The organism is Stenotrophomonas sp. YJH_SMC_131 (genome assembly GCF_059367975.1).
This window is the reverse complement of the sequence record NZ_JCAFRJ010000002.1, coordinates 285,507-342,228: the sequence shown is the minus strand read 5'-3', so window position 1 is coordinate 342,228 and position 56,722 is coordinate 285,507. Positions and strand designations below refer to the sequence as shown.

The window sequence follows — 56,722 nt, the reverse complement described above, 5'->3', positions numbered from 1 at the left end:
GGCGGTGGCCAACCAGCCCGAAGCGGTACGCCGTGCGGCGGTCGTCGCGGGCTGGCAGCAGCTGTGCAGCAGCGAACGCCTGGTGTTCAACAAGCTGCTGACCGGCGCCCTGCGCGTTGGCGTCTCGCAGCGGCTGGTGCAGCAGGCACTGGCGGAGTGGTCCGGCCTGGACATCGCGCGCATCGCCCAGCGCATGCTTGGCGAGTGGGTGCCCTCGCCCGCACTGCTGGGCCAGCTGCTGTCGCCGGATGAGCTGCCACTGGACCGGCAGCAACCCTACCCGTTCTTCCTCGCCTCGCCACTGGAAGGCGATCCTGCCGAACGCCTCGGCCCCATCGAAGATTGGCTGCTGGAATGGAAGTGGGATGGCATCCGCCTGCAGCTGCTGCGCCGGCGCGGCGAGGTCGCATTGTGGTCACGCGGCGAAGAGCGGCTGGATGGTCGCTTCCCCGAAATCGAACAGGCGGCGATGGCGCTTCCCGATGGCTGCGTGCTGGACGGAGAGCTGCTGGCCTGGGACGAAGCCACGGACCTGCCGCGTGCATTCACCGCGCTGCAGACCCGCATCCAGCGCCGCAAGCCCGGTGCGGCTACCCTGCGCAACACGCCGGTGCGCGTGCTCGCCTATGACCTGCTGGAACACGATGGCGCGGACCTGCGTGAGTTGCCGTTGCGGGAACGGCGTGCACGGCTTGCCGACGTCGTCGGTGCCCTGGGTGATGCACGGATCCAGCTCTCACCCGACGTTGCCGCCGAAGACTGGCCGCAGGCGGCGGCGATGCGCGATGTGGCACGCGAACGTGGCGTGGAAGGGCTGATGCTGAAACGTCGTGCCTCACCCTACCAGGCCGGGCGACGCCGCGGTGACTGGTGGAAATGGAAGGTCGATCCGCTCACCATCGATGCAGTGCTCCTGTACGCGCAGGCTGGCCATGGGCGGCGCAGCACGTTGTACACCGACTACACCTTCGGCGTCTGGGACGGCGACACGCTGGTACCGGTGGCCAAGGCCTATTCGGGCCTGGATGACAAGGAGATCCTCGCGCTTGATCGCTGGATCCGCGCCAATACCCGCGAGCGCTTTGGCCCGGTGCGCAGCGTACGCCCCGAACACGTCTTCGAACTGGGCTTCGAGGCGGTCAACCGCAGCAGCCGGCACAAGTCCGGTATCGCCGTACGCTTTCCACGCATCCTGCGCTGGCGCCACGACAAGCCAGCCAGCGAGGCCGATCAGCTGGCTACCCTGCAGGCGCTGGCGCGATGAACCGCAGCCAGGCACTACGCCGGCTGGAAGACTGGTTCGCGTCGAAAGGCTGGCGCTCGTTGCCGTTCCAGCGCGCGATGTGGCGGCACTATCTCGCCGGCGGATCCGGGTTGCTGCACACGCCCACAGGCAGCGGCAAGACACTGGCGATGTTCGGGGGACCGCTGCTGCAGGCCATGATCGACCCACCGCCTTCGCCCCGCCGCGCCAGTGCGGTACGCCCGCTGCAGGTGCTGTGGGTGACGCCCTTGCGCGCGTTGGCCAGCGACACCGCGCGTGCGCTGCAGGCCGTGGTCGATGGGTTGCAGCTTGGATGGCGTGTCGGCCTGCGCAGCGGTGACGCCAGCAACCGCGAACGACGACAGGCACGCGAGGGCCGCATCGACGTACTGGTCACGACGCCGGAATCGCTGGCGCTGCTGTTGAGCTATCCGGATACGCTGCCGCGCATGCGCCAGCTGCGCTGCGTGGTGGTGGACGAATGGCACGAACTGCTGGGCAACAAGCGCGGCGTCCTGCTGCAGTTGAATCTGGCCGTGCTGCGCGATGCCGCGCCTGCATTGCAGCTGTGGGGGCTGTCGGCCACGCTGGGCAATCTGGATGAGGCGCGCGACGTGCTGCTGCCCGGACAGCCCGACGCGCCGATCGTGCAGGGCGTGCGCCCGCGTGCGACCACGGTGCGCAGCCTGCTGCCCGAACCCGGTGAACGCTTTCCCTGGGCCGGGCACCTGGGCCTGGCCCAACTGCCGCGGGTGCTGGACGCATTGATGCAGGCACGCAGCAGCCTGCTCTTCACCAACACCCGTGCACAGGCAGAACTGTGGCATCAGGCGCTGGCGTCGGTTTGGCCCGAGGAACACGACACGCTTGCGCTGCACCACGGTTCGCTGGATCCGGCGCTGCGCCAGCAGGTGGAGGACGGGCTGCGTGCAGGAACGCTGCGCTGCGTGGTCGCCACCTCCAGCCTCGACCTCGGCGTGGACTTTCCCGAGGTCGAACAGGTACTGCAGCTGGGCAGCCCGAAGGGCGTCGCCCGCCTGCGCCAGCGCGCCGGACGTGCGCGCCATCGTCCCGGTGCCAGTGGCGCGATCCTCTGCGTGCCGAGCCATGCGCTGGAACTGGCCGAGTACGCAGCCGTGCGTCGCGCACTGGCCGAAGGCGTGGTCGAAGCACGCAGGCCGCCGATGCTGTCGCTGGACGTTCTGGCCCAGCATGCGGTCAGCCGTGCCCTGGCCGGTGGCTTCCACGGGGATGCGCTGCTGGCGCAGGTCCGGCGCACCCATGCGTTCGCATCCCTGGCCGAGGACCAGTGGCAGGCCGTGCTGACTTTCATCGTGCAGGGGGGCCAGGCCCTGGCCCAGTACCCTGACTTCCACAAGGTCGTGCAGGACGCCGATGGCCGCTACCGGATGCACGACCGGCGCCAGGCACTACGCCACCGGCTGTCGATCGGCACCATCAGCAGCGATGGCAGCGTGCGCGTGCAGTTCCTGCGCGGGGCCGGCCTCGGCGCCGTGGAGGAACAGTTCGCCAGCCGCCTGCGCCGCGGAGACCGCTTCCAGTTCGCCGGGCGCCTGCTGGAGCTGGTGCAGCTGCGCGACATGACCGCCTTCGTGCGGCTGGCACGAGGGCGCGGTGAAGGTGTCGTGCCCCGCTGGCAGGGAGGCCAGCTGCCGCTGTCGATGGCACTCGGCGGCGAACTGGAGTCGGTGCTGTCAGGCGCCGACGACAGTGCGGAAGCGCGCTGGCTGGCACCGCTGCTGGCACTTCAGCAGCAGGTGTCGGCGCTTCCCGGCCCGGACCACGTGCTGCTGGAGGACGTACGCCGCCGCGAAGGCCAGTTCCTCTTCGTCTATCCCTTCGCCGGACGCCACGTGCACGAGGCGCTGGCCGCCCTGTTGGCACTGCGCTGCACCCGCCAGCAACGCAACAGCATCGGCTATGCCGTGAATGATCACGGCCTGGTGCTGGCACCGGCGCAGGCGATCGACCTGGACGCGGCGCAATGGCATGCGTTGTTCACCACCGATCAGCTGCTGGACGATCTGCGTGCGGCGGTGAACCTGGGCGAGCTTGCGCGGCGCCAGTTCCGTGGCATCGCGCGCGTCGCAGGCCTGCTGGTACCCAGCCTGCCGGGGGGCATGCCGCGATCGCTGCGCCAACTGCAGGCCTCGGCGGGCCTGCTGTACGACGTGTTGCGCGAGCATGACCCCGAGCACCTGCTGCTGGCGCTCGCCGAACGCGAAGTGCTGCATGACAGCCTCGACCTGCCGGGGCTGCGCCAGGTGCTGGTCCGGATCGGCGCGCGACGCATGTCGATGCAGCGCCCTGCATCGCTGACGCCCCTGGGCTTTCCACTGTGGGCCGAACGCCTGCGCGGGCAGTTCAGCAACGAGGACTGGCGTACCCGCGTGCAACGCGCGGCCCAGCAGCTGGAACGTCGCCATGGCCGATGAAATACCACTGCTGCTTGCCGGCGAACCGGTGACCCTGGCGGGCGCACGCGCACTCTACTGGCCGGCGCGGCAGGCGCTGCTGATCGCGGACCTGCACCTGGGCAAGGCCGATGTGTTCCGCCGCGCCGGCATCGCGCTGCCCAGCGGCGGAACCGGCGAAGACCTGCAACGCCTGCAGGGTCTGCTGGACAGGCACGCCTGCCGCGAACTGTGGATCCTGGGCGACATCCTGCATGGGCCGGCGCATCGCGCCGCCTGGTACCAGCAATGGCTCGGCTGGCGCGAACGCAACACCGCACTGGACGTTCATGTCCTGCGCGGAAATCATGACCGGCAGCTACCGCATGCCCAGCTGCAGGTGCAGATCCACGAGGAGGTGCGGCTGGCGCCGTTCCTGCTGCGCCATGAACCGTGCGCAGATCCGGCGTGGCACGTGCTCGCAGGCCACCTGCATCCGCAGGTCGCACTGCCCGCATTGCGCCGGCGCTTCCCGGCCTTCTGGCTGCGCGAGCGGATGACGGTCCTGCCGGCCTTTTCCGGGTTCACCGCCGGAATCGTGCCTGCTCCCGCCAGCGGCGAACAGATGATCGCCTGCGTGGAAAACGGCCTGGTGGAACTGCCAGTGGCTTGAATCAGGCCGGACGAATGTCCAGCTGCGGCATCAACTGGAACTCAGGCGTGTCAACTTCACGTCGCCGCGGCAAGGCCTGGATTGCCGCCAGCATCTCCTGTGCGCAGGCGCGGATGCGTCCGTGGTGCTCCGGCGATGCATGACTGATCAAGCTGCCCACATGGAATTCGAACACGTCCTCCAGTACGTCGGGCTGGTCCTCGTGCAGCATCTGCAACAGTCCGCGCAGCTTGCAGATTTCCGATTCCAGCTCCTCGACCGCGAACCACATGGCGTCCTCCTCTTCAACAACAGGCGGCACGTCCGGGCCGCGACAGGCCGCAACGGCAGCGCCGCCCGGGCCACGCGCGATGTCAATCACGGAAAGGAAAACGGGCGACGCGCAATCGCGTGCAACCTACTTCTCGCATATACACGGTGAGGCAACCGTTAATTCGCGTGACAGCGCGCTTCACGCATTCGCAGTGATCGCGCTGATGCCAGGCATCTGCGCCCCTGCAGCCAACGCGTCGACAAATGCCGGATCCAGCGCAAGCGAACCGAACCAGCCATGCTGGGTACCGCTGAGCACGCGCAGCATGTGGCCACGCCCACCCGGCAGGCGCCCCATCGGCCCGAGCAGCACGTCGCGTGCCTTTGCCCAGGCATCGCGATCAGACTGGAACAGCGGCGTCAGCCAACGGCTCCAGCGCTGGTAGACCGCAACGTGCGCCCTGCGCTGCGCCTGGTAGGCCTGCAATGCAGCGCCTCCCCCGCCATGTGCGCGCACGGCATCGCGCAATGCCAGCGCATCGAGCAGCGCCATGTTCACGCCCTGCCCCAGCTGCGGGCTCATCGCATGTGCGGCATCGCCGGCCAGCACCATGCGGCCGCAATGCCAGCGCGTCATCACGGCGTCACGGTAGACCGCGCGCGCCAGCTGGCCGGCATCATGCAGATGCGCAAAGCGCGCGCTGGCCTGCGGCCACAGCGCGTGCAGCTCGTCCAGCCAGGGCGTCATGCCATCGGCCTGCCATCGTTCGAAGTCGGCGCGTGGCAGGCTCCAGAAGAAGCTCAGGCGCGGCGTGTCATCACCGGGCCGCGTACCGACCGGCAGCAGCCCGATCATCTTGCGCGCGGCCACGTAGCGCTGCCGCAGCTCCTGCAGGTGCGGCCAGTCCTCGGCCGGCAGCAGGCACCACAGTGCGCCCCAGGGATACACGCGGTCCAGCCCGGTGCCGCCTTCGATCGAGCCGCGCAGCGTCGAAGCCGCACCATCGGCGGCCACCACCAGGTCGAACGGCCCATGCATACGGCCCTCACTGTCATGCAGGCGGCCCTGTGCGGCATCCACTGCGGCGATGGTGACGCCGGCATGCAGCTGGCCCGCACCCGCACGCGCCCCGTCCAGCAGCGAGAACAGCGCCCCACGCTGCATGCCGAGGCCGTGCAGGCGCGCGTCCAGGCCGTCATAGCGCATGTCCATCACCGTGCGCTCGCACGGTGTATCGCCATACAGACGGTGCACCGGCGCCGCATGCGCGCGCACGGCATCAAGCAGGCCCATCTGCCACAGCACCTGCAGGCCGCTGGGCTGCAGCAGGAAGCCGGCGCCAACCGGCCCCGGCGAGGGCACGCGTTCGAAGATCTCCACCTCGTGGCCATCACGAGAGAGCAGGATGGACAATGCCTGTCCAGCGGTGCCGTAGCCGATCACGGCGATGCGCAGTCGTTCCTTCATCGGCGCATTGTGCCCGAGCGCAAATCCGGATGGCCACCTGGAACCCTGTCCACAGCGCCGCAATGCCCGTCGCGACGCAAAAAAAACCCCGCCGAAGCGGGGTTTTCAACGCACTGTCGAGTGGATCACTCGGCCGGCGTGATGTTCGAAGCCTGGGCACCCTTCGGGCCCTGGGTCACGTCATAGGTGACACGCTGGCCTTCCTGCAGGCTGCGGAAGCCCTTGGAGTTGATGGCGGAGAAGTGCGCGAACACGTCGGCGCTGCCATCCTCCGGCGAGATGAAGCCAAATCCCTTGGCGTCGTTGAACCACTTGACGGTACCGTTCGGCATGGTGATGCGAGACCTTATGCAATGAATGGGTGGTGTACGCTGAACCCGCGCACAAGCTGAGTATGCAAAGCTTGCTCGGGGAAGACAATCACCCCCGCGCCAATTCGCCCACCAGTTCCGGAAGTCCGTTGCTGGCCGCCTGCACGTTCGCCAGTACTTCGGCCATCGTAATCTCCTCGCCATCACCGCAGCCGGCGGCCCAGTTGGCGATGATTGCCAGGCAGGCGTAATCCAGCCCCAGCTCGCGTGCCAGCGCGGCCTCCGGCATGCCGGTCATGCCTACCAGGTCGCAGCCGTCACGGCGCATGCGGGCGATCTCGGCGATGGTCTCCAGGCGCGGGCCCTGCGTCGCGCCGTAGCAGCCACCGTCATGGACCGTGACGCCGGTCACTTTCGCTGCCGCCAGGATCTTGCTGCGCAGCATCGGCGTATAGGGGTGGCCGAAATCGACGTGGACCACGTCGGTGCCTTCTTCTTCACAGATCGTGCTGATGCGGCCCCAGGTGTAGTCGATGATCTGGTCCGGGCAGGCCAGCACGCGCGGGCCGAAGTCTTCGGTGATGCCACCCACCGTGTTCAATGCCAGCACGCGCTGCGCGCCCAGCTGCTGCAGCGCGGCCAGGTTGGCGCGGTAGTTGATCTTGTGCGGCGGCAGTGAGTGCCCCTCGCCATGCCGCGCCAGGAACGCCACGCGATGGCCGAGCAGCGTGCCCACGCGCACCGGGCCGGACGGGCGGCCAAAGCGGGTGTCGACCTCGTGGGTCTGCACGTCGTCGAGCTTGGCCAGGTTGTAGACACCGGTACCACCAATCACGGCCAGGGCGATCTGTTGCATTCAAAGCACTCCATGGAAAGACGAACGCCGGCACCCGAGGATGCCGGCGGTGGAAGAAGACGCGCCGCAGGCAGCTGCGCCGTTACTCCTTCATTGCGTAGATCGCCGGCACGCAGCGCAGGGTCTCGTTGACGTCCATGCCGAAGCCGAACACGTAGCGGTCCGGCAGCTCGATGCCGGCGTAGTCGGCGGTCACGTCCGGCAGTGCGCGGTCGTGCTTCTTCACGGTCATCGCGGCGATGCGCACGTCGGTCGCGCCCTGCTCCAGGCACCAGGTGCGGACGCCCTGCAGGGTGTAGCCCTCGTCGAGGATGTCGTCGATCAGCAGCACGCGGCGGCCGAACAGCGAGGTGGCCGGCTTGTGCTTCCAGACCAGGTCTCCGCCGGTGGTTTCACCGCGGTAGCGGGTCGCGTGCAGGTAATCGAACTGCACGTCCTGGCCGCGCGCGCCCAGTTCCAGCGCCAGCTGGCCGGCGAACGGCAGCGCACCATGCATGATGGACAGGAACAGCGGCACCTCGCCCTTGTAATCGCGCGCGATGGCGTCGGCGATACCAGCGATGGCCTTGTCGATGGTGGGGCGGTCGACCAGCAGGTCAGCCTGGGCCAGGGCCTGGGAAATGGTGAGGTTGGGCATCAGACGGTTCTTCCAAGGGTTTCAAGCAGACGGGATTGGGTGTCGCCATGGCGGGCGTCGGCCAGCAGGCCGTCCCAGCCGAGCGCGCCGCGACCAAGCAGGCCCAGCAGCGCAGCAGTATTGAGGGAGCGTCCCTGCACCGCGTGCAGGGCTTCATCGACCAGTTCCGGGTGGCAGACCAGCACCACGTCGCAGCCGGCATCCAGGTGCGCGTGCACGCGTGCCGGCACGCCACCGGCGCTGTGCGAGGCGGCCATGCCGATGTCATCGGAGAACACCACGCCACGGAAGCCGAGCTCGCCACGCAGGATGTCCTGGATCCAGCGCGGGGAATAGCCGGCCGGCTCCGGCGCCACCTGCGGATAGATCACGTGCGCCATCATCACCGCATCGGCACCGGCGGCGATGCCGGCCTGGAACGGCACCAGGTCCTGGGCGCGCAGTTCGTCCAGCGCGCGCGGGTCGATCGCGGTATCGACGTGGGTGTCTTCCAGCACGGTGCCGTGGCCGGGGAAATGCTTGAGCGTGGCGGCCATGCCGACCGCATGCATGCCGCGCACATAGGCGTCGGTGAACGCGGCCACCACCTGCGGGTCTTCACTGAAGGCACGGTTGCCGATGGCGCGGTTGCCGCGGCCAAGGTCGACCACCGGCGCGAAACTCAGGTCGAGGCCGCTGGCACGTACTTCGCTGGCCATCAGCCAGGCATGCTGTTCGGCCAGGGCCAGCGCCTGCTGCGGGTCGGCGGCGTACAGCGCGCCGATGTCCTGCAGCGGCGGCAGCGCGCTGTAGCCCTCGCGGAAACGCTGCACACGGCCGCCTTCCTGGTCCACGCAGATCAGCTGCGGGCGCGGGGCGGCGGCACGGATCGCCGCACTCAGATCGGTCACCTGCTGGCGCGAGGCGAAGTTGCGCTTGAACAGCACCACCCCGGCCACGGCGTCGTGCTGCAGCCAGTCACGTTCCTGGGCGGTCAGTTCGGTGCCGGCAACGCCGATCAGCAGCATGGTCGATCTCCACAACGCGCGCCCGCATGGCGCAGTGCCGCATTGTCGCAGAACCGGCCGACAGGCGCAGGGGTCAGACGAAGGGGAGTGTGGGGTCAGAGCCCCTGCGGGGATCTGACCCCGGGGTCGGATCCCCGCAGGGGCTCTGACCCCGATCTGCTCAGACCTTGCAGCCGTCCGGGCCGCAGGCCTCGTCGCCGTCAGCCGAAGCTGCCGGGGCGCCCTGTTCGGCTGCGATCTGGCGAAGGGCGTTGGCGAAGGCCTCTGGCGGCTGGGCCCCGGAAATGGCCCACTTCCCATCGATGACGAAAGTCGGCACCGAGGAAATGCCCAGTGCATGGGCCTGCGCCAGCCTGGCTTCGACCTCGGCCAGGCCGCGGTCGGAGCCCAGCATCTGCGCGATTTCAGCACCGTCCAGGCCGCCAGCCACGCCGGCCTTCACCAGCACTGCAGTATCGGCCAGATTCTGGCCATGCTCGAAGTGGGCACGGAAAAGTGCTTCGCCGACCGAATCCTGCACGCCGTGCTGGCCGGCCAGCCACAACACCCGATGGGCCGGCAGCGTGGTCACCCGCACCTGGCCCTGGCTGAAATCCATCGGCAGGCCCTCGGCCCGCGCGGTGGTCTGGGTCTGGCCGAGGATCTGCTCGGTGCGCTCGACGCCACCGAACTTGCGCACATAGGCCTCGCGCAGCGGCACCGGGGTGGCGTCCGCGTCCGGGTCCAGCTGGAACGGCTGCCAGTGGATATCGAGTTCAGGCGCATTGGCGCCGAGCAACTGCACACCCTGCTGGAAGCGATGCTTGCCGATCCAGCACCAAGGGCAGACCACGTCGGAGTAGATGTCGATTCTCATCCCCACCACATGGGGCCCGCCTCCCTCGAAAAAAGGGGACGGAGGGGATTAAGTCGTTTCCAGCACAGCTGGGGTAAAGACGACTTAATCCCCTCCGTCCCCTTTCTTGGGGGCTTCACCACTGTGAATAGGGGTGACTGGCCAGTGCGACGTTGTAGTAGCGCGCGTCGTCGGTGACTTCGGCACCCACCCAGTCCGGCAGTTCGATCGCCTGGTCGGCGCTGTCCAGCTCGACTTCGGCCACGACCAGGCCGGCGTTGTCGCCGAGGAACTCGTCCACCTCCCAGGTCAGGCCGGCGTGTTCGACCAGGTGGCGGCGCTTGTCGATCAGGCCACCGACGCACAGCGCCAACAGGGCGCGCGCATCCTCCACCGGGATCGGGTAGTCGAACTCCTGGCGGGTATGGCCGATGGTGCGCGACTTCAGGTTCAGCGCGGCGTGGTCGCCTTCGATGCGCACGCGCACCGAGGCGTTCTGGGTGCCGCGGTCGAGCGCGCCCATGTCGTTGATGTAGCCCTGCGCCATCGGGATCACCCGATGCGCGGCAGTGCGCCAGCCATCACTGCTGACGAGGAATTTGCGTTCGATTTCGATGCCCATCGCGCCATTATGCGCGATGGGTGATGACAACCTGTCAGCGCTTCTCGAACACCGCGATGCTTTCCACGTGCGCGGTATGCGGGAACATGTCCATGGCACCGGCGCTGACCAGGGTGAAGCCCTGTTCGTTGACCAGATAGCCGGCATCGCGCGCCAGCGAGCCCGGGTGGCAGCTGACGTAGACAATGCGCTTGAACTGCTTCAGCGGCAGCTGCTGCAGCACTTCGATCGCACCCGAGCGCGGCGGGTCCAGCAGCAGCTTGTCAAAGCCCTGGCGCATCCACGGGGTGCTGCGCTGGTCCTGGGTCAGGTCGGCGCTGAAGAACTGCGCGTTGGCCAGGCCGTTGCGCTCGGCGTTCTCACGCGCACGCGCCACCAGGCCGGCATCGCCTTCCACGCCAACCACCTCGCGCACGCGGCGCGCCAGCGGCAGGGTGAAGTTGCCCAGGCCGCAGAACAGGTCCAGTACACGCTCGTCCTCACCCGGTTCCAGCAGGTCCAGGGCGTGGGCGATCATCTTCTCGTTGAGCTTGGCATTGACCTGGATGAAGTCCAGCGGGCGGAACGCCAGCTCGACATCCCACGGCGCCAGACGGAACGACAGCGGCACACCCTGCCCGTCCAGCGGCTGCACGGTATCCACGCCGCCGGACTGCAGGTAGATCACGAAGCCATGCTGCTGGCCGAAAGCCGCCCAGGCCGCGCGGTCGGCATCGCTGAGCGGCTGCAGATGGCGAACGGTCAGGACCACGGCCTGGTCACCGGCGATGAATTCGATCTGCGGGATGTCACGCTTGCCATCGAGTGACTCGATGAAGGTGGACAGCGCCTCGACCTTGGTGCCGATCTCGGGGATCACGGTCAGGCACTGGCTGAGGTCGGCGACGAAGCGCGGATCCTGTTCACGGAAGCCGACCAGGGTCTTGTCCTTCTTTTCGACCCGGCGCACCGAGAAGCGGCCCTTGCGGCGGTAGCCCCAGCTCTCGCCGACCAGCGGCGCGAGCACGGTGCCCGGCTTCACATGGCCGATCCGCTCCAGGTTGTCCATCAGCACGCGCTGCTTGGCCACGATCTGCTGGTCTTCGTCCAGGTGCTGCAGCACGCAGCCGGCGCAGGTGCCGAAATGAGGGCACTTGGGGGTCACCCGCTGCGGCGAGGCCTGCAGCACCTCCAGGGTGCGCGCCTCGTCGAAATGGCGGCTGCGGGCAGTCTGCTCAGCCATCACCACCTCGCCGGGCAGCGCGCCGCTGACGAAGGTGACCTTGCCGCCCTCGCCTTCACGGCGGGCGACACCGCGACCATCATGGCTGAGGTCGAGGATCTCGGTCTGGAATGGGGTACGGTCAGTGCGGGAACGGGATCGGGCCACGTGGCAACAGGCTGCGGGCAAAAATGGGGGCGTATTGTCGCAGATCCTGACCGACGGGGCCTGGACCCGCTTGCGCCCGTGGCCGTCGTGCTTGATGATTGGGCCAGCTGACATGGAGGCAGCCCTGATGCAGATGACCCCGCGGGCCGCACGGCCCCGCTTCCTGCTTGTCGAGGACGACATCATCAGCCGCGGTTTTTTCAAGGCGGCGTTGGAAACGTTACCGGCGGATGTGGATACCGCAGATTCGCTGGCCAGTGCCCTGGCCAGTGCCGAACCCGGCGCGCATGATCTGTGGCTGATCGACGTCAACCTGCCGGATGGCAATGGCGCGCAACTGCTGCGTGAGCTACGCCGCTCACATCCCGACACACCGGCGCTGGCACATACGGCCGACGGCGATACCTCCATCCACGCCCGCCTGCGCGAAGCCGGTTTCAGCGACACCCTGGTCAAGCCGCTGGGCCGCGACCAGCTGCTGAAGGCCGTGCGCCGTGCGCTGGTCAACAGCCCGGCGGGAATCTTCGTGGCACAGGCCCCGGCCGCGGTCGAGCTGGCCGTTCAGGACTGGGACGAGACTGCGGCATTGGCCGCGCTCAATGGCCAGCGCAACCACCTGATCGCACTGCGCGAGCTGTTCCTGGCCGAGTTGCCCGGTGTGCGCGACGCGGTCGAGCAGGCGGTGGACCAGCACGACGAGCGCCAGCTGCGCAGCCAGCTGCACCGGTTGCAGGCGAGCTGTGGCTTCGTGGGGGCGGCACGGTTGGGCCGGGCGGTGCGCCAGCTGCATCATGCACCCGAGTCCGGGCAGGCCCAGGACGGGTTCCGCGCCGCGGTAGCTGCCCTGCTGCATTGAGGGTTTTTCGGCAAGGCTGCGCCCTGCACCCGCAGAGGCTTCAAGCCAAGCCAAGGCAACAGCAACAGCAACGGCATGCATTCCGTGGGTTGGCGGTGCGGTATCGGAGGGCGGGGACGCCGTAAACCCGTCCTTGGGGGCTTGGCAGCCGCATCCATGCGGCTGACACCCCGCCCTCCGATACCGCCCCACCTCTTACAGTTTTCCGCGATCGGGTAGATCCACGCCATGCGTGGATGAATTTCTGTCAGATATCGAAATCAATCTGGGGTCGGATCCGTTTTCCTGCGGAAAACGGATCCGACCCCACGCCGTTCCGACAGTTCGCGGAACACTGTCGAAGGCGGGGTGGGTCCGGTTGCGGGAGTGTCCGCGGCATGGATGCCGCGGCCAAGCCCCCAGGGACGGGTTTACGGCGTCTCCCGCAACCGGACCCACCCCGCCTACCCACGGATAGCCAGCTTTTGCCGTTGACGTTGATTCGGCAGGTGCAGGGCTGCAAGCCCTGCCGCCCCCCCTACCTGCGCGGCGCAAGCTGCTCGAGCATTTCCCAGGACTTCAGCCCGCGCGCGCCCAGGTGATGGGCCAGCACCCGCCGCATCGGCAGGCGCAGGCTGGCCAGATCGGCGGCATCCGGTTCTTCGTCGGCCGCGAGGGCCAGCAGCGCCGAGCCAGTGGCCGCCGCCCGGCGCTCCCCGCCACGCTCGCTCAGCAGGCGCTGCGCCCCTTCCTGCGGGTCCAGCTCGTAGCGCGCCGCCGGGTCGATCGGCTGGCCATCACTGGCACTGTCCAGCTCGAAACCCAGGCCCAGCGCGGACAGCAGTTCGCGCTCGAAACGGCGCAGGGTCCAGGCCAGGCCGGCACCGACCGCCAGCCGCGCGCGTGCCTCACCGTAGGCAAGGTACAGCTCCGGCAGCGGGTCCTGGCGCGGGGCCAGGCGCAGGGTCAGTTCACTCAGGTAGAAGCCGGCCAACATCGCCTGGCCGACCAGGCGTGGCGCGGCATCCAGCGCCTCGGCACCCCGCAGCTGGGCCAGTTCACCCCGCTGCTGGGCACTGAAGCGGATCCACTGCAACGGCTGCAGGGCGGCGCGCAGCACCTGGCCCTTGGCGGTGGAAACGCCACGCGCCAGCAGGCCGATACGGCCATGCTGCGCGCTCAACACTTCGACCAGCAGGCTGGTCTCGCGGTAGGCCCGTGCGTGCAGCACGAAGCCGGTGTCGTCCTCGATCATCATCGAAGCGACCGTCGCGGCTTATTCGTAGCCGAAGGCCTTCAGCGCGGCCTCGTCGTCGGACCAGCCTTCACGCACGCGCACCCAGGTTTCCAGGAACACCTTGGCCCCGAACAGACGCTCCATCTGCAGGCGGGACTTGGCGCCGATCTCCTTCAGGCGGGCGCCGCCCTTGCCGATCACGATGGCCTTCTGGCCCTCGCGCTCGACCCAGATCACCGCACCGATGCGCAGCAGGTTGCCATCCTCGGTGAAGCGCTCGATCTCGACGGTGGTTGCGTACGGCAGTTCCTCGCCGAGCTGGCGCATCAACTGCTCGCGCACCAGTTCACCGGCCAGGAAACGCTGGCTGCGATCGGTGATCTCGTCCTCGCCGAACATCGGCGGGGCTTCCGGCAGCAGCTTCAGCACGTCGCGCACCAGCGCTTCCAGGCCGTTGCGCTTCTGCGCCGAGATCGGGTGCACGGCGGCGAAATCACGACCTTCGGTCACCTGCTGCAGGAACGGCAGCAGCGCGCCCTTTTCCTTCAGGCGATCGATCTTGTTGACCACCAGCACCACCGGGATGCCGGCGTCGCGCAGCACGTTGAACGCCAGGCTGTCCTCTTCATCCCAGCGACCGGCTTCGATCACCAGCAGGCCGGCATCGACGCCTTCCAGCGAGCCACGCGCGGCGCGGTTCATCACCCGGTTCATCGCCCGCTTCTGCACCTTGTGCAGGCCGGGGGTGTCGACCAGGACCAGCTGGCCTTCCGGATAGGTGGCGATGCCCAGCAGGCGATGGCGCGTGGTCTGCGGACGGTTGGAGACGATGCTGACCTTGGCGCCGACCAGGGCATTGGTCAGGGTCGACTTGCCCACGTTCGGGCGGCCGATGACGGCCACGCTGCCGCAATGATGGGGAGTTTGTTCGCTCACTTGGAATCCAGTTGTTCTAGGACGGCCGCAGCCGCCTGTTGTTCGGCAAGCCGCCGCGAGGCGCCTTCGCCCTCGGTGCTGGCGGCCGGGTCGGCTACGTTGCAGCGTACCCGGAAGTGCTTGGCGTGGTCGTCACCGGATTCTGACACCAGTTCATACTGCGGCAACGCCTTCTGTCGGGCCTGCAGCCATTCCTGCAGGCGGGTCTTGGGGTCCTTCTCGGGCCGGCCGGAGGCCGGCAGTGCCTCGATCGAAGCGCTGAACCAGGGCAGTACCACCGCCCGGCAGGCCTCGAAGCCGGCATCCAGGTAGATCGCAGCCACCACGGCTTCCACCGCGTCGGCCAGGATCGAATCACGACGGTGGCCGCCGGACTTCATTTCGCCCGGACCCAGGATCAGTCGATCGCCCAGTTCCAGGGTGCGCCCGATCACCGCCAGCGCGCCTTCACGCACCAGCTCGGCGCGGGCACGGGTCATCGCGCCTTCGTCAGCCTTGGGCCAGCGCTGGTATAACGCCTCGGCCGCCATCATGTTGACGATGCTGTCGCCCAGGAACTCCAGGCGCTCGTTGTGTGGCGCACCGGCACTGCGATGCGTCAGCGCCTGCTTCAGCAGCGCCGGGTCGCGGAAGGGATGACCGATCAGGTCACCACGTTGGAAAGGTTTATTCGGCACCGCTTCGGGTCAGGTCCTGGGATGAATCGAATTTGCCAACCACGTCCAGGTTGCCGACCAGCGGACGGCGCACTTCGTAGTTGACCTTGAGGGTCCAGCCATTGTCGCGGCGGTCGAACTTCACGTTGGCCGGCTTCACGTTTTCCGAGTAGTTGATGTACAGCCGCTTGAAGAACAGATCCTGGATCCGGGCCGGTTCCATGCTGCCCACACCCGGCTCGTTGGCCAGGCTCTTCATCGCCGAGCGCACCGCGTAATACTCCTGGTACATCGGGAACAGCTTCATGCCGATGTAAAGGAAGAAACCGACCACGATCAGGACCGCCAGGAACGAGGTCAGGGTCATGCCACGCTGCGTGTTCATCGTCTTCATTGCGTTCTCCCCAGATACGCGTTGGATGTGAAAATACTCGGTTGATGCCCGATCAGTTGATGCTCGAGCCGATCCGCGACGGCTCGAAGCCATCCTTGCAGAACCAGCCCTGGCAGTTCAGCCAGATCAGGAAGGCCTTGCCGCGCAGGTTTTCTTCCGGCAGCAGGCCCCAGAAACGGCCATCGTCGCTGTTGTCACGGTTGTCGCCCATCACCAGGTACTTGCCGGCCGGCACGGTCCACTGGCCCTGGCCACGCGGATAGTCGGTCTCCAGCACGGTGTGGGTACGACCCGGCAGGTGTTCGACCAGCAGGTTGGCACCCTCGCCCTGGCCCTTGTGGCCTGCATAGATGCCCTTGTTGTCGTACTTCAGCGGTTCGCCGTTGAGGATCACGCCGTCGCCTTCGAAGACCACGGTGTCGCCCGGCACGCCGATGACGCGCTTGATGAAGTTCTCACCCTTGGCCGGATCGTTGTCGCTGTGGCCGGGGAAGTGGAACACCACCACGTCGCCGCGCGACGGCTCGCCAAACGGCACGATCTTGGTGTTGCTGATCGGCAGGCGCAGGCCGTAGGAGAACTTGTTGACCAGGATGAAGTCGCCGATCAGCAGGTTCGGCATCATCGAGCTGGACGGGATCTTGTACGGCTCGGCGATGAAACTGCGCACGATCAGCACGATCGCCAGCACCGGGAAGAACGCACGCGAGTAATCCACCAGCACCGGCTCGGAGTCGAGCAGGCCCGCGCGCTGGGCGCGACGCTTGGCGAGGTACAGCTTGTCCGCGAGCAGGATCAGGCCCGAGGCCAGGGTCAGCACGACCAGGAGGATCTCAAACAGTTTCATTCAGGGTCCTTTGCAACGTCACCAGACGACCGGCCCCGCAGGGCCGGTGCGGGCCTTACTTGTTGTCCATCTGCAGGACGGCCAGGAACGCTTCCTGCGGAATCTCCACGCGTCCGACCTGCTTCATGCGCTTCTTGCCTTCCTTCTGCTTTTCCAGAAGCTTCTTCTTGCGCGAAACGTCGCCACCATAGCACTTGGCCAGCACGTTCTTGCGCATGGCCTTGACCGTGGTGCGGGCGATGATCTGCGAGCCGACGGCGGCCTGGATGGCCACGTCGAACATCTGGCGCGGGATCAGGTCCTTCATCTTCTCGCACAGCTCGCGGCCACGTCGGTCAGCGTGGCTGCGGTGCACGATCAACGACAGCGCATCGACCTTGTCACCATTGATCAGCACGTCCACGCGCACGAACGGGCCTGCGTCGAAGCGCACGAAGTGGTAATCGAGCGAGGCGTAGCCGCGGCTGACCGACTTCAGCTTGTCGAAGAAGTCCAGCACCACCTCGGCCATCGGCAGCTCGTAGCTGATCTGCACCTGGCTGCCCAGGTAGTTGATGCCGATCTGGCTGCCGCGCTTTTCTTCGCACAGCTTGATGATGTTGCCGATGTACTCCTCGGGGGTGAGCACGTTGGCGCGGATGATCGGTTCGCGGATTTCCTCGACCTGGTTCACCGCCGGCAGCTTGGCCGGGTTGTCCATGTTGATGATCGAGCCATCGGTCTTCAGGACCTCATACACCACCGTCGGCGCGGTGCTGATCAGGTCCAGGTTGTATTCGCGCTCCAGGCGCTCCTGCACGATTTCCATGTGCAGCATGCCCAGGAAGCCGCAGCGGAAGCCGAAGCCCATCGCCTCGGAGCTTTCCGGCTCGAAACGCAGCGCGGCATCGTTCAGGCGCAGCTTGTCCAGCGCTTCGCGCAGGTCCGGGTAGTCTTCGGCATCGACCGGGAACAGGCCGGCGAACACGCGCGGCTGCATTTCCTGGAAGCCCGGCAGCGGCTTCGGCGCCGGGTCGCCGGCCAGGGTGAGGGTGTCGCCGACCGGCGCACCATGCACGTCCTTGATGCTGGCGGTGACCCAGCCCACTTCACCGGCACGCAGCGCCGGCAGCACCTTGCGCTTCGGCGTGAACACGCCGACGTTGTCGACCTGGTGGTTGCGGCCGGTCGACATCACCTGCAGCTTGTCACCGGCCTTGATCTCGCCCTGCATCACGCGCACCAGCGACACCACGCCGAGGTAGTTGTCGAACCACGAGTCGATGATCAGCGCCTGCAGCTTGTCGGTGTCGCGCGGCGCCGGCGGCGGAATGCGGTGCACGATCGCTTCCAGCACGTCCTGCACGTTGAGGCCGGTCTTGGCACTGACCGGCACGGCGTCGGAGGCATCGATGCCGATCACGGCCTCGATCTCGGCCTTGGCGCGCTCGATGTCGGCGGTGGGCAGGTCGATCTTGTTGATCACCGGCACCACTTCCAGGCCCTGCTCCACGGCGGTGTAGCAGTTGGCCACCGACTGGGCTTCCACGCCCTGCGCCGCATCGACCACCAGCAGCGCGCCTTCGCAGGCGGCCAGCGAGCGGCTGACTTCATAGGAGAAGTCGACGTGGCCGGGGGTGTCGATGAAGTTCAGGTGGTAGGTCTGCCCGTCCTTGGCCAGGTACGGCAGTGACACCGACTGCGCCTTGATCGTGATGCCACGCTCGCGCTCGATCGGATTGGAATCGAGCACCTGCGCTTCCATCTCGCGGGCCTGCAGGCCACCGCAGAGCTGGATGATGCGGTCGGCCAGCGTGGACTTGCCGTGGTCGACATGGGCGATGATGGAGAAGTTGCGGATGTTCCGCATCGAATCAGAAGACATAGGTGGCGGCGGCGCGCGGCGTCGTCAGGGTAACGGTCGATTATCGCACGCCCAGCGACCGGCCGCGAAAACCGGCTGCCGGGCACCGGCCCGGAACGACCGAAGCCCCGCCGGGGCGGGGCTTCGGGGGAGGCCCAGGGGCCGCCGGAGCGGCCCCGGCAGGCCCTACTGGCCGGCCTTGACCGCCACGAAGGCGCTGTTGCCATTGGCCGTGCGGACCAGCAGCATGACCACGTCGTCCTTCTTGAAGCTGGACAGCGCCCGGTTCAGGGCATCCACGCTGCCGACCGCGACGCGGCCGACCTGCAGGATCACCATGCCCGGCGACAGGCCGGCATCACGCGCCGCCTGGCCCTTGACCCCGGTGATGCGCACGCCTTCGTTGCCGTTGAGCCCGAACTGCTTACGCTGAGCTGCGCTCAGGTCGCTCACGTCCAGCCCCAGCAGGGCATTGGCCCCGGTCTGCGGCGCCGCCTCGGCACCGCCGGCCGACGGCCCGCGGGCACTGGCCTGCCCGTCTTCACTCAGGGCGGTCAACGTGGCACTGAGGTCATGCGGCTTGCCGTCGCGGTACACCACCAGGTTCACCTTGCTGCCCGGCGCCATCGCACCGATCAGCGGCGGCAGATCGGACCAGCTGTTGACCGGGCTGCCGTTGACCGAGCGGATGACGTCGCCCACCTGCACGCCGGCCTTGGCGGCCGCACTGCCGGCCACGATCTGGTTGACCAGGGCGCCACGGCTGTCCGGCAGGCCCAGGCCCTGCGCCTTCAGCGAATCGATCGGCTCCACGACCGCGCCGAGCTGGCCGCGGGTGACCTTGCCGCTCTTCTTGATCTGCTCCACCGCGCTCATCGCCAGGTCGATCGGGATCGCGAAGCTGATGCCCATGTAGCCGCCGGACGCGGAGAAGATCTGCGAGTTGATGCCGACCACTTCGCCGCGGGTGTTCAGAAGAGGGCCACCGGAATTGCCCTGGTTGATCGCCACGTCGGTCTGGATGAACGGCACATAGCGCTGGTCGGGGCCGCCCGTACTGCGGCCGACGGCGCTGACCACGCCGGCGGTGACAGAATGGTCGAGGCCGAACGGCGAGCCGATCGCGACAACCCACTGCCCCGGCTTCAGGCTGTTGGAGTCACCCACGCGCACGGTTGGCAGGTTCTTCCCATCGATCTTCAGCAGGGCGACGTCGTACTGCTGGTCGCTGCCCACCACCTTGGCGGTGAACTCACGGCTGTCGCCCAGCTTGACCTTCACGTCACTGGCGTCGGCCACCACGTGGTAATTGGTCAGCACATAGCCATCGGGCGAGATGATGAAGCCCGAGCCCATGCCACGGCCCTTGATGCTGGGGCCACCGTCTGGCCCACCCGGCCCCTGCCCCGGCATCGGGAAGTCGGGACCAAAGAAGCGGCGGAAGAACTCCGGCATGTCATCGTCGCCCATCGGGCCGCGCGCGGCCTGGCGGTTGTTGCGGACGATGGTGGTATCGACGTTGACCACGCCCGGGCCGACCTGTTCGACCAGGTTGGTGAAGTCGGGCAGGCCACTGACCAGCGGCTGCGCCGGTGCCCGCGCGGCCGCGGCTGGCACGGGCTGGGTCTGCGCGACGGGCGCCGGCGCCTGTGCGCAGGCCACCAGGGGAAGGGTCAGGGCCAGCAGGCCAATGGCCTGCGTGCGGAGTCGGGGAGTCATCGGACGGCAACCTCCGGGTCGGGTGGAAAGAGGAATACGGGCCCCGCCGACGGCGGGGCGTGAAGGCGCCCGGCTCAGTCGCGCGGGCGCGGCGGCACCGGCAGGTCATCCTGCAGGCGCGGCTCGAACGGATAGAACGCGGCACTACCGGCGTGGGCCGGGAAGCTGGCATTGAGCGCGCCGCCAGCGGCGGGCGCCAGGCTGGAGCGCGGCCATGGCCGGGCCTGCAGCCCGCTGACCTCGCCGAACGGCAGGTTGCGGTTGGCGTTGGCCGGCACGGTCGGGGTCAACGGTGCCTGCACGGCCGCGATGGCGCGCTGCGAAGTGTCGTCGCGCTGGGCGGCACGCGCGGCCTGCTGGCTGCGCGTAGCGCTGGCACGGCGGGCGTCCTGGCGGCGGCCCGCCGCGGCCATCGCTACGGCCGGCGCAGCAGCCACGGCCACTGCGGCCGTGTCCACCGAAGCCTCGGTGACTGGGGTCGGCGCGGCCGGTGCCAGTTCCGCCTGGCTGGCGATCACCTGCGGCGCCAGCGGTTCACCCGGCGTCGCCTCCTTCAATTTCTCGCCGCCGATGAACAGGGCGACCGCGGCGACCGATGCGGCCAGCGCAGCACCGCCGCCCCAGGCGCGCCAGCCACTGCGACGCACCTGGCGACGCGGCTCGGCCTGCGGCGTCGGCTCTGCCGCAATGGCGGCCGCAACGGCGGCACTGAAGCCGGCCGGTGCCAACGCCGGGGCCTGCCCGCGCATCACGTCGCCCAGCAGCTGCCAGCGCTCCTGGCAGCCGGCCAGTTCGGGGTCGTGTTCCATCCGGCGCAGCAGGAAGCGCGCTTCATCGGCACCCAGCTCGCCATCGACCAGGGCCGACAGCTGCTCGCGATGGCGCTGGTCCAGGCGCTGCCCGGCGGGCGATTGATGGTTCTGCGATTCGTTGAACGGGTTACTGGTCATACGCGGCTCTTCTCACGGGTGGCGCTGCCGATGTCCAACAGCGGCCGGAGTTCGGTGTCGATCGCCTCGCGCGCCCGGAAGATCCGGGAACGCACGGTGCCGATCGGGCACCCCATCTTCTGCGCGATATCCTCGTAGCTCAGGCCTTCCACCTCGCGCAGGGTGATCGCCGACCGGAGTTCCTCCGGCAGCGCGTTGACGGCCTTCATGACCGTCTGTTCCAGCTCCTGGCGCATCAACTCGCGCTCGGGCGTGTCGGTGTCCCGCAGGCGGGTACCGCTGTCGAACTGCTCGGCGTCACCGATGTCGATGTCATCGGTCGGCGGACGACGATTGTGTGAAGCCAGGTAGTTTTTGGCGGTATTCACGGCGATTCGATGCAACCAGGTTGAGAACTGGGCATCGCCACGGAAACTCCCGATCGCGCGGTAGGCACGGATGAAAGTGTCCTGGGCGACGTCCTGACATTCGCTCCAGTCGGCGATGTAGCGACCGACCAGGGCCACGACCCGATGCTGGTACTTGCGCACCAGGACATCGAACGCGGCACTCTCGCCGTGCTGCACGCGCCGGACCAGCTCCAGATCCAGCTCCTGAGGTGTATCAACATCGGCCATGAGGGGCCGCACTCCTGTCAGCCCAACCGACGTCGGGCAATGAGACTGCCAATCCCGGGAAAAGTTCAGTCGCCGATCACCTGGCGCCGCACCAGCTTTTAACCACCATTCGGTTAGCGTCCCGATCCACGGCCATGGATCCGGGGGCGCCACTCCCCTGCTATTGGGATTTGACGCGGGGGAAACAACCTCTGGATCATAGCCGCTTCTCCATACACAACCGGATGGAACGTCCATGCTCTCAGGCTTCGATGGTCTCCGCTTCAGCCACTGGCACCCCGAGATCCGCGACGACGGCGTGGTGGTTCTCTCCCTGGATCGCCAGGACAGCAGCGTCAATGCGATGTCGCAGGACGTGCTGCTGGAACTGGGCGACCTGCTTGAGCGCATTGCCCTGGACCCGCCCAAGGGCGTAGTCATCCAGTCGCTGAAGAAGGCCGGCTTCATTGCCGGTGCCGACCTGAAGGAGTTCCAGGAATTCGACCGTCGCGGCACCGTCAACGACGCGATCCGGCGTGGCCAGGCCACCTACCAGAAGCTGGCCGAGCTGCCCTGCCCGACCGTGGCGGCCATCCACGGCCACTGCCTCGGCGGTGGCACCGAGCTTGCCCTGGCCTGCCGCTATCGCGTGGCCTCCAATGACAGCAGCACCCGCATCGGCCTGCCGGAGACCCAGCTGGGCATCTTCCCGGGGTGGGGTGGCAGCGCCCGCCTGCCGCACCTGGTGGGCGCCCCGGCAGCGATGGACATGATGCTGACCGGCCGCACCCTGTCGGCCTCGGCCGCGCGTGGCATCGGCCTGGTCGACAAGGTGGTGGCACCGGCGGTGGTGCTCGACACGGCCGTTGCACTGGCGCTGTCCGGCACCACCCGCCCGTTCAAGCAGCGCGCCACGGCCTGGGCCACCAACACCTGGCTGGCACGCACGCTGCTGGCACCGCAGATGGTCAAGCAGGTCGCCCGCAAGGCGAAGAAGGACCAGTACCCGGCGCCGTACGCACTGATCAGCACCTGGCAGCGCAGTGGCGGCAAGCCGATCCAGGCCCGCCTGGACGCCGAGCGGCGTGCCGTGGTGAAGCTGGCCAGTACTCCGACCGCGCGCAACCTGATCCGTATCTTCTTCCTGACCGAACGCCTGAAGGGCCTCGGTGGCGGTGATTCCGGCATCCGCCACGTGCACGTGGTCGGCGCCGGCGTGATGGGCGGCGACATCGCCGCGTGGGCCGCCTACAAGGGCTTCGAGGTGACCCTGCAGGACCGCGAGCAGCGCTTCATCGACCCGGCCATGGAACGCGCGCAGGCGCTGTTCGCCAAGAAGGTGCGCGACGAGAGCAAGCGCCCGGCCGTGGCCGCGCGCCTGCGTGCCGACCTGGAAGGCAACGGCGTGGCCGAGGCCGACCTGGTGATCGAGGCAATCATCGAGAACCCCGAAGCCAAGCGTGCGCTGTACCAGACGCTTGAGCCGAAGATGAAGCAGGACGCCCTGCTGACCACCAACACCTCGTCGATTCCGCTGGTGGAACTGCGCGACCACATCCAGCGCCCTGCGCAGTTCGCGGGCCTGCACTACTTCAACCCGGTAGCGCAGATGCCGTTGGTGGAGATCATCCATCACGACGGCATGGCGCCGGAGACCGAGCGCCGCCTGGCCGCGTTCTGCAAGGCGCTGGGCAAGTTCCCGGTGCCGGTGGCCGGCAGCCCGGGCTTCCTGGTCAACCGCGTGCTGTTCCCGTACATGCTGGAAGCGGCCACCGCGTATGCCGAGGGCATTCCGGGCCCGGTGATCGACAAGGCCGCGGTGAAGTTCGGCATGCCGATGGGCCCGATCGAACTGATCGATACCGTGGGCCTGGACGTGGCCGCCGGCGTCGGCCGCGAACTGGCGCCGTTCCTGGGCCTGCAGATCCCGGCCGCACTGCAGACGGTGGAACCGGACAAGCGCGGCAAGAAGGATGGCCAGGGCATCTACACCTGGGAGAACGGCAAGCCGAAGAAGCCGGACGTGGCCAGCGACTACCAGGCCCCGGCCGATCTGGAGGACCGCCTGATCCTGCCGCTGTTGAACGAGGCGGTGGCCTGCCTGCACGAGGGCGTGGTGGCCGACGCGGACCTGCTGGATGCCGGCGTGATCTTCGGCACCGGTTTCGCACCGTTCCGCGGCGGTCCGATCCAGCACATCCGTGCGGTCGGTGCCGATGCGATCGTCGAGCGGTTGAAGGCGCTGCAGCAGCGCCATGGCGACCGTTTCGCGCCGCGCCCCGGCTGGGACAACCCCGTCCTGCGCGAACCGGTGGTCTGAGTTCATCGGCCGGGCCTGCGGCCCGACACCCGCAGAGGCAACGTCAAGTTCCACAGCAGAAGCCAGAGCCAAAGCGGCTCTGGCCTTTCTGTTTGTTGGGCGGGGCGGTGTCGGGTTGCGGGGACGCCGTAAACCCGTCCTTGGGGCCTTGGCCGCGGCAGCCATGCCGCAGACACCCCGCAACCCGACACCGCCCCACCCCTGACAGTTTCCCGGTGACGGTGGGTGAACTGCGATGGCTGTAGGTGTCGACCTTGTTCGGCACGGATCATTACGAACTGGTGGGTGTCGACCTTGGTCGACACCAGGAGCGAAGCGACCGGCGTTTGATTTTGATTTTCTTTTTTCTTCTCCGTGGCTGGACGCACACGGAAACTGTCAGAGGCCGGGCGGGTGGGTGGCGCAGGACCGTTGGCGCCATGGATGGCGCCATCGAGCCCCCATGGGTGAGGGCGCTTTGCTTGCGAAGCACTGCTTTGCAAGCGCCCGAACGCCCAGCCGCCGGCGGCTGGGCCGGACCGCGGAGCGGGGTTTACGGCGTGTCCTGCGCACCCCACCCGCCCGGCCAAGCGCGGCTTTTGCTTTACGCGACCAAGCAACCAGCCACGAGGGGCTGCGTCGTTGGCTGGAACACCCTGTTACCCATACGGGGCATGTGCCCGTCACAGCTGCATGCGATGCTCACCACCTGATCCCTGCCAGCGAGAACGCCCGCATGACCACCATCATCGCCCCGCGCGTGCACGACATCGGCGGCCTGGAAGTCCGTCGCGCCGTCCCCACCCTGCAGGCGCGCAGCATCGGCTCGTTCGTGTTCGTCGACCAGATGGGCCCGGCACTCATGCACCCCGGCACCGCCATCGACGTGCGCCCGCATCCGCATATCGGCCTGGCCACCGTCACCTACCTGTGGTCGGGCGCGATCGGCCACCGCGACACGCTGGGTTCGGATCAGGTGATCCGTCCCGGTGACGTCAACTGGATGACCGCCGGCCGCGGTATCGCCCATTCCGAGCGCACGCCGCAGCCGGACCGCGATCACGACAACCCGATCCACGGCATGCAGACCTGGGTCGCGCTGCCGAAGTCGCATGAAGAGATCGAGCCGGCGTTCTACCACCATGCCGCTGCCACCCTGCCCGAGCAGCGTCGCAACGGCGCGTGGCTGCGGGTGATCGCCGGCCGTGCGTACGGCGAGGAATCGCCGGTGAAGGTGTTCGCCGACACCCTCAACGTGGCAATCGATCTCGACCCCGATGCGGAAATCGATATCGACGACGGCCACCGCGAGCGCGCGTTGTACATCCTCGAGGGCGACGCGCAGCTGGATGGCGTGGATATTCCCGCGCAGCACCTGGTGATCCCCGAAGCCGGTGCACGAGGCCGCCTGCGCGCGAAGACGCCGGTGAAGGCGATGCTGTTCGGTGGCGAGCCGCTGGATGGCCCGCGCCACCTGTGGTGGAACTTCGTGTCGAGCTCGAAGGAGCGCATCGAGCAGGCCAAGCACGACTGGGAAGCCGGCCGCTTCGGCACCATTCCGGGCGACGACAAGGAATTCATCCCACTTCCGCAGTACTGAACATCGCGTGTTGCACACATCTGAAGGTGTATCCCTGCCACCCGGCGTTGACGCTACAGTCACCCGCTGATCACTGAAATGTGACATAAATCACACTTTAGATCGTCAAAGGAGTGCAACACATGAGCATGGGTAAACGCTTGTCCGCCGAGTTCCTCGGCACGTTCTGGCTGGTTCTGGGTGGCTGTGGCAGTGCGGTGCTGGCCGCCAAGTTCGGTGGCGACGGCAATCCGCTGGGTATCGGTTTCCTCGGCGTGGCGCTGGCCTTCGGCCTGACCGTGGTGACCGGCGCCTATGCGTTCGGCCATATCTCCGGCGCGCACTTCAACCCGGCAGTCAGCGTCGGGCTGTGGGCCGGTGGTCGTTTCCCGACCAGGGATCTGGTGCCCTACATCATCGCCCAGGTTGCCGGCGGTCTGCTGGCCGGCTTCATCCTGCTGCAGATCGCCTCCGGCGCCAGTGGCTTCGCCATCGATGGCAGCCAGGCGGGTGCGTTCGCCAGCAATGGCTATGGCACGCTGTCGCCCGGCGGCTACAGCGTGGCAGCCGCCTTCCTGTGCGAAGTGGTGCTGACGGCAGTGTTCCTGATCGTGATCATGGGTTCCACCCACGGCAAGGCACCGGCCGGTTTCGCCCCGCTGGCGATCGGCCTGTCGCTGACCCTGATCCACCTGATCAGCATTCCGGTCACCAACACCTCGGTGAACCCGGCCCGCTCCACCGCCGTGGCCTTCTTTGCCGGCAGCGGAGCAGTCAGCCAGCTGTGGCTGTTCTGGGTCGCTCCCCTGCTGGGCGGCGCGATCGGCGGCCTGATCTACAAGTGGATCGGCAGCGACCGCTGATCCACGCGGCTCCCATTGCGGCCCACCCTCGGCCGCAATGGTTACTTCTGCAACCGCGAATTGTGCGATTGCTCACGTTCCGTTAAGGTTGAGTTGACCGTCCGTGCACATGCCGGATGGGGCGGCATCCGGGGATGGGATGCCACGGCCGCCGGCCCTGCTGGCGGAGCCAAACAACTCATCACCTTGGGGGATGCATGAAGTTCGTGCCTGTCATGTTGTCGAGCCTGCTGTTCGCTGCGGCCCAGACCGCCGCGCAGGCGCCGTCCGAATGTCCTTCGCTGCCAGCCAGCAGTGGCCTGCAGTGGCAGCAGCAGGTGCAGGCCGATTTCCTGGTCTGCCGCGCCAGCACACCTGATGGCCGCGAAGTACTGAGCCTGATGCTCAGCGCGCGTGACCCCGCCATTCCGCTGAGCCGCTCGCTGCGCCAGGAAAAAGGCAGCTTCGGCGGTGAATCGCTGTACTGGTACCAGCCCGACCTGGGCGGCCAGCAACCGCCGGGTTACGCCGAACGGCGCATCAGCGTGGTCAAGATCGACAAAGGGCGTTACGCGCAGATTGCGCTGTATCCGGACAGCGCGCAGGAGCTGAGCTCACTGCAGCAGCTGGCGCAGGGCATGAGCCTGACCCCTTCGGCCGTGGCCGCCGGGCGCTGAAGGTGACGGGGATGACTGCCTGGCAGCATCCCCGCAATGCACCTCGATCGGCAGGTAGTGCCGGCCGCCGGCCGGCAAACCCTTCGGTCCTGATCAAAAGCAGGTGCCGGCCGGCGGCCGGCACTACCTCAGAACCTGCCTTCCTGGAAATCGACGAAGGCCTGCATCAGTTCCTGCCGCGTGTTCATCACGAACGGGCCGTGCCGCATCACCGGCTCGCGCAACGGACGGCCGGCCACCAGGATCAGCCGCGCGCCTTCGCTGCCAGCCGAAACATGCAGCTGTTCGCCGCCGCCCAGCACCGCCAGCTCCTGGCGCGCAACATCACGGGCGGCGTCCTGTTCACCCACCGTCAGTCCGCCTTCAAATACATAGGCAAAGGCGTTGTGGCCTTCCGGCAGCGTGTAAGTCCAGGCCCGGTCGGGCGCCAACGTGATGTCGAGATACAGCGGCTCGGTGGCCGGCTGCACGATCGGGCCGCGGGTGCCGTCTACCGAGCCGGCGATCACCTTCACTTCCACGCCGGCTGCCGGCTGCACCACGGGAATGCGCTCGGGCGCGAACTCCTGGTACTTCGGCTCGGTCATCTTCTCCTTCGCCGGCAGGTTCACCCACAGCTGGAATCCACGCATCTGCCCGCTTTCCTGCTCGGGCATCTCCGAGTGCACCAGGCCGCGGCCAGCGGTCATCCACTGCACGCTGCCCGGGGTCAACAGGCCTTCGTTGCCATGGTTGTCGCGATGCCGCATGCGTCCGTCGAGCATGTAGGTGACGGTCTCGAAACCGCGGTGCGGGTGTTCCGGGAAGCCGGCGATGTAGTCCTCGGCCCGGTCGGTGCCGAATTCATCGAGCAGCAGGAACGGGTCCAGGTCCGGCAGCGTCGGGCCGCCGATGACGCGGGTCAGGCGCACGCCGGCACCGTCGGAGGTGGGCATGCCACGGATGGTGCGCAGCACGCGGACCGGTTCGGGAAGGCTCATGGCGACTCCTGTGGGATGGATGCCCCTGAAGATGGACGCCACATGGCCGTACGCCAATGGATGGCACCGCAACCAATTGTTCCATCCCTGATGTTGGCTGCACGTCAGCGCCACCGTCGTACGACCAAAGTACTACCGCCGATTCGTCCTGTGCCAATTGACCCTGTCGTGGGCAAGCAGGACTCTTTGACTGTCTTTCCGGGAGAGAGCACCTCATGAAAGGGTTTTCCAAACTGGGCTGGGCGGCACTCGCCCTGCTCGGCGCATTCTGTCTGGGCACCGTCGCCCTGCGCCGCGGCGAGCACATCAACGCACTGTGGATCGTGGTGGCCGCGGTCTCGCTGTACCTGGTCGCCTACCGCTTCTACAGCCTGTTCATCGCCAACAAGGTGATGCAGCTGGATCCGACCCGGGCCACCCCGGCGGTGATCAACAACGATGGCCTGGACTACGTGCCGACCAACAAGCACGTGCTGTTCGGCCACCACTTCGCCGCCATTGCCGGCGCCGGCCCGCTGGTCGGCCCGGTGCTGGCCGCGCAGATGGGCTACCTGCCCGGCCTGCTGTGGCTGGTGGTGGGCGTGGTGCTGGCCGGCGCAGTGCAGGACTTCATGGTGCTGTTCCTGTCCAGCCGTCGCAACGGCCGCTCGCTGGGTGACCTGGTGCGCGAGGAGATGGGCCAGGTACCCGGCACCATCGCCCTGTTCGGTGCGTTCCTGATCATGATCATCATCCTGGCGGTGCTGGCGATGGTGGTGGTCAAGGCGCTGGCCGAAAGCCCGTGGGGCATGTTCACGGTGATCGCGACGATGCCCATCGCGATCCTGATGGGCGTGTACATGCGCTACATCCGCCCCGGCAGGATCGGCGAGATTTCGGTGGTTGGCCTGATCCTGCTGCTGGCCGCGATCTGGTACGGCGGCAAGGTCGCCGCCGACCCGGTGTGGGGGCCGGCGTTCACCTTCACCGGCACCCAGATCACCTGGATGCTGATCGGCTACGGCTTCGTCGCCTCGGTGCTGCCGGTGTGGCTGCTGCTGGCCCCGCGCGACTACCTGTCGACCTTCCTCAAGATCGGCACCATCATCGCGCTGGCCATCGGCATCCTGGTGGTGATGCCGGAACTGAAGATGCCGGCGCTGACCCAGTTCGCCGCCAGCGGTGATGGCCCGGTGTGGAAGGGCGGCATGTTCCCCTTCCTGTTCATTACCATCGCCTGCGGTGCGGTCTCCGGTTTCCACGCACTGATCTCCTCCGGCACCACGCCGAAGCTGCTGGCCAATGAAGCGCACATGCGCTACATCGGCTACGGCGGCATGCTGATGGAATCGTTCGTGGCGGTGATGGCGCTGGTGGCGGCCTCGATCATCGATCCGGGCATCTACTTCGCGATGAACAGCCCGGCCGCCGTGATCGGTGCCGATGCAGCCTCGGCGGCGCACTACATCACCAACACCTGGGGCTTCACCATTACCCCCGAGCAGTTGACCGCGACCGCGGCCGCCATCGGTGAACCGACCATCCTGCACCGCGCCGGTGGTGCACCGACGCTGGCGGTAGGCATCGCGCAGATCCTGCACGAAGCGATTCCCAGTGGCAGCGACGCGATGATGGCGTTCTGGTACCACTTCGCGATCCTGTTCGAAGCCTTGTTCATCCTGACCGCGGTGGACGCCGGTACCCGCGCCGGGCGCTTCATGCTGCAGGACCTGCTGGGCAACTTCGTGCCGGCCCTGAAGAAGACCGAGTCGTGGACCGCCAACATCATCGGTACCGCCGGCTGCGTGGCGCTGTGGGGCTACCTGCTCTACACCGGCGTGGTCGATCCGTTCGGCGGCATCCAGACGCTGTGGCCGCTGTTCGGCATCTCCAACCAGATGCTGGCTGGCATCGCGCTGATGCTGGGCACGGTGGTGCTGTTCAAGATGAAGCGTGACCGCTATGCGTGGGTCACTGCGGTACCGGCGGTGTGGCTGCTGATCTGCACCACCTACGCCGGCTTCATCAAGATCTTCGACAGCAACCCGGCGCAGGGTTTCCTGGCGCAGGCACACAAGTTCCAGGCCGCGCTCGCCAGCGATACGATCACTGCACCGGCCAAGTCGGTGGCGCAGATGAAGCAGATCGTGGTCAACGCCTACGTCAACACCGGCCTGACCGCGCTGTTCCTGCTGGTGGTCGGCGCGGTGCTGGTGTATTCGATCAAGACCATCCTGGCGGCACGCCGCAACCCGCAGCGCAGCGACCGCGAGACCCCGTACGTGGCGCTGAAGCCGCATGAAATGGTGGATCTGTGATGAGCACGCAACTGGTTCCCGCCGGCCAGTACCAGGCGCACCGCCGCATCTGGCGGCGCCTGGTGCAGACCGCACGACTGTGCTGTGGCATTCCTGACTACGACAACTACGTCCGGCACATGCTGGATAAGCACCCGGACCAGGAGCCGATGGACTACAAGACGTTCTTCCGCGAGCGCCAGGAAGCGCGTTACGGCGGACGCAACGGCGGGCGCTGCTGCTGAAGGCCAGGCCTGCCTTTCAGCAGGCAAGAGAAAGCCGAGCGCGGGCTCGGCTCTACACGGGCAGAGCGGGTTCGCGGCGCACGCCGCGAACCCGCAACAGGATCGTCCGGCCAAGACTCAGGCGCCGGCCATCCACTTCAGGATCAGGCCGGTGACATACGCCAGCCCGGTGCCGGTGGCATAGCCCACCGTACCCAGCAGCACGCCCACCGGCGCCAGCGTCGGATGGAAGGCTGCGGCCACCACGGGGGCCGAGGCGGCCGCGCCGATGTTGCCCTGCGAACCGATCGCGAAGAAGAACAGCGGCGCGCGCAGCAGCTTGGCTACCCCCCACAGCACCAGCACGTGCGTGGCCATCCAGATCGCGCCAAGCAGGAACAGCCACGGCCGATCCAGCAGCGACAGCAGGTTCATCTGCATGCCGATGCAGGCGATCAGGAAGTACAGGAACACCGTGCCCAGCCGCGAAGCGCCTGCGGCTTCCAGCCGGCGCGCACGGGTGAAGCTCAGGCCCAGGCCCATCGCCGTGGACAGCAGGATCACCCAGACGAACTGGCTGTCGAGGCTGAACTGGCTGGCCCAGCTGACATTGGCCTTGAACCAGCCCGACAACGGCGCGGCGATGGCATGGGCCAGGCCGACGCCACCCAATGCCACGCCAACGATCACCATCAGGTCGGTCATGCTGGGAATGCGCGCGTTCTGTGCCTCGTAGGCGCTGATGCGTGCCTTCATCTCGTCGATGGCGCGGGTGTCGGCACCGTTGCGGGTATCGATCTGCTGCGCGCGGTTGGCCAAAAACAGCAGGATCGCCATCCACAGGCTGGCGCAGGCCACGTCGACCACCGCGAACTGGCCAAAGGTGGTGGCATCGGTGCCGAACACCTCGCGCATGGCCACCATGTTGGCGCCGCCACCGATCCAGCTGCCGGCCAGCGCGGCCATGCCGGCCCAGGTATCACCGGCCACCGTTTCCGGATGGATCAGCTTCATCAGCTGGAACGAGACGATGGCGCCGAGCATGATGCCGGCGGTACCGGCACAGAACACGATCAGCAGCTTTGGGCCGAGCTTGATGACGCCTTTCAGGTCGATCGACAGTGTCAGCAGGACCAGCGCAGCGGGCAGCAGCACGTCGCGCGCGACCGGGTTGTAGAGCGAGGTGTTGTGGCCATCGATGACACCGGCGGTGTTGTAGATGGCGGGGATGAAGTAGCACAGCAGCAGTGCCGGCACCCAGGCGAAGATCTTCTTCAACAACGGGGTCGGACCACTGGCGGCCCAGAAGATCAGGGCCAGGGTGGCGGCAATCAGGCCCAGTCCAACGATGTCGTTGCTGATCAGGGCGGTAGCGGGTTCGGTCGGCATGGGATCCTCTGTCGATCGAAAGAGCGGAGAAAAAAAAGCGCCGCATGACGCGGCGCAGGTCGAGATTAACATTGTCTTCACGCCGGGTCATGCTGCGCTGCTTGCCGCCTTCCCCTGCATTGACGACGATTGCGGCATCACCGTTGTGGAGCAGGCCCATGCAGCTTGGTGCGTTCTCTGTCAGCCTGTCCGTGAAGGACCTGGCCGCCTCCCGCGCGTTCCACGAAGCCCTCGGGTTCTCGGTCACCGGTGGCGATCCCACGCAGAACTGGCTGGTAATGCGCAGCAACGGCACGGTCATCGGGCTGTTCCAGGGCATGTTCGAGGGCAACCTGCTGACCTTCAACCCCGGCTGGGACCAGCACAGGCAGGAGCTGCCCCACTTCCAGGATGTGCGTGAACTGCAGGCGGAACTGGATGCCAAGGGCATCGAACTGGCAGTCCGCACTGACCCCGATGGCCAGGGGACCGGCTACCTGCAGCTGGCCGATCCCGACGGCAACGTGATCCTGATCGACCAGCACGTGGCGCGGCCGAACGGGCGGTAATGCGAACAGCCATTGCGTGGGTAGGCGTCGACCTTGGTCGACGGGCCGCATGCCAACCAAGGTTGGCATCTACCAGGACGGCCGGATCAGGCCGGGCGCGAGGCACTGAAATCGAGCGTGACACGCGTTCCGCGCGGCTCGCAGGGCTGCAGCTGCAGGGTCCAGCCCAGGTGCTCGCACAACCGCGCGATCAGGTCCAGGCCGATGCCGCCGCCACGATCGGCGCGTCCGCCACGGGCCATGCGCGCGTGGATGGCGGCAATCTCCTCCGGGCTCATGCCATGCCCTGGGTCCTGCAGCGTCAGCACCGCCGACGCACTCAACTGCAGCTCGATATGGCCGCGGCCGCTGTTCTCGATGGCATTGCGCAGCAGGTTGCCGATCGCCGCCTGCACCACTGCCATCGGCGCAACGATATCCACCGGCGCCGCCTGGATGCCGATGCTCAGGTCCTTGTCACCGAGCAGGTGGCGATGGTCGTCGACGATCTCCGGCAGCAGCTGGTCCAGGGCGATGCGCTCGGCACGCGCGGCCAGGCGTGCCGGATCACGCGCCAGCACCAGCAGCAGCTCGATCAGCTGCTCCACGCTCTGCGCTGTGCGCAACACCCGCTGCATCTGCTGGCGGGCGCGCTCGGGCAGGCCCGGTTGCTCCAGCGCGAGCTCGGCAGCACCGGTCATCACCGCGATCGGCGTGCGCAGTTCGTGGCTGGCGGTGCTGATGAAGACCCGCTCGCGCTCGACGAACTGCTCGTTGCGGTCCAGGTAGTCGTTCAACGCACCGGCGATGGTATGCAGCTCGGCGCTGCCGCGCGGATCGACCTCGATACGCTGGCCCTGCACGCCCGGCCGCAGCCCGGCAATGTGCTGTGCCAGCAGGCTCAACGGACGCACCATCCGCTCCATGCCGAACGACGCCATCAGCACGGTGACGAAGATCATGATCACCCCGGCCAGCATCACCCAGCGCGTGGCGAACTGTTCCAGGTCATGGAAATCGGAGATGTCCAGCGCCAGCGCCACCCGTCCCATCGACTGCGTTTCACGGACCATCACCGCCGTCTCGCGGCCCTTGACCATCACTCCGTCATGCAACCCAGGATGCAGGGAGCGCAGGCTCTCTGGCAGATTGACTGCGTCAAAGCGGTACAGGCTCAGCGTGTCCGAGTCCTGCCAGCGATAGTGAGGTTCGTGCTCGACATGCTCGACGATGCTGTCCAGTTCGGAATTGAGCAGCGCGCGCCACGCGGCGTGCTCGGCGTGTTCGTGCACGTAGTTGCCGACACTGAATACTGCAATCGACAGCAGTGCCAGGTACCCGAGCAACCACCACACCACCCGCCGGTACAGCGGCCCCGGCTTACGCGCCCTCATCAGCATTCCTGCCTGCGTCGGCAGCGTCCATCAGCGCCAACCGATAGCCCACCCGCGGCAGCGTATGGATCAGCTTGTCGGCAAACGGGCCGTCGACGCTGCGGCGCAGCTCGTAGACATGCGAGCGCAGCAGATCGCCATCCGGTGGCTCGTCGCCCCACAGGGCGAACTCCAGCTGCTGGCGGGTGACCGCACCGGGGCTGGCGCGCATCAGCACTTCCAGCAGCTTGCGGCAGGCCGGGTACAGGTGCAGCACCTGGCCACCACGCTGGGCTTCCAGGGTCGCCAGGTCCAGCACCAGGTCGCCCACCTGCAGGCGCTTGCGCGGATTGCGGCCCTGCGCGCGCAGCAGCAGCGCCTCCAGCCGCACTTCCAGCTCGGGCAGGGCGAACGGCTTGGTCAGGTAGTCGTCGGCACCGGCGCGGAAGCCGGCGATCTTGTCCGGCAGCTCGTCGCGCGCGGTCAGCATGATCACCGGCACCTCCGACGCGTGCTCGGCGCGCAGGCGACGCAGCACCTCCGGCCCCTCCATGCGCGGCAGCATCCAGTCCAGGATCACCGCATCGTAGGGGTGGCTGCCTGCCAGGTGCAGGCCGGTGATGCCATCCGGGGCCACGTCGAGCACGTGCCCGCGCGACTCGAAATAGTCGAACAGGTTGGCCACCAGCTGGCGGTTGTCCTCGATCACCAACAGACGCATGCACGAAAGATCCACGGAAGTTCGTACCATGGTAGCGCCGACCATGTCGGAATGCGGTCGCCCTGCGCCCGCTCCGACGCCTTTCCTACCCCAGCCACGTCAGAGTGGCGGTTTTGCTCCCGGAGCCTGCCGTGCCCGTAGCCCTGCCCCGCCGTTGGCGCCTGCCCCTGTTGTGGCTGCTGATCATCGCCGCGTTGGCCGCCGGTATCGGCCTGCGCCAGCCGCAGCCGCCGGACGAGCCGCGCTTCGTGCTGGCGGCCCGTACCATGGTCGAAAGTGGGGAATGGCTGCTGCCGCACCGGGGCGTGGAGCTGTACGCGGAGAAGCCGCCGGTCTTCATGTGGCTGCAGGCGGCCGCTTACGAGGTGGTCGGCAGCTGGCAATGGTCGTTCCTGCTGCCGTCGCTGCTGGGCGCCCTGCTCAGCCTGTGGCTGGTGTCGGACCTGGCACGGCGGCTGTGGTCGCCGCGGCATTCCCTGTACGCCCTCGCGGCGCTGTTCTGCACCCTGCAGTTCGGCCTGATGGCCAAGCGCGCGCAGATCGACATGGTGCTGGTCGGCATGACCACGGTGGCCCTGTGGGGATTGATGCGCCACCTGTGCGAGCGCCGCAACCTGCCCGCGCTGTGGCTGGCCGGTTTCGCCGCTGGCCTCGGCACGGTGACCAAGGGCGTGGGGTTCCTGCCGCTGCTGATGGTGCTGCCGTGGTTCGGCTGGTGGCTGTACCAGCGCCGCCGCGGGCGCAGCGTGGACGGTCCGCACCCGGCAACGCTGCTGTGGCTGATCCCGGCCTTCCTGCTGGGCGTGGCGGTGTGGCTTGCCCCGCTGGGCTGGGCATTGCTGCATGAGCCCAGCGCGTCCCTGCAGTCCTACGCCCACGAACTGCTGTTCAAGCAGACCGGCACCCGCTACGCCAACGCCTGGCACCACCGCCAGCCGGTCTGGTACTACCTGCAGGTGATCCTGACCTTGTGGCTGCCGGGCAGCCTGTTGCTGCCGATGCTGTTCAAACCCTGGTGGCGCCGCATCCGCCGTGGTGACTGCCGGCAATGGCTGCTGTTGGGCTGGGCGCTGCTGGTGCTGGTGTTCTTCAGTGCCAGCCCCGGCAAGCGCGAGGTCTATGTGCTGCCAATGCTGCCGGCGATGGCGCTGGCGGTGGCCCCGCTGTTGCCTGGCCTGCTGCGACGGCTGTGCGTGCGGCGCTACCTGTTCGGCTACACCGTGGTGCTGATGCTGGCCACCGGCGTGCTCGGCGTGATGCTGATGACCGAGCATCCGTGGGCCCTGGCACAGCTGGAACGACGGGCGATGCCCGATTCGCTGCTGCCGGTGCTGGGAGATGGCCTGCTGACCTTTGCCATTGCCCTGGCCACGTTGATCGTGTGGCTGCGGGTGCGACGTGCCGCAACGCTGGTGTTGCTGACCCACGGCATGCTTTGGATGCTCTACGGCCTGGTGCTGATCCCGGCGCTGGATCCGTACGCATCAGCGTCGGCGGTGATGCGCCGGGTGGGCGCGCGGATCGGCCCGGATGCGGAGCTGGCACTGGTCGCCTGGCGCGAACAGAACCTGCTGCAGGCAGATCGGCCGGTGCGCGAGTTCGGCTTCAAGCGCCCGTGGGCCGAACAATGGCATGACGCCGGCCCGTGGCTGGCCGAGGCGCCGGGCAAGCGCTGGGTGCTGGTGCTGGACGATGCGATGAGCCCCTGCGTGGACCCGGCCAAGGTGATCGACATCGGCATTGCCAACAGGAATCGTTGGCAACTGCTTCCCGGTACGGCCTGGGACCCGAAGTGCCACGCCGAGCGCACCGGATCGACCGCCGAAGAAGACTGAACGGTGACGCGCGCCGGGGACTCATTAACCCGGCGCGAACGGGCGTCCGACCCTTCTCCGACATCGAGGTGACGAGCATGAGCGCGGATTCCGGAACCGCCCCTTCCCAGCATGCCCGTTCGTCCCATTGATGCGGCAGCGCCGCTTGCGACATCACCACTGGCGTCAAGATTCGCCGTAACTCACTTCTGGCTGCCTGTCGCAATCGGTCTGCCCGTGTTTACGCTGCTGATGGGTTTCGGCGGTGATCAATGGGTGGCCGATCACCTGTTCCGCCTCGAAGGTGGCCACTGGGCGTTGCAGGACGCCTGGGTCACCCGCACGGTGGTGCACAAGGCCGGCAAGTGGCTGAGCACGTCGGCGGCGCTGGTCGCGATCCTGTTGTGCGTGCACCACTGGCGCAAGGGGGGCGATCGCACCCTGCGATGGGCGCTGCTTTATGTCGTAATTGGCATGGCGCTGGGTACGGGCGTGATCTCCCTGCTGAAGACCCTGGTGCCGATGGAATGTCCCTGGGACCTGCTGCGCTACGGTGGCCATCAGCCCTATATCGGGCTTTTCACGCAGCGCCCGGCCGGCATGGCCGCACAGGCCTGCTTCCCTGCCGGCCACGCCAGCGCAGGCTATGCGTGGCTGTGCCTGTACTATTTCGCCCTGCTGTGGCGCCCGTCATGGCGCTGGGCAGGCTTGTGGATCGGCCTCGGCACCGGCCTGGTGTTCGGCATCAGCCAGCAGCTCCGGGGCGCGCATTTCCTTTCGCATGATGTTGCCACCGCGTTGATATGTTGGCTGCTGTCACTCGGCCTGTACCTGATCGTCAAAGGCATCCTGATCCGCCGTCAGCTGGACCGTCCCAACCGCCAGGAGGCAAACGCATGAGTGCATCGGTCCAACGCCCCGCCCGCCCTTCCGCGCTGGCGGGTCTTCGCCACTGGCGGCCACAGCTGTCCACCGAAGCACTGATCGCGTTCACCAGCCTGTTCTTCGCGGTGGCCGGCAACGGCCTGTTCTGGCACAGCGCGATGGCCAGCCATCCGGGCAGCCTGCGCTACGCGCTGTCGCTGCTGCTGTTGCTGCTGGGTGCGCACGGCGTGCTGCTGGGCATCCTGGTCTGGCGCTGGAACGCCAAAGTGGTGATCAGCCTGCTGCTGCTGGTGACCGCATTCGCCGCACACTACATGAGCCGCTACCACATCTACCTGGATGCGGACATGCTGCGCAACGTGCTGGCGACCGACCCCAAGGAAAGCCGCGAGCTGATGACGGTATCGCTGCTGTGGGCGGTACTGCTGCTGGCAGTGCTGCCGATGGTGGTGCTGTGGCGCGTGCAGCTGCGCCGCCGCAGCTGGGGCCGCAGCCTGCTCTGGCGCGTCGGCTTCCTGGTGGTGGCGGCAGTGACGGCTGTCGGCGGCGCGTTGATCTCGTTCCAGGATGTCTCGGCACTGATGCGCAACCAGCGTGAAGTGCGCTATCTCGCGACACCGGCCAATGTCCTGTTGGGCATGCCGCGTGCATTGCGTGGCGACAATCCGGTGCAGCGCGCGCCGAAGCTGCCGATCGGCACCGATGCCAAGGCCACCCCGCGCGCGCCGGCCAGCAAGCCGCGCCTGCTGGTGATCGTCATGGGCGAGACCGTGCGTGCGCAGAACTGGGGGCTCAACGGTGGCCGCAACACCACCCCGGAACTGGCGCAGGCCAGCGTGATCAATTTCCCGGACATGCATTCGTGCGGCACCAGCACCGAGGTTTCGTTGCCGTGCCTGTTCTCGCCGTGGGGCCGCCATGACTACGACGAGAAGAAGATCCGCGCGCACCAGTCGCTGCTGCACGTATTGAACCGTGCCGGCATCGCACCGTTGTGGCGTGACAACCAGTCCGGCTGCAAGGGCGTGTGCGAAGGCCTGGACTTCCAGTCGCTGTCCGATGCCACCACGCCGGGCCTGTGCGCCGATGGCCGCTGCATGGACGAGATCCTGCTGCAGGACCTGGCCACCCAGGTACGCGCCAGGCCCGGCGACCGGGTGGTGGTGCTGCACCAGCTGGGCAACCACGGTCCGGCCTACTTCGAGCGCTATCCGCCCGCATTCCGCCGTTTCACCCCGACCTGCGATACCCGTGACATTGGCCGTTGCTCGCGCGAAGAGATCACCAACAGCTACGACAATGCCGTGCTGTACACCGATCACTTCCTGACAAAGACCATCGGCACGCTGCAGGGCATGCAGGATTACGACACGGCGATGATCTACCTGTCCGACCACGGCGAGTCGCTGGGCGAGAAGGGCCTGTTCCTGCACGGCGTGCCCTACGCCATCGCCCCGGCCGAGCAGACCCGGGTACCGATGACGATGTGGTTCTCGCCAGGCTTCGCCAGCAGCCGTGGGCTGGACCTGCAGTGCGTGCGCAAGCGTTCGGCGGCGTATACCGACCATGACAACCTGTTCCCGTCGGTGCTGGGCCTGATGCAGGTGAAGACCTCGCTGTACGAACGCGACCGCGACGTGTTCGCCAACTGCGAGAGTTGAGGGGTGTTCGGCAGGGCTTGCAGCCCTGCACCTGCAGGGGCAACGGCCAAAGCAACAGCAACAGCGTGCATTCCGTGGGATGGTGGGGTGGGTCCGGTGGCGGGAGACGCCGTAAACCCATCCTTGGGGGCTTGGCCGCGGCATCCATGCCGCGGACACTCCCGCCACCAGACCCACCCCGCCTTCGACAGTTTTCCGCGATCTGTTGGACATGCCGATGGGGTCGGATCCGTTTTCCGTAGGAAAACGGATTCGACCCCATTTTGATTGTCGATATCTGACAGATGTGTCGACCAAGGTCGACACCTACCGACAGCACACGGAATCTGTCAGAGGTGGGGCGGTGTCGGAGTGCGGGGTGTCAGCCGCATGGATGCGGCTGCCAAGCCTACACGGACGTACTTGCGGCGTCCCCGCACTCCGACACCGCCCCGCCAAACCACGGATAGTCCGCTGTTGCTGTTGCTTCGGCTTTGCCGTTGCTTGAAGGCCTCTGCGGGTGCCGGGCGCCGCCCGGCCGACTTCCGCCACTTGCGGAGGCAGCGGCTGCCCACTAGCCTTCGGCCGTCGTTCACCACCCAAGGACCGCCCTTGAAACACCGTCATCTCCTGCTGGCCTCGGCAATCGCCGCCGCCACGCTGGCCCTGGCCGCCTGCAAGAAGGAAGCTGCCCCAGGCACCGATACCGCCAGCAGCAGCGCCCCGGCCGGCGAAACCGCCGACCAGTTCGTGGCCCGCATCAATGCCGAGTTCAAGGCCGCCTACCCGGAGATGACCTCGGCGCAGTGGCTGTCCTCCACCTACATCAATAGTGATTCGGAACGCATCGCGGCCAAGGCCAACGAGCGCTCGCTGACCCAGCTCAACAGCTGGATCGAACAGGCTGCGAAGTTCGACGGCAAGCCGATGAGCGAGGACAGCAAGCGCGCCATCCACCTGCTGAAGCTGATGTCGTCGATGCCGGCACCGCGCGACCCGGCCAAGCTGGCCGAGCTGACCCAGATCGCCACCCGCATGGAAGGCAGCTATGGCGCCGGCAAGTACTGCACCGATGCCAACGATCCGAACTCCTGCCGCCAGCTGGGCGAGCTGGAGCAGGTGCTGGCACGCAGCCGCGACTATGACAAGCAGCTCGACGCCTGGCAGGGCTGGCACAGCACCACCAAGAACATGCGCGGCGACTACCAGAAGTTCGTCGGCCTGGTGAACGAAGGCGCCAAGGGCATGGGCTTCACCGATGCCGGCCAGATGTGGCGCAGCGGCTATGACATGCCGCCGGAGCAGATCGGCCCGGAAACCGACCGCCTGTGGGAACAGGTCAAGCCGATGTACGAGCAGCTGCACTGCTACGCACGCGGCAAGCTGGACAAGACCTACGGCAAGGACAAGGCCGAAGTGGGCAACGGCCTGATCGCCGCGCACCTGCTGGGCAACATGTGGCAGCAGGACTGGTCGAACCTGTGGGACCAGCTGGAACCGTACCCGGGCGCCGGCAGCCTGGACATCACCGCGGCGCTGGAGAAGCAGTACCAGACCAACCTGAGCGCGGCGCTGGCCAAGGCCGGCAAGGATGCCAACGTGGCCGCGCAGTACAAGGCGCAGCGCGAGGCCGAACTGCGCACCGCCAAGCAGATGACCGAACGCGCGCAGGACTTCTACGTGTCGCTGGGCATGCCGTCGCTGCCGCAGTCGTACTGGGAACGCACCCAGTTCATCAAGCCCGATGACCGCGATGTGGTCTGCCACGCCAGCGCCTGGGACATGAACATGGAAGGCGACGTGCGCACCAAGATGTGCATCAAGCCGAACGAAGAGAACTTCACCACCATCTACCACGAGCTGGGCCACATCTATTACGACCTGGCCTACAACCCGCTGCCGCCGCTGTTCCAGGGCGGTGCCAACGATGGGTTCCATGAAGCGATCGGCGACACCATCGTGCTGGCGATGACCCCCAAGTACCTCAGCTCGATCGGCCTGGTCGATGCGCCGACCGAAAGCCGCGAAGCGGTCATCAACAACCAGATGCGCATGGCGCTGTCGGGCGTGTCGTTCCTGCCGTTCGGGCTGATGATCGACCGCTGGCGCTGGGGTGTGTTCGATGGTTCGATCACCGCCGACAACTACAACAAGGCATGGTGGGACCTGAAGGCCAAGTACCAGGGCGTGGCGCCTGCCAGTACCCGTGGCGAGGAGTTCTTCGATCCGGGCGCGAAGTACCACGTGCCAGGCAACACCCCGTACACCCGCTACTTCCTGGCGCGCATCCTGCAGTTCCAGTTCTACAAGGGCCTGTGCGACGCGGCCGGCTACAAGGGCCCGCTGCATGAGTGCACCTTCTACGGCAACAAGGAAGCCGGCCAGAAATACTGGGCGATGCTGAGCAAGGGTGCCAGCCAGCCGTGGCAGGCCACGCTGAAGGAGCTGACCGGCACCGACAAGCTCGATGCCGGCCCGATGATCGAGTACTTCACGCCGGTCAACGAGTGGCTGAAGCAGCAGAACGAAGGCCAGATGTGCGGCTGGCAGGCCAACGCGGCCCCGGCGGCAAAATGAAAAAAGGGGCGGGTCCGCAAGGATCCGCCCCTTCCTGGTAGTGCCGGCCGCTGGCCGGCAACTACGCGATGAAGACCCCGCGGGCAGCCGGCCAGCGGCCGGCTCTACCGCAATGCCTGTCAGCTGTCCTTCTTCGCCGCCATCGCCGCGGCCAGGTCCGCCTTGAACTCCTCGAAGGTCTGGCCCTTTTCCTTCGCTTCGGCCTGTGCGGCGTCGCGCAGCGCATCGGAGTACATCAGGCGCACCGGCGTGCCGTTGCGCTCGTGCAGTTCACCGGCCTGCATGATCAGCGCCAGTACCTGCGCGGCGGAGTCACTGTGGCCGGCGATACGGCCGTCCATGCCCAGCACCCATTCGCCATCGCGGCGCACGACACCGGCCAGCAGGGTGCGCTGCGCGTCGCGCAGTTCCGCATGCGGCTCCACCGGCGAGGCCTGGGCAGCGGCCTTGTTGGCGGCCTGCTTTTCCTGGCGACGGCGCTGGTCGCGGCGGGTCTTGGAGCTGGTGGACATGGTGCGGTACCGCTGCGAGGGGGGCGCAAGGATAGCGCACCCCCGCCCGCCACACCGCTTCACACCCCCTCAGTCCAACACTTTCCCGTGCCGCCAGTAACCCATGAAGGTGATCGTGCGGCGGTCCAGCCCGCACTCGCGGACCAGATGGCGACGGATCGCCATCACCGCTCCCGCCTCGCCTGCCACCCAGGCATACAGCGGCCCCGCCACGCTGGCATCGGCCTGTTCCCAGAGGATCTGCGCGTCGACGTCGATCTCTTCCAGTTCTTCGCCAGCGACCACGCTCGAGGCGGCCAGGCGCGCCTGCACCGCCTGCAACAGAGGCGCCCCGTACGCCGCCTGCCCGCGCGGCAACCAGACCAGCTCGGCCGTGGCCGGCGCCTTCAGGCGAACCGCATCACCGGCCTGCGCCACTTCCAGCAGGGCCAGCGTACGTGGCGGATCCACCCTGGCCGCCAGTTCCTCAAGAATGCCGGCCACTGCCGGCAGCGCGGTCTCGTCAGCCACCAGCAGCACCTGGCCAACGCCGGCCGGCGGCTTCCATTCCCAGCCCTCGCTGCTGTCGGCGCAGTCGGCATCCGGGGCCAGCAGCACCACGCGGTCGCCCGGCCGTGCATGGATGGCCCATCGCGAGGCCGGCCCGGTCTCGCCATGCAGCACGAAATCAACATCGACCTCGCCCTGCTCTGCACGCAGCTGGCGGAGGGTGTAGGTGCGCATCGGCGGGCGCTGATCGTCCGGCAGGGCCCGATAGCGTGGGTACCAGTCCTCGCCGCTGGGGACCTGCGGCACCTCCTGGCCGGGCAAGGGGAAGAACACCTTGATGCGCTGGTCCGGCCCTCCGGTCGTCATCCGCGCCACGTCGGCACCGGTGAACACCATGCGGTCCAGGGAAGGGGAAAGAACGCGGCGCTCCTTCAGCGCCACCTCGAACAGGCGGTAGGTCTGCTGCGCAGCCATGGGGAACCTCATGCAACGACAGTGGATCGGCTGGCTGTCGTGCACCTGTGCACCGGCTGGCTGGAGTGTCCAGCCTAGTCCGGCGGTTTCCCGTCGCAAGCGTTGCGGGCGTCGTAGCCTGCCCTACCCCTGCGCGCTGCTCAGTGACCCGTGCAGGCTGCCTGCGCCGCGCGTTCGCGCCGGTGTTCCCAGTACCAGAACACGAAGCCGGCGCCGAAGAACCCAGCCTGGCCCAACGCCAGGTGCAGCGGGCTGGCGCTGAGCAGCGGCGACACCACGCCGGCCACCACGGTGCTGATCATCAGCTGCACGAAGGCCTGCAGCGACGAGGCCAGGCCGCGCTGGTGCGGGTACATGTCCAGCACCGCCAGCGCCAGGATCGGGAAGATCAGCGCCATGCCCATGCCACCCAGGAAGATCGGCAGCACCGCCCACGGCAGCACGAACTGCGGCGCCAGCGCCACGTAGCCGACGTTCAGCAGCACCGACAGCGCGCACAGGCCGAAACCAATGGATACCTGGCGGGTGGGCGTGGTGTGCCCGGCCATGCGCCCGGACAGGAACGAGCCGGTGGTCATGCCGCCGATGGTGGGGATGAACAGCCAGGCGAAACCGCCCTCGCCCAGGTGCAGGTGTTGCATCACGAACACCGGTGCCGAGGAGATGTACAGGAAGATGCCACCGAAACCGATGCTGCCGGCCAGCGCCAGGCGCAGGAAGCGCGGATTGAAACCGATGCGCACGTAATCACGCATCAGCACCCGCGGCGACAACGGAACGCGCGCTTCGAGCGGATGGGTCTCCGGCAGGTAGCGGGCGGTGGCCGCCAGCAGAACCAGTGCGAACACCACCAGGAACCAGAAGATCAGCGGCCAGCCAGCACCGCTGAGCAGGATCCAGCCACCGATGATCGGCGCGATCGCCGGGGCGATGCCGAACAGCATCGACACCTGGCTCATCAGCCGCTGCGCGTCGTGACCGTGGTACAGGTCGCGGATCACCGCGCGGCCGACGATCATGCCGACGCCTGCAGACAGGCCCTGCAGGGCGCGGAACCCCAGCAGCGTGGTCAGATCGGTGGACAGCGCACAGCCGACCGAGGCGCCGACGAACACCACCAGGCCGCCGAGGATCACCCGCTTGCGGCCCCAGGCATCGGACAGCGGGCCGTGTGCCAGGCTCATCAGGCCGTAGAACAGCAGGTACACGCTGATGGTCTGCTGCACCGCCACCTCGTCCACCGCCAGGCGCTGGGCCAGCTGCGGGAACGCTGGGAAGATGGTGTCGATCGAGAACGGACCGAACATGGCCAGGCCGGCGAGCAGCAGGGCCATGCGGCGGGTGGAAGGAGCAACAGCGGCGGTCATGGAGAAGGCGTCCGGCAGGGCCATGCGCGGCACGCACGGCGGGCGCCAGTCCCCTGCAGCAGGGACGGCGCCAGATGAATTCGGGTATCCGCCCATCATAGGTGGGGATTGCGCCTGATGCCATGCAGCAGTGCACAAAACGCACGGGCGGGCCATCGGCCATTCAGGCGCCGCGGCCGGGCCCGCAGGCGGCTGGCGCGCCCGCAACGGGCTATAATCGGCGGGCAACACGGTGGGAGAAGCGGAACACCGCTGCCGAAGGCGCAACGCCCGTAATCGCTCAGGCCCGATACCACCCGTAACACAACTCTGGAGAGACCGGTTCGATCCGGCGCCGAAGGGGCACGAAGCCGCGGTTTTCCGCGCTTCCAAACTCTCAGGCAAAAGGACAGAGGGGCGCCCCGCAGACCGCCGACCGGCGGCTTGTGCCCGTGCGTGTGCCCTTTCCTGACGGATCCTTCGCCATGTCCCAGAACACCCCTTCCCTGCGTGAGCTCGAGCACCACAATGCGTTCGTCGAGCGCCACATCGGCCCCAACGATGCCGAGATCGCGCAGATGCTCGACGTCGTCGGCCACGCGTCGCTGGATGCGATGACCGATGCCATCGTACCGGCCAAGATCAAGTCGCCGGCGCCGCTGGCACTGCCGGAATCGATGACCGAAGTGCAGGCACTGGCGAAGATCCGTGCGATCGCCGACAAGAACACCGTGCTGCGCAGCTTCATCGGCCAGGGCTACTACGGTACCCACACGCCGAACGTGATCCTGCGCAACATCCTGGAAAACCCGGCCTGGTACACCGCCTACACCCCGTACCAGGCCGAGATCTCGCAGGGCCGCATGGAAGCGCTGATCAACTTCCAGACCCTGTGCGCCGACCTCACCGGCATGGAAATCGCCAACGCCTCGCTGCTGGACGAAGCCACCGCCGCAGCTGAAGCGATGACCCTGGCCAAGCGTTCGGCCAAGTCGAAGTCGGACACCTTCTTCGTGCACGACGCCGTGCACCCGCAGACCCTGGAACTGCTGCGTACCCGCGCCGAGCCCATGGGCATCGTGCTGCGCGTCGGCACCCCGGCGGAGGCACTGGAAGCAGAAGCCTTCGGCCTGCTGCTGCAGTACCCGGACACCTTCGGCCAGATCGGCGACTACAAGGCGCTGGTCGAGGCCGTGCACGCGCGCGGCGGCCTGGTGGCCGTGGCCACCGACCTGCTGGCGCTGACCCTGCTGGCCGCCCCGGGCGAATGGGGTGCGGACATCGTGGTCGGCAACAGCCAGCGTTTCGGCGTGCCGTTCGGCTTCGGCGGCCCGCACGCCGCATTCATGGCCTGCCGCGACGCCTACAAGCGCTCGATGCCGGGCCGCCTGATCGGCGTCTCGGTCGATGCCCAGGGCAACCCGGCCTACCGCCTGACCCTGCAGACCCGCGAGCAGCACATCCGCCGCGAGAAGGCCACCTCCAACATCTGTACCGCACAGGTGCTGCTGGCGGTGATGGCCTCGATGTATGCCGTGTACCACGGCCCGGAAGGCCTGACCCGCATCGCCCGGCGCACCCACCGCCTGGCCTCGATCCTGGCCGCCGCGCTGCGCGAGGCCGGCGTGCAGGTCGGTGGCGACTTCTTCGACACCCTGCATGTCACCGGCGTGCACGCCGATGAGATTCACGCCAAGGCCCGCGCCGCCGGTTACAACCTGCGTGCGATCGACAGCGACTCGGTCGGCATCAGCCTGGACGAGACCGCCACCCGCGCCGACGTGGTCGCACTGGCCGCCGTGTTCGGTGCGCAGGCCGACGTCGACGCGCTGGATGCCAGCACCGCCGATGCGCTGCCGGCCGGCCTGCTGCGCCAGTCCGCATTCCTGACCCATCCGGTGTTCAACACCCACCACAGCGAGCACGAACTGCTGCGCTACCTGCGCTCGCTGGCCGACAAGGACCTGGCGATGGACCGCACGATGATCCCGCTGGGCTCGTGCACCATGAAGCTCAACGCCACCGCCGAGATGATCCCGGTGACCTGGCCGGAGTTCTCGCAGATCCACCCGCTGGTGCCGGCCGACCAGGCGCTGGGCTACAAGGAACTCATCGACACGCTGGAAGCGATGCTGGTGGAATGCACCGGCTATGACGCGGTCAGCCTGCAGCCGAACTCCGGCGCGCAGGGCGAGTACGCCGGCCTGCTGGCGATCCGCGCCTACCACCGCTCGCGCGGCGAAGGCCACCGCGACATCTGCCTGATCCCGGATTCGGCGCACGGCACCAACCCGGCCTCGGCGCAGATGTGCGGCATGAAGGTGGTGGTGACCAAGACCGATGCCAACGGCAACGTCGACGTCGAGGACATCCGCCTCAACGCCGAGAAGTACAGCGACCGCCTGGCCGCGATCATGATGACCTACCCGTCCACGCACGGCGTGTTCGAGGAAGAGGTGGTGGAGATCTGCGAGATCATCCACAAGCACGGCGGCCAGGTGTACACCGACGGTGCCAACATGAATGCCCTGGTCGGCGTGGCCAAGCCGGGCAAGTGGGGGTCGGACGTTTCGCACCTGAACCTGCACAAGACCTTCTGCATCCCGCACGGCGGTGGCGGCCCGGGCGTCGGCCCGTGCGCGGTCAAGGAGCACCTGGCCCCGTTCCTGCCGGGCAAGCTGGGTGACAACGGCCCGGTCGGCATGGTCAGCGCGGCCAGCTTCGGCAGCGCCTCGATCCTGCCGATCAGCTGGATGTACATCGCGATGATGGGCCGCGACGGCCTGCGCAAGGCCACCCAGGTCGCGCAGCTCAACGCCAACTACATCGCCAAGCGCCTGGCCCCGCACTTCAAGACCCTGTACACCGGCCGCAACGGCCTGGTGGCGCACGAGTGCATCCTGGACGTGCGCCCGCTGGAGAAGACCAGCGGCATCGGTGCCGAGGACGTGGCCAAGCGCCTGATCGACTTCGGCTTCCACGCCCCGACCCTGAGCTTCCCGGTGGCCGGCACGCTGATGGTGGAGCCGACCGAGAGCGAATCGCTGCACGAACTGGATCGCTTCATCAACGCGATGATCCAGATCCGCGAGGAGATCACCGCGATCGAAGACGGCCGCCTCGACCGCGAGGACAACCCGCTGAAGAACGCGCCGCACACTGCCACCGCAGTGACCGCCAGCGAGTGGACCCACGCCTACCCGCGTGAACTGGCCGCCTTCCCGCTGGCCAGCCTGAAGCAGAGCAAATACTGGCCGCCGGTGGCGCGTGTCGACAACGTGTACGGCGACAAGAACGTGATGTGCGCCTGCATCCCGGTCGATGCCTACAAGGATGATGAAGTCGAGGCGTGATTCCTCACTGCATCGGTAAAGAAAACGGCCCGCGCAAGCGGGCCGTTTTCATGGGGCGTGTGGACCAAGGCCCACACCCACAAGCATCCGATCACGGGTCCGGCATCTGCCCCAGGCTCAACTGCCACGACACGCCAAAGCGGTCCTGCACCCAGCCGTAGCGATTGCTGAAGTCATAGTCGCCCACCGGCATCAACCAATGGCCGCCCTCACCCAGCAAGCGTGCCGCGCGCTCGAACTGCTCGGCACCGGAACACTCGACGAACAGCGAGATCGACGGCGAGAAGGTGAAATCGTGCACGTCCAGGCTGTCGAAGCACAGGTAGTGGGTGCCACCGAGCAGGAAGATGGCCTGGCGGACCTGCCCCGGCACGCCGGCGCCGGCCCCCTCGGGATGGCGTTGCAGGGCCAGCAGCCGGAAATCGGCAAAGGCTTCGGCGTACAGGGCCAGCGCGGCCTCGGCCTGGCCGGTGAACATCAGGAAGGGACGGCTGCGCAGCATGCGGTACTCCTGGTCGACGGGCCGATGACGGCCTGCCTGCACAGTGCCACGCGGAGTGTGTGCCTGTTGTAGAGCCGAGCCCATGCTCGGCTGGCGATCGCGCAAACAGCAGCCGACCGCAGGGTCGGCTCTACAGAATCACGCCTGGCGCATGCGCCGCGCGATGGCACTGCTGGCGGCGATCGTGGCGGTCAACGCCACCATCGACAGGAACTGCAGGCGGGTGTGCGACTCACTCAGCAGCAGGCCGAAGATCAGCGCAAGGATCGCCAGTGCACAGCAGGTCAGCCACGGGAAACCGGCCATGCGGAACGGCAGTCGGGTACCCAGACGATCCGCGCGACGACGCAGCACCAGCTGCGAGACCAGCGACAGCGTCCACACCAGCAGGCAGGTGGAACCGACGATGTTCAGCAGCACCGGCAGCACCCGGTCCGGGAACAGCAGTTCCATCACCGTGGCGGCAAAGCCGAACAGCACGCTGGCCAGCACGGCGATCACCGGCACCTGGCGCGGGTCGGTCCAGCCAAGCACGGCCGGCGCTTCGCGACGCTGCGCCAGCGAATACATCATGCGCGAGGCGCCGTAGAGGTTGGCATTGAGCGCCGACAGCAGCGCGATCACGGCGATCAGCGTGATGGCGGTACCAGCGCCCGGGATGCGGGCGATGTCCAGCACGGCGGCGAACGGCGACTTCAGCGCCTCGCTGGTCCACGGCACCACGGCGATGATCACGCTCAGCGAGCCGATGTAGAACACCAGGATGCGCCAGGCCACGGTGCGGATGGCACGGGCAATGCTGCGCTCGGGGTCTTCGGTTTCGGCCGCCGCCACGGCCACGATCTCGGTGCCGCCGAAGGCGAACACCACCACCAGCAGCGCCGCGCCGATCCCGGCCAGGCCCTTCGGCGCAAAACCACCGTGTTCGGTGAAGTTGCTCAGGCCCGGGGAGGTCACCTGCGGCAGCCATCCCATCAGCAGCGCCACGCCAATGGCGATGAACGCCAGGATCGCCGCGACTTTGAGGATGGCGAACCAGAATTCGAACTCGCCGAAGTTCTTCACTCCGAGCAGGTTGATCGCGGTGAAGAACAGCATGAACGCCAACGCCGCCATCGGTACCGGTATCGCCGGCCAGACCGTGGCCAGCAGCCCGGCCGCACCCACTGCTTCGGCGGCGATCACGATCACCAGCTGCACCCACCACAGCCAGCCCACGGTGGCACCGGCGGTAGCGCCCATGGCGTCGGCTGCATACACCGAGAACGCGCCGCTGGTCGGTTTGGCCGCCGCCATCTCGCCCAGCGCGTTCATCACGATGATCACCAGCGCTCCGGCGACCAGATACGACACCAGGACCGCCGGACCGGCCGCCTGCACACCCACGCCCGAGCCGAGGAACAGCCCGGCGCCGATGGCGCTGCCCAGGCCCATCATGATCAGCTGGCGGGGCTTGAGCGAATGTCCGAGGCGGGACGGCGAAGCGGTCGGAATCGAGTTGGGCATCGGCGGGGCTGGCGGCGGGCTACAGGGGCGACACCTTACCCTGTCCCGTGCCCACGGGGATAGGCACAGCGCAGCAGGCCGCTCAGGCCAGCGCCGGCTCGCCGACGTTCCCACCGATACGGGCACGATAGGCACGCGGCGAGAAACCGGTTTCAGCCTTGAATTTGCGGGTGAAGGCACTCTGGTCGCTGAAACCGCAGGCCTGGCCGATGCAGGCGATGCTGTCGTCGCCATGCAGCAGATGCATGGCCATCTGGATCCGCAGCCGGGTCAGCACCTGCTGCGGGGTCATCTGGAACACCTTGCGGAAGCTGCGCTCCAGCTTGGACAGCGAAAAGCCGGTGATGTCCAGCAGGGTCTGCATGCGCACGTTCTCGGCGTAGTGCGCGTTGAGGTGGGCCAGCGCCAGCCGCAGCTGCTCGTACTGGGTGCCGAGGCTGTCCTTCTGGCCAAGGTCGCGGGAAATGCCGATCAGGCCCTCGATGGCCCCGTCGACCACCAGCGGGCGCTTGCAGGTCAGGCACCAGCCCGGTTCGCGGTTGGCGAACAGGTGCAGCTCCATCAGGTTCTCGATCACCTCACCGGACAGCACGCGGGCGTCCTGGTCAACGTAGTCCGCACTGAGGCCGGTCGGGTAGATTTCGGCCGCCGTACGCCCGATCACGTCCTTGCGCGCGCGCAGACCCAGCCGCCGCAGCATGGTCTGGTTGACGTGGGTGTAACGCCCCTGGCGGTCCTTGATGAAGAACAGCACATCCGGGATGGCGTCGAACAGGGCTTCGATGTCGGCGGGCTCGACTCGCATGCGGCAAGCATACCCGAGCCTGCTTTTGCCCGTACGTTCACCTTTGCCGGACCGTGGTTTAACGGGGCTGGTTCCAGTGTCGTGGTTCCTTTTGATGATCCGGAGCCAACGTCCATGGCCGCCAGCAAGCCGACCGGCAAGCGCGCAACCGTCCCTGCCGAAAGCCACCGCCGGGGCGATGGCGATGAACTGCACCAGCAGGCCGGGGGTAGCCATCCGGCAATGACCACCGACCAGGGCATTCCGGTGGCGGACAACCAGAACTCCCTGCGGCAGGGACCTCGGGGGCCCACGCTGCTGGAGGACTTCATCCTGCGCGAGAAGATCACCCACTTCGATCACGAACGCATTCCCGAGCGCATCGTGCACGCACGTGGCAGCGCAGCACACGGCTACTTCGAGCTGACCCGATCACTGGCAGCCCATACCCGCGCGCGCATCCTGACCGAGGTCGGCGTGAAGACGCCGGTATTCACCCGCTTCTCGACCGTGGCCGGTGGCGCAGGCTCGGTGGATACCCCGCGCGACGTGCGCGGCTTTGCGGTCAAGTTCTACACCAAGGAGGGCAACTGGGATCTGGTCGGCAACAACATCCCGGTGTTCTTCATCCAGGACGCGATGAAGTTTCCGGACCTGGTGCACGCAGTGAAGATGGAGCCGGACCGCGCCTTCCCGCAGGCCGCGTCGGCCCATGACACGTTCTGGGACTTCATTTCGCTGATGCCCGAATCGATGCACATGATCATGTGGGCGATGAGCGACCGCGCCATCCCGCGTTCGCTGCGGATGATCGAAGGCTTCGGTGTGCACAGCTTCCGCCTGCTGAACGAGGCCGGCGAGTCGACGTTCGTCAAGTTCCACTGGCGGCCCAAGCTGGGCATTCAGTCCACGGTCTGGGACGAAGCGTTGAAACTGCAATCGGCCGACAATGACTTCCATCGCCGCGACCTGTTCGAGGCCATCCAGCGCGGCGACTTTCCCGAATGGGAGCTGGCGGTGCAGCTGTTCACCGAAGAAGACGCCGACGCATTCCCGTTCGACCACCTGGATCCAACCAAGATCATTCCCGAATCGCTGGTGCCGTTGCAGGTGATCGGGCGCATGGTACTGGACCGCTGGCCCGACAACTTCTTCGCAGAGACCGAGCAGGTGGCGTTCTGCCCGGCCAACGTGCCGCCCGGCATCGACTTCAGCAACGACCCGCTGCTGCAGGGCCGCCTGTTCTCCTACCTGGACACCCAGCTGCTGCGCCTGGGCGGCCCGAACTTCCACCAGATCCCGGTGAATGCACCGAAGTGCCCGTTTGCCAATCATCAGCGCGACGGCCACATGCAGATGCAGGTGCCCAAGGGCCGCGTCGCCTACGATCCCAGCTCGCTGCAGGACGACACCCCGCGCGAGACGCCTGCCGGATTCCGCAGCCATGCCAGCGCCGACGATGGCCGCAAGGGCCGCACCCGCGCGGAGAGTTTCGCCGACCACTACAGCCAGGCCCGGATGTTCTTCCGCAGCCTGGAAAAGCCGGAGCAGGCGCACCTGGCATCGGCGCTGGTGTTCGAGCTGTCCAAGGTGGAAACGCTGAAGGTGCGGGTGCGCACCGTCAGCCACCTGCGCAACATCGATGACGCGCTGGCGCAGCGCGTGGCCGATGGCCTGGCCCTGCCTGCGCTGCCCGACCCGGCCCCAACCGCCACGCCGGTGCGGGACATGCCGCCCGCTCCCGAGGTGCGCGTGATCGGGCGTAACAAGCCCACCCTGCAGGGTCGCTGCATCGGCATCCTGTTCGACGAAGGCTCCGACGCGCGCGTGATTGCCAGCCTGAGCAAGGCCGTCCGGAAGGCAGGTGCAGACGTGAAGCTGGTCGCGCCAAAAGTGGGAGGCGCCACGCTGAGCGATGGCGCATTGCAGGCGGCAGATGGGCAGCTGGCGGGCACCCCGTCAGCCGTGTTCGATGCAGTAGCCGTGGTGCTCAGCCTTGAAGCCGCGAAGGCCTTGTCGAAAGAGAGTGCAGCCGTCGAATTCGTCAGCCAGGCGTGGGCACACCTGAAGGCCATCGCCAGCGACGCGGGCGGCCAGGTGCTGCTGAAGGCGGCGCGCGTCGGCAACGACCCCGGCATCGTCGAAGCAGAAGACGCCAAGGCATTCCTGGCGGCGGCCGCCACCCGCCAGTGGGCGCGCGAGCCCAAGCTGCGCCTGCTGGCCTGACCACAACGACAGGAGAATCGTCATGCCCCGTGGTGACAAATCCGCATACACCGAAAAGCAGAAGCGCCAGGCCGAGCACATCGAGGAAAGCGAACGTGATCGCGGCGCGAGTGAAGGCACCGCCGAGCGCATTGCCTGGGCCACCGTGAACAAGCAGGACGGCGGCGGCAAGCGCGCCGGCAGTGCCCGCAAGGGCGCGAAGAAGGCGACCAGCAAGAAGGCTGCCAAGAAGGCGCCTGCCAGGAAATCGGCCACAAAGAAGGCCGCAACCAAGAGGACGGCGGCGAAGAAGGCACCTGCGAAGAAGGCGGTGGCGAAGAAGGCACCGGCTCGCAAGACCGCGACAAAGAAGGCCGCAAAGAAGACGGCGAAGAAGGCAGCGGTAAAGAAGGCGGGTACGGCCGCCGCGCGGAGCGCCGCCGCGAAGAAGGCAGCCAAGACGCGGGCCGCGAAGAAGACCGTGCGCAAGGCGGCGGCGAAGAAAGCCGCGCGCACGCGTGCACGCGGCTGAGTCTTCGATCAGGAGGGGAGCGCCCTCATCCATGCGGCAACTTCGGCTGCGGCTGCCTCGGCACGGGCCTGCAGCAGTAGATGCGGCCCTTCCAGCGATACGTGCCGGGCATCGGGCAACAAGACCTGCAGCTCGGCCACGCTGGGCGGCCACAACAGGTGGTCCTGTCGTGCATGCAGGCATAACGTCGGCAGCATGAGCTTCGGCAACTGCGCGCGGACATCGATCTGCAGTGTCGCCGCAGCGCGCTGCCGCAGGATCGCGGTCGGTACCGCAGCGATCGCATGCCGCAGCTCGCGAAGGTTCATGCGTGTCCGCCAATGCCCCAGCAGAAGCCGGGCCAGCAACGCCAGCGGCGGCGGTGGCCATGCAGGGGCAAGCAAGCGTGCGCTCGCCGCTGGCAGCGGCACCGGTCGCCGCGCGAAGGTCGTACTCAGTATCAATCCGCGCAACCCCGGCGGTGAAGCCACCGCCAGTTCGATAGCCAGCGGCCCGGCAAACGATTCAGCCAGCAGCACAAAGGGAGAGATGGGAAGCTGCGGGCGCAGGATCGACGCCAATGTAACGTAGTCCTGTGGCCCGTGCATGGGCAGCGGCAGCACCTGCACGGTAACCCCCTGGTCCTGCATCGCTTCCACGAAGCATGTCGACAGCAGGCCGCTGCCATCCAGCCCGGGCAGCATCACGATTGGGAGCATCACGGCGTTCATCACATTGCTCACTTCTCCGGTCCCTTCGCACGACTCGCTGCCGCGCAGCTTCGCTTATCGGCTCGACCCAGGGAAGTGCACGCCGCTGCTCGCGGCGCTACCCTGATGGCCCCGGACAGACGAGGAAGGCGGCATGCGCAAGCCACGCTGGCTCAGCTGGACCGGCATTGCCCTATGCGCGCTCTATCTCGCGCTGACCACCTGGCTGGTGCTCGATGCCCGGTCCAACAGCGACCCCAAGAGCGCCTACATCCTCATGCAACTGCCGGTGATGCTGCAGACCGCAGCACTCAACGTCATCGGCGTGGGACGCTGGCTTTCCGGAATGACCTGGATCACCGTCTACCTTCTGGTGATTCCTCCCACGCTTGGCGTGCTGTACGTGCTTGGGGCCATGCTCGGCAGCGTCCTGGAGCAATGAGGGCGATCCTCCCTGCTGCCTGAGCGGGCAATGCAAATACGGCCGCTCAAGGCGGCCGTATTCCTGTCACGGGGTCAGCAGCCTGCTCAGGCTGCACGGCGCGGCACGGCCGAAGCCCCTGCGCCTTCCACCTTGAATACCGCCACCGACGTGGTCAGCGCATGCGCCTGTTCTTCCAGCGCGCGGCTCGCCGCAGTGGCTTCTTCCACCAGGGCCGCGTTCTGCTGCGTCACCTGGTCCATCTGCACCACCACCTGGTTGACCTGCTCGATGCCGGCGGCCTGTTCCTTGCTGGCCGCTGCGATGTCGCTCATCAGCTGGGTGGTGCGCGAACTGGCCTGGGCGACGCGTGCGATCGCTGCTTCCGATTCAACGGTCACCGCCAGGCCACTCTTCACCTTGGCAGCGGCGTCTTCGATCAGCTCCTTGATTTCCTTGGCCGCGACGCCGGCGCGCTGCGCCAGCGTGCGTACTTCGCTGGCGACCACGGCAAAACCACGGCCCTGCTCGCCCGCGCGCGCGGCTTCCACCGCAGCGTTCAGTGCCAGGATGTTGGTCTGGAACGCGATGCCGTCGATAACGGTGGAGATTTCCGAGATGCGTGCCGAGGACTGATCGATCTCACCCATCACCGAGGCCATCTGCGCCATCGCCTGCTCGGTCTCGCGTACGGCGGCACCGGCGGCATGCGCTTCGCTGTCGGCCTGACGCGCCAGCTCGGCGTTCTGGCGCACGGTGGAGGTCAGCTCCTCCATCGACGCGGCAGCTTCCTCCAGGTTGGCCGCCTGCTGCTCCGTGCGGCGCGACAGGTCGTTGTTGCCGGCGGCCAGTTCCTGGGCCGCGTTGTTGATGCTGTCGGCAGCCACCTGGATGCCCCGCACAATGCCCGTCAGCTGCGCGGTGGTGGTATTGGCGTCGTCGCGCATGCGCGCGAACACGCCGTCGTACTCACCGTCCATGCGTGCGGTCAGGTCACCGTGCGAGATCGCGCGCAGCACGTCGGAAACATCGGCAATGCTGGCCTGCGAACTGGCCATCATGCCGTTGAGGTGTTCGACCATCGCCTTGAACTGGTACTGGAACGCAGCAGCATCGCCACGCATGCTGAAGTCGCCGGCGCGAGCCGCACGGGCCAGTTCATCGATCTGCGCGTTGATCGCCATCAGGCTCTGCTTTACCGCGGCCAGAGTGCGGGTCAACGTGCCCTTCTCGCCCGGGTAGTCCGGCAGGTCACGGCTGAGGTCGCCGATCGCGTAACGCTGCATCACTTCGGCCATCAGCAGCTCCACCTGCACGTGCGATTCGACCAGGCTGTTGGTGGCCTGCACCATGCGGCCGAAATCACCGGGGAAGGCACTGTCGTTCATGCGATAGCGGATCGCACCCGCTTCGTGCTGCTCAGCCATCTGCAGCTGCGCGCCGATCGCCGCCTGCACGCTCTGCCGCACGCTGGCCATGGCCTCGCCCAGCTGGGTCAGCTCATCCCGGCCACCGAGGCGGAACTCCTGGTCCAGCTGGCCCTTGGACAGCCGCTCGGCCAGGTTCACCGCGCGCGCCAGCGGGCCGGTCAGGCTGCGGCCAATCATCACCGAGGCGCCGATGCCGGCAAGCAGCGCGACGCCGCCCAGCACCAGCAGCTGCAGCAGGCTGCGTTCGCCCAGGCGGATCGCTTCGGCGGCAGCCTCACGGCTTTCCTTCTCCTCGAAGTCCACGCCATCGGACAGCGCCTTGTTCCAGCCGTTGGCCGCTTCCTGCACCGGGCCCAGCGTCAGCGCCACGGCGCCAGGGTAATCACCCTGCTCCATCAGTTCGCTGGTCTGCTTGTTGAGCGGGCGCGCAACGGCACGCTTGGCCGCGATGGTTTCCGCGATGGTCTTGCCCTGGGCATCGCTGGGCAGCGCCTGGTAGGCGGTCCAGCTGGCCTCATAGCGCTTGACCAGGTCGGCGATGCGCTTCTCGTCGCTGCCGCGGTCTTCGCCCTGACGGATCAGCATTTCGCGGCGCACGACCATCATCTGGTTGTTGGCATCGAGCATCTGCGACAGCAGGCGCACCTTGGCCACGCTGACGTCGACCACCTGCTGCATCGCGCGCTTCTGCACGACACTGGCAGTGGCGCCGGTGGCCACCACGGCGGCGACCAGCAGCAGCAACAGGCCAAAGCCCAGCCCAAGACGCCAGGCAACCCTGACGTTCCTCAAGTAGTTCATGGGGATATCCAATACGGGGGGATGTGGCCTTATCGGCGGCCTCATGCTGGGTCTTGACCCGTAAATTCTGAACGCTTCGGGCGCGATTCACATTTGCATCGCCATTGCCAGCAACGAATGCGCAGCATCTCCGTAGGCGGTCTGATCCACGCAG

Annotated in this window: 49 protein-coding genes and 1 riboswitch (1 of these 50 running past the window's edge); of the genes, 19 read left to right on the top strand and 30 right to left on the bottom strand. The window is 67.2% G+C overall.

What is annotated here, in order from left to right; all coding sequences use genetic code 11:
* The 3 genes in view from AC5P56_RS05360 to pdeM are tightly spaced (each overlapping or abutting the next) and all read left to right on the top strand, a layout consistent with a single transcriptional unit that may run on beyond the window.
* Positions 1–1,264: the 3' portion of an ATP-dependent DNA ligase gene (locus tag AC5P56_RS05360; protein WP_046431931.1), read on the top strand. The gene continues 344 nt to the left of window position 1, outside the view; only the last 1,264 of its 1,608 coding nucleotides appear in the window; its start codon lies off the left edge, out of view; it ends in the stop codon at positions 1,262–1,264.
* The gene (locus tag AC5P56_RS05355) at positions 1,261–3,720 is read left to right on the top strand and encodes a ligase-associated DNA damage response DEXH box helicase (RefSeq protein ID WP_075077045.1); all 2,460 of its coding nucleotides are present in this window, start codon (positions 1,261–1,263) and stop codon (positions 3,718–3,720) included. Before AC5P56_RS05360 ends, AC5P56_RS05355 begins: the two co-directional genes overlap by 4 nt.
* Complete coding sequence (gene pdeM, locus AC5P56_RS05350) at positions 3,710–4,351, top strand: ligase-associated DNA damage response endonuclease PdeM (RefSeq protein ID WP_014647987.1); 642 nt, start codon at positions 3,710–3,712, stop codon at positions 4,349–4,351. Before AC5P56_RS05355 ends, pdeM begins: the two co-directional genes overlap by 11 nt.
* A gap of 1 nt (position 4,352) precedes the next feature.
* On the opposite strand, the gene AC5P56_RS05345 is transcribed toward pdeM, so the two are convergent.
* From AC5P56_RS05345 to rlmD, 9 genes are all read right to left on the bottom strand, one after another.
* Positions 4,353–4,622, bottom strand: coding sequence for a hypothetical protein (locus AC5P56_RS05345; RefSeq protein ID WP_014647988.1), 270 nt, complete (start codon positions 4,620–4,622; stop codon positions 4,353–4,355).
* Positions 4,623–4,802: 180 nt separating this feature from the next.
* Positions 4,803–6,071 carry an FAD-dependent oxidoreductase gene (locus tag AC5P56_RS05340; protein WP_014647989.1) on the bottom strand — a complete coding sequence of 423 codons (1,269 nt, stop codon included), beginning with the start codon at positions 6,069–6,071 and terminating at the stop codon, positions 4,803–4,805.
* Between the two features lie 125 nt (positions 6,072–6,196).
* Complete coding sequence (locus AC5P56_RS05335) at positions 6,197–6,403, bottom strand: cold-shock protein (RefSeq protein ID WP_005410590.1); 207 nt, start codon at positions 6,401–6,403, stop codon at positions 6,197–6,199.
* An 88-nt stretch (positions 6,404–6,491) separates the two neighbouring features.
* Complete coding sequence (locus AC5P56_RS05330) at positions 6,492–7,238, bottom strand: S-methyl-5'-thioinosine phosphorylase (RefSeq protein WP_006461208.1); 747 nt, start codon at positions 7,236–7,238, stop codon at positions 6,492–6,494.
* Between the two features lie 82 nt (positions 7,239–7,320).
* Entirely contained in the window at positions 7,321–7,875 is a 555-nt protein-coding gene (locus tag AC5P56_RS05325; protein ID WP_014038078.1) for a hypoxanthine-guanine phosphoribosyltransferase, read from the bottom strand.
* The gene (nagZ, locus tag AC5P56_RS05320) at positions 7,875–8,882 is read right to left on the bottom strand and encodes a beta-N-acetylhexosaminidase (RefSeq protein ID WP_075077049.1); all 1,008 of its coding nucleotides are present in this window, start codon (positions 8,880–8,882) and stop codon (positions 7,875–7,877) included. Before nagZ ends, AC5P56_RS05325 begins: the two co-directional genes overlap by 1 nt.
* A 160-nt stretch (positions 8,883–9,042) precedes the next feature.
* Positions 9,043–9,738, bottom strand: a complete 696-nt coding sequence (locus AC5P56_RS05315) for a DsbA family oxidoreductase (RefSeq protein ID WP_049442334.1) — start codon at positions 9,736–9,738, stop codon at positions 9,043–9,045.
* A 115-nt stretch (positions 9,739–9,853) separates the two neighbouring features.
* Positions 9,854–10,339, bottom strand: coding sequence for a CYTH domain-containing protein (locus tag AC5P56_RS05310; RefSeq protein ID WP_100450446.1), 486 nt, complete (start codon positions 10,337–10,339; stop codon positions 9,854–9,856).
* A 34-nt stretch (positions 10,340–10,373) separates the two neighbouring features.
* Positions 10,374–11,708 (bottom strand): 23S rRNA (uracil(1939)-C(5))-methyltransferase RlmD, encoded by a 1,335-nt coding sequence (gene rlmD / locus AC5P56_RS05305; protein WP_032959001.1) that lies wholly within the window; start codon positions 11,706–11,708, stop codon positions 10,374–10,376.
* Between the two features lie 127 nt (positions 11,709–11,835).
* On the opposite strand from rlmD, the gene AC5P56_RS05300 reads away from it, so the two are divergent.
* Positions 11,836–12,564 carry a response regulator gene (locus tag AC5P56_RS05300; protein ID WP_014647994.1) on the top strand — a complete coding sequence of 243 codons (729 nt, stop codon included), beginning with the start codon at positions 11,836–11,838 and terminating at the stop codon, positions 12,562–12,564.
* A 517-nt stretch (positions 12,565–13,081) separates the two neighbouring features.
* Here the strand turns inward: AC5P56_RS05300 and recO are convergent.
* From recO to rpoE, 9 genes are all read right to left on the bottom strand, one after another.
* On the bottom strand, positions 13,082–13,801 hold the full coding sequence (recO, locus tag AC5P56_RS05295; protein ID WP_014647995.1) for a DNA repair protein RecO: 720 nt from the start codon (positions 13,799–13,801) through the stop codon (positions 13,082–13,084).
* An 18-nt stretch (positions 13,802–13,819) separates the two neighbouring features.
* Complete coding sequence (gene era, locus AC5P56_RS05290) at positions 13,820–14,716, bottom strand: GTPase Era (protein ID WP_005410599.1); 897 nt, start codon at positions 14,714–14,716, stop codon at positions 13,820–13,822.
* Positions 14,713–15,393, bottom strand: a complete 681-nt coding sequence (gene rnc, locus AC5P56_RS05285; protein ID WP_046431951.1) for a ribonuclease III — start codon at positions 15,391–15,393, stop codon at positions 14,713–14,715. Before rnc ends, era begins: the two co-directional genes overlap by 4 nt.
* Entirely contained in the window at positions 15,383–15,766 is a 384-nt protein-coding gene (locus tag AC5P56_RS05280; RefSeq protein ID WP_014647998.1) for a DUF4845 domain-containing protein, read from the bottom strand. Before AC5P56_RS05280 ends, rnc begins: the two co-directional genes overlap by 11 nt.
* A gap of 52 nt (positions 15,767–15,818) precedes the next feature.
* On the bottom strand, positions 15,819–16,613 hold the full coding sequence (lepB, locus tag AC5P56_RS05275; protein WP_014038087.1) for a signal peptidase I: 795 nt from the start codon (positions 16,611–16,613) through the stop codon (positions 15,819–15,821).
* Positions 16,614–16,668: 55 nt separating this feature from the next.
* A complete protein-coding gene (lepA, locus tag AC5P56_RS05270) occupies positions 16,669–18,462 on the bottom strand; it encodes a translation elongation factor 4 (RefSeq protein WP_032958997.1) in 1,794 nt (597 codons plus the stop codon).
* Between the two features lie 180 nt (positions 18,463–18,642).
* The gene (locus AC5P56_RS05265; protein WP_049420101.1) at positions 18,643–20,175 is read right to left on the bottom strand and encodes a DegQ family serine endoprotease; all 1,533 of its coding nucleotides are present in this window, start codon (positions 20,173–20,175) and stop codon (positions 18,643–18,645) included.
* 74 nt (positions 20,176–20,249) lie between these two features.
* On the bottom strand, positions 20,250–21,125 hold the full coding sequence (locus AC5P56_RS05260; protein ID WP_126411249.1) for a sigma-E factor negative regulatory protein: 876 nt from the start codon (positions 21,123–21,125) through the stop codon (positions 20,250–20,252).
* A complete protein-coding gene (gene rpoE / locus AC5P56_RS05255) occupies positions 21,122–21,742 on the bottom strand; it encodes an RNA polymerase sigma factor RpoE (protein WP_014038091.1) in 621 nt (206 codons plus the stop codon). Before rpoE ends, AC5P56_RS05260 begins: the two co-directional genes overlap by 4 nt.
* Before the next feature lie 235 nt (positions 21,743–21,977).
* Here rpoE and AC5P56_RS05250 point away from each other — a divergent pair, with 235 nt between their 5' ends.
* The 4 genes from AC5P56_RS05250 to AC5P56_RS05235 all read left to right on the top strand — a co-directional run bounded on the left by AC5P56_RS05250 (position 21,978) and on the right by AC5P56_RS05235 (position 27,118).
* Complete coding sequence (locus tag AC5P56_RS05250; RefSeq protein WP_069116210.1) at positions 21,978–24,041, top strand: 3-hydroxyacyl-CoA dehydrogenase NAD-binding domain-containing protein; 2,064 nt, start codon at positions 21,978–21,980, stop codon at positions 24,039–24,041.
* Between the two features lie 715 nt (positions 24,042–24,756).
* Positions 24,757–25,620 carry a pirin family protein gene (locus AC5P56_RS05245; RefSeq protein WP_005410608.1) on the top strand — a complete coding sequence of 288 codons (864 nt, stop codon included), beginning with the start codon at positions 24,757–24,759 and terminating at the stop codon, positions 25,618–25,620.
* 122 nt (positions 25,621–25,742) lie between these two features.
* Complete coding sequence (gene aqpZ / locus AC5P56_RS05240; RefSeq protein ID WP_142235301.1) at positions 25,743–26,462, top strand: aquaporin Z; 720 nt, start codon at positions 25,743–25,745, stop codon at positions 26,460–26,462.
* Positions 26,463–26,659: 197 nt separating this feature from the next.
* On the top strand, positions 26,660–27,118 hold the full coding sequence (locus tag AC5P56_RS05235; RefSeq protein ID WP_126411253.1) for a hypothetical protein: 459 nt from the start codon (positions 26,660–26,662) through the stop codon (positions 27,116–27,118).
* 128 nt (positions 27,119–27,246) lie between these two features.
* Here AC5P56_RS05235 and AC5P56_RS05230 read toward each other — a convergent pair whose 3' ends face one another.
* Complete coding sequence (locus tag AC5P56_RS05230; protein WP_014648005.1) at positions 27,247–28,098, bottom strand: pirin family protein; 852 nt, start codon at positions 28,096–28,098, stop codon at positions 27,247–27,249.
* A 215-nt stretch (positions 28,099–28,313) separates the two neighbouring features.
* Here AC5P56_RS05230 and AC5P56_RS05225 point away from each other — a divergent pair, with 215 nt between their 5' ends.
* Together AC5P56_RS05225 and AC5P56_RS05220 are read left to right on the top strand one after the other, a co-directional pair.
* On the top strand, positions 28,314–30,395 hold the full coding sequence (locus AC5P56_RS05225; protein ID WP_014648006.1) for a carbon starvation CstA family protein: 2,082 nt from the start codon (positions 28,314–28,316) through the stop codon (positions 30,393–30,395).
* Positions 30,395–30,619 carry a YbdD/YjiX family protein gene (locus tag AC5P56_RS05220; RefSeq protein WP_032958992.1) on the top strand — a complete coding sequence of 75 codons (225 nt, stop codon included), beginning with the start codon at positions 30,395–30,397 and terminating at the stop codon, positions 30,617–30,619. The genes AC5P56_RS05225 and AC5P56_RS05220 overlap by 1 nt, the downstream gene beginning before the upstream one ends.
* A gap of 117 nt (positions 30,620–30,736) precedes the next feature.
* On the opposite strand, the gene AC5P56_RS05215 is transcribed toward AC5P56_RS05220, so the two are convergent.
* On the bottom strand, positions 30,737–31,987 hold the full coding sequence (locus AC5P56_RS05215; RefSeq protein ID WP_053496043.1) for a DUF819 family protein: 1,251 nt from the start codon (positions 31,985–31,987) through the stop codon (positions 30,737–30,739).
* Positions 31,988–32,145: 158 nt separating this feature from the next.
* Between AC5P56_RS05215 and AC5P56_RS05210 the strand changes: the two genes are divergently transcribed.
* On the top strand, positions 32,146–32,535 hold the full coding sequence (locus tag AC5P56_RS05210; protein ID WP_014648009.1) for a VOC family protein: 390 nt from the start codon (positions 32,146–32,148) through the stop codon (positions 32,533–32,535).
* Positions 32,536–32,621: 86 nt separating this feature from the next.
* Here the strand turns inward: AC5P56_RS05210 and AC5P56_RS05205 are convergent, their stop codons facing one another.
* Complete coding sequence (locus tag AC5P56_RS05205; protein ID WP_014648010.1) at positions 32,622–33,908, bottom strand: sensor histidine kinase; 1,287 nt, start codon at positions 33,906–33,908, stop codon at positions 32,622–32,624.
* Positions 33,895–34,608, bottom strand: coding sequence for a response regulator transcription factor (locus AC5P56_RS05200; RefSeq protein ID WP_014648011.1), 714 nt, complete (start codon positions 34,606–34,608; stop codon positions 33,895–33,897). Before AC5P56_RS05200 ends, AC5P56_RS05205 begins: the two co-directional genes overlap by 14 nt.
* Before the next feature lie 131 nt (positions 34,609–34,739).
* Here AC5P56_RS05200 and AC5P56_RS05195 point away from each other — a divergent pair, with 131 nt between their 5' ends.
* The 4 genes from AC5P56_RS05195 to AC5P56_RS05180 all read left to right on the top strand — a co-directional run bounded on the left by AC5P56_RS05195 (position 34,740) and on the right by AC5P56_RS05180 (position 41,524).
* Positions 34,740–36,443, top strand: a complete 1,704-nt coding sequence (locus tag AC5P56_RS05195) for an ArnT family glycosyltransferase (RefSeq protein WP_050483544.1) — start codon at positions 34,740–34,742, stop codon at positions 36,441–36,443.
* A 111-nt stretch (positions 36,444–36,554) separates the two neighbouring features.
* Positions 36,555–37,322 carry a phosphatase PAP2 family protein gene (locus AC5P56_RS05190; RefSeq protein WP_069116217.1) on the top strand — a complete coding sequence of 256 codons (768 nt, stop codon included), beginning with the start codon at positions 36,555–36,557 and terminating at the stop codon, positions 37,320–37,322.
* Positions 37,319–38,968, top strand: coding sequence for a phosphoethanolamine transferase (locus AC5P56_RS05185; RefSeq protein ID WP_445391833.1), 1,650 nt, complete (start codon positions 37,319–37,321; stop codon positions 38,966–38,968). Before AC5P56_RS05190 ends, AC5P56_RS05185 begins: the two co-directional genes overlap by 4 nt.
* A gap of 591 nt (positions 38,969–39,559) precedes the next feature.
* Positions 39,560–41,524, top strand: coding sequence for a M2 family metallopeptidase (locus tag AC5P56_RS05180; RefSeq protein ID WP_032960031.1), 1,965 nt, complete (start codon positions 39,560–39,562; stop codon positions 41,522–41,524).
* Between the two features lie 119 nt (positions 41,525–41,643).
* Here AC5P56_RS05180 and AC5P56_RS05175 read toward each other — a convergent pair whose 3' ends face one another.
* The 3 genes from AC5P56_RS05175 to AC5P56_RS05165 all read right to left on the bottom strand — a co-directional run bounded on the left by AC5P56_RS05175 (position 41,644) and on the right by AC5P56_RS05165 (position 44,366).
* Positions 41,644–42,036, bottom strand: a complete 393-nt coding sequence (locus AC5P56_RS05175) for a hypothetical protein (protein ID WP_014648016.1) — start codon at positions 42,034–42,036, stop codon at positions 41,644–41,646.
* 69 nt (positions 42,037–42,105) lie between these two features.
* Positions 42,106–42,999 (bottom strand): siderophore-interacting protein, encoded by an 894-nt coding sequence (locus AC5P56_RS05170; RefSeq protein ID WP_049441930.1) that lies wholly within the window; start codon positions 42,997–42,999, stop codon positions 42,106–42,108.
* 140 nt (positions 43,000–43,139) lie between these two features.
* Entirely contained in the window at positions 43,140–44,366 is a 1,227-nt protein-coding gene (locus AC5P56_RS05165; protein WP_032960036.1) for a multidrug effflux MFS transporter, read from the bottom strand.
* Between the two features lie 299 nt (positions 44,367–44,665).
* Positions 44,666–44,768, top strand: a riboswitch (glycine riboswitch).
* Positions 44,769–44,830: 62 nt separating this feature from the next.
* Between AC5P56_RS05165 and gcvP the strand changes: the two genes are divergently transcribed.
* Positions 44,831–47,698, top strand: coding sequence for an aminomethyl-transferring glycine dehydrogenase (gene gcvP, locus AC5P56_RS05160; protein ID WP_032960028.1), 2,868 nt, complete (start codon positions 44,831–44,833; stop codon positions 47,696–47,698).
* Positions 47,699–47,789: 91 nt separating this feature from the next.
* Here the strand turns inward: gcvP and AC5P56_RS05155 are convergent, their stop codons facing one another.
* From AC5P56_RS05155 to AC5P56_RS05145, 3 genes are all read right to left on the bottom strand, one after another.
* Positions 47,790–48,200 (bottom strand): VOC family protein, encoded by a 411-nt coding sequence (locus AC5P56_RS05155; RefSeq protein WP_481453942.1) that lies wholly within the window; start codon positions 48,198–48,200, stop codon positions 47,790–47,792.
* Between the two features lie 138 nt (positions 48,201–48,338).
* A complete protein-coding gene (locus AC5P56_RS05150) occupies positions 48,339–49,706 on the bottom strand; it encodes an amino acid permease (protein ID WP_014648020.1) in 1,368 nt (455 codons plus the stop codon).
* An 82-nt stretch (positions 49,707–49,788) separates the two neighbouring features.
* Positions 49,789–50,511 carry an AraC family transcriptional regulator gene (locus AC5P56_RS05145; RefSeq protein ID WP_014038112.1) on the bottom strand — a complete coding sequence of 241 codons (723 nt, stop codon included), beginning with the start codon at positions 50,509–50,511 and terminating at the stop codon, positions 49,789–49,791.
* Between the two features lie 114 nt (positions 50,512–50,625).
* On the opposite strand from AC5P56_RS05145, the gene AC5P56_RS05140 reads away from it, so the two are divergent.
* Together AC5P56_RS05140 and AC5P56_RS05135 are read left to right on the top strand one after the other, a co-directional pair.
* Positions 50,626–52,716 carry a catalase gene (locus tag AC5P56_RS05140; protein ID WP_075077158.1) on the top strand — a complete coding sequence of 697 codons (2,091 nt, stop codon included), beginning with the start codon at positions 50,626–50,628 and terminating at the stop codon, positions 52,714–52,716.
* A gap of 22 nt (positions 52,717–52,738) precedes the next feature.
* On the top strand, positions 52,739–53,227 hold the full coding sequence (locus AC5P56_RS05135; protein WP_014648023.1) for a hypothetical protein: 489 nt from the start codon (positions 52,739–52,741) through the stop codon (positions 53,225–53,227).
* Between the two features lie 8 nt (positions 53,228–53,235).
* Here the strand turns inward: AC5P56_RS05135 and AC5P56_RS05130 are convergent, their stop codons facing one another.
* Entirely contained in the window at positions 53,236–53,937 is a 702-nt protein-coding gene (locus AC5P56_RS05130; protein ID WP_046431979.1) for an alpha/beta fold hydrolase, read from the bottom strand.
* 133 nt (positions 53,938–54,070) lie between these two features.
* Here AC5P56_RS05130 and AC5P56_RS05125 point away from each other — a divergent pair, with 133 nt between their 5' ends.
* Complete coding sequence (locus AC5P56_RS05125) at positions 54,071–54,358, top strand: hypothetical protein (RefSeq protein WP_032960023.1); 288 nt, start codon at positions 54,071–54,073, stop codon at positions 54,356–54,358.
* Between the two features lie 86 nt (positions 54,359–54,444).
* Here the strand turns inward: AC5P56_RS05125 and AC5P56_RS05120 are convergent, their stop codons facing one another.
* Positions 54,445–56,568: a methyl-accepting chemotaxis protein gene (locus AC5P56_RS05120; protein WP_495231486.1), complete on the bottom strand. Its 2,124-nt coding sequence runs from the start codon at positions 56,566–56,568 to the stop codon at positions 54,445–54,447.
* Positions 56,569–56,722: the final 154 nt, after the last annotated feature.

Excerpts from the sequence above, each read along its gene's own strand:
- AC5P56_RS05335 (WP_005410590.1), bottom strand. The coding sequence starts at position 6,403 with ATGCCGAACGGTACCGTCAAGTGGTTCAACGACGCCAAGGGATTTGGC.
- AC5P56_RS05175 (WP_014648016.1), bottom strand. The coding sequence starts at position 42,036 with ATGTCCACCAGCTCCAAGACCCGCCGCGACCAGCGCCGTCGCCAGGAA.
- AC5P56_RS05200 (WP_014648011.1), bottom strand. The coding sequence starts at position 34,608 with ATGCGTCTGTTGGTGATCGAGGACAACCGCCAGCTGGTGGCCAACCTG.
- pdeM (WP_014647987.1), top strand. The coding sequence starts at position 3,710 with ATGGCCGATGAAATACCACTGCTGCTTGCCGGCGAACCGGTGACCCTG.
- AC5P56_RS05325 (WP_014038078.1), bottom strand. The coding sequence starts at position 7,875 with ATGCCCAACCTCACCATTTCCCAGGCCCTGGCCCAGGCTGACCTGCTG.
- nagZ (WP_075077049.1), bottom strand. The coding sequence starts at position 8,882 with ATGCTGCTGATCGGCGTTGCCGGCACCGAACTGACCGCCCAGGAACGT.
- recO (WP_014647995.1), bottom strand. The coding sequence starts at position 13,801 with ATGATGATCGAGGACGACACCGGCTTCGTGCTGCACGCACGGGCCTAC.
- gcvP (WP_032960028.1), top strand. The coding sequence starts at position 44,831 with ATGTCCCAGAACACCCCTTCCCTGCGTGAGCTCGAGCACCACAATGCG.
- AC5P56_RS05250 (WP_069116210.1), top strand. The coding sequence starts at position 21,978 with ATGCTCTCAGGCTTCGATGGTCTCCGCTTCAGCCACTGGCACCCCGAG.
- AC5P56_RS05165 (WP_032960036.1), bottom strand. The coding sequence starts at position 44,366 with ATGACCGCCGCTGTTGCTCCTTCCACCCGCCGCATGGCCCTGCTGCTC.
- AC5P56_RS05235 (WP_126411253.1), top strand. The coding sequence starts at position 26,660 with ATGAAGTTCGTGCCTGTCATGTTGTCGAGCCTGCTGTTCGCTGCGGCC.
- AC5P56_RS05355 (WP_075077045.1), top strand. The coding sequence starts at position 1,261 with ATGAACCGCAGCCAGGCACTACGCCGGCTGGAAGACTGGTTCGCGTCG.
- rpoE (WP_014038091.1), bottom strand. The coding sequence starts at position 21,742 with ATGGCCGATGTTGATACACCTCAGGAGCTGGATCTGGAGCTGGTCCGG.
- AC5P56_RS05170 (WP_049441930.1), bottom strand. The coding sequence starts at position 42,999 with ATGGCTGCGCAGCAGACCTACCGCCTGTTCGAGGTGGCGCTGAAGGAG.
- AC5P56_RS05330 (WP_006461208.1), bottom strand. The coding sequence starts at position 7,238 with ATGCAACAGATCGCCCTGGCCGTGATTGGTGGTACCGGTGTCTACAAC.
- AC5P56_RS05120 (WP_495231486.1), bottom strand. The coding sequence starts at position 56,568 with ATGAACTACTTGAGGAACGTCAGGGTTGCCTGGCGTCTTGGGCTGGGC.
- AC5P56_RS05145 (WP_014038112.1), bottom strand. The coding sequence starts at position 50,511 with ATGCGAGTCGAGCCCGCCGACATCGAAGCCCTGTTCGACGCCATCCCG.
- AC5P56_RS05220 (WP_032958992.1), top strand. The coding sequence starts at position 30,395 with ATGAGCACGCAACTGGTTCCCGCCGGCCAGTACCAGGCGCACCGCCGC.
- AC5P56_RS05205 (WP_014648010.1), bottom strand. The coding sequence starts at position 33,908 with ATGAGGGCGCGTAAGCCGGGGCCGCTGTACCGGCGGGTGGTGTGGTGG.
- AC5P56_RS05345 (WP_014647988.1), bottom strand. The coding sequence starts at position 4,622 with ATGTGGTTCGCGGTCGAGGAGCTGGAATCGGAAATCTGCAAGCTGCGC.
- lepA (WP_032958997.1), bottom strand. The coding sequence starts at position 18,462 with ATGCGGAACATCCGCAACTTCTCCATCATCGCCCATGTCGACCACGGC.
- AC5P56_RS05215 (WP_053496043.1), bottom strand. The coding sequence starts at position 31,987 with ATGCCGACCGAACCCGCTACCGCCCTGATCAGCAACGACATCGTTGGA.
- AC5P56_RS05315 (WP_049442334.1), bottom strand. The coding sequence starts at position 9,738 with ATGAGAATCGACATCTACTCCGACGTGGTCTGCCCTTGGTGCTGGATC.
- AC5P56_RS05185 (WP_445391833.1), top strand. The coding sequence starts at position 37,319 with ATGAGTGCATCGGTCCAACGCCCCGCCCGCCCTTCCGCGCTGGCGGGT.
- AC5P56_RS05265 (WP_049420101.1), bottom strand. The coding sequence starts at position 20,175 with ATGACTCCCCGACTCCGCACGCAGGCCATTGGCCTGCTGGCCCTGACC.
- AC5P56_RS05155 (WP_481453942.1), bottom strand. The coding sequence starts at position 48,200 with ATGCTGCGCAGCCGTCCCTTCCTGATGTTCACCGGCCAGGCCGAGGCC.
- AC5P56_RS05340 (WP_014647989.1), bottom strand. The coding sequence starts at position 6,071 with ATGAAGGAACGACTGCGCATCGCCGTGATCGGCTACGGCACCGCTGGA.
- AC5P56_RS05280 (WP_014647998.1), bottom strand. The coding sequence starts at position 15,766 with ATGAAGACGATGAACACGCAGCGTGGCATGACCCTGACCTCGTTCCTG.
- aqpZ (WP_142235301.1), top strand. The coding sequence starts at position 25,743 with ATGAGCATGGGTAAACGCTTGTCCGCCGAGTTCCTCGGCACGTTCTGG.
- AC5P56_RS05300 (WP_014647994.1), top strand. The coding sequence starts at position 11,836 with ATGCAGATGACCCCGCGGGCCGCACGGCCCCGCTTCCTGCTTGTCGAG.
- AC5P56_RS05210 (WP_014648009.1), top strand. The coding sequence starts at position 32,146 with ATGCAGCTTGGTGCGTTCTCTGTCAGCCTGTCCGTGAAGGACCTGGCC.
- AC5P56_RS05140 (WP_075077158.1), top strand. The coding sequence starts at position 50,626 with ATGGCCGCCAGCAAGCCGACCGGCAAGCGCGCAACCGTCCCTGCCGAA.
- AC5P56_RS05245 (WP_005410608.1), top strand. The coding sequence starts at position 24,757 with ATGACCACCATCATCGCCCCGCGCGTGCACGACATCGGCGGCCTGGAA.
- AC5P56_RS05230 (WP_014648005.1), bottom strand. The coding sequence starts at position 28,098 with ATGAGCCTTCCCGAACCGGTCCGCGTGCTGCGCACCATCCGTGGCATG.
- AC5P56_RS05225 (WP_014648006.1), top strand. The coding sequence starts at position 28,314 with ATGAAAGGGTTTTCCAAACTGGGCTGGGCGGCACTCGCCCTGCTCGGC.
- AC5P56_RS05130 (WP_046431979.1), bottom strand. The coding sequence starts at position 53,937 with ATGAACGCCGTGATGCTCCCAATCGTGATGCTGCCCGGGCTGGATGGC.
- AC5P56_RS05135 (WP_014648023.1), top strand. The coding sequence starts at position 52,739 with ATGCCCCGTGGTGACAAATCCGCATACACCGAAAAGCAGAAGCGCCAG.
- lepB (WP_014038087.1), bottom strand. The coding sequence starts at position 16,613 with ATGAAACTGTTTGAGATCCTCCTGGTCGTGCTGACCCTGGCCTCGGGC.
- AC5P56_RS05190 (WP_069116217.1), top strand. The coding sequence starts at position 36,555 with ATGCCCGTTCGTCCCATTGATGCGGCAGCGCCGCTTGCGACATCACCA.
- AC5P56_RS05125 (WP_032960023.1), top strand. The coding sequence starts at position 54,071 with ATGCGCAAGCCACGCTGGCTCAGCTGGACCGGCATTGCCCTATGCGCG.
- AC5P56_RS05310 (WP_100450446.1), bottom strand. The coding sequence starts at position 10,339 with ATGGGCATCGAAATCGAACGCAAATTCCTCGTCAGCAGTGATGGCTGG.
- AC5P56_RS05260 (WP_126411249.1), bottom strand. The coding sequence starts at position 21,125 with ATGACCAGTAACCCGTTCAACGAATCGCAGAACCATCAATCGCCCGCC.
- AC5P56_RS05150 (WP_014648020.1), bottom strand. The coding sequence starts at position 49,706 with ATGCCCAACTCGATTCCGACCGCTTCGCCGTCCCGCCTCGGACATTCG.